Annotated in this window: 52 protein-coding genes, 1 tRNA gene and 2 pseudogenes (1 of these 55 only partly in view); 25 read left to right on the top strand and 30 right to left on the bottom strand. The window is 71.0% G+C overall.

The genetic code is table 11. From position 1 onward, the window contains the following. Both AV521_RS38365 and AV521_RS38360 read left to right on the top strand, forming a co-directional pair. Window positions 1–590, top strand: the 3' portion of a protein-coding gene (locus tag AV521_RS38365) for a GlxA family transcriptional regulator (RefSeq protein WP_076095455.1). 412 nt of this gene lie to the left of the window's left edge; 590 of the gene's 1,002 nt are visible here — the last part of the coding sequence; its start codon lies beyond the left edge, outside the window; the stop codon is at window positions 588–590. A 32-nt stretch (window positions 591–622) separates the two neighbouring features. Continuing rightward, on the top strand, window positions 623–1,117 hold the full coding sequence (locus tag AV521_RS38360) for an LURP-one-related/scramblase family protein (RefSeq protein WP_076095453.1): 495 nt from the start codon (window positions 623–625) through the stop codon (window positions 1,115–1,117). 16 nt (window positions 1,118–1,133) lie between these two features. On the opposite strand, the gene AV521_RS38355 is transcribed toward AV521_RS38360, so the two are convergent. Continuing rightward, a complete protein-coding gene (locus AV521_RS38355) occupies window positions 1,134–1,928 on the bottom strand; it encodes a carbon-nitrogen family hydrolase (protein WP_076095451.1) in 795 nt (264 codons plus the stop codon). A gap of 223 nt (window positions 1,929–2,151) precedes the next feature. On the opposite strand from AV521_RS38355, the gene AV521_RS38350 reads away from it, so the two are divergent. Continuing rightward, window positions 2,152–2,976, top strand: a complete 825-nt coding sequence (locus tag AV521_RS38350) for a maleylpyruvate isomerase family mycothiol-dependent enzyme (protein ID WP_076095449.1) — start codon at window positions 2,152–2,154, stop codon at window positions 2,974–2,976. A gap of 111 nt (window positions 2,977–3,087) precedes the next feature. Here AV521_RS38350 and AV521_RS38345 read toward each other — a convergent pair whose 3' ends face one another. Both AV521_RS38345 and AV521_RS38340 read right to left on the bottom strand, forming a co-directional pair. After that, complete coding sequence (locus tag AV521_RS38345) at window positions 3,088–4,398, bottom strand: nitrate/nitrite transporter (protein ID WP_076095447.1); 1,311 nt, start codon at window positions 4,396–4,398, stop codon at window positions 3,088–3,090. Continuing rightward, window positions 4,395–5,069, bottom strand: coding sequence for a GntR family transcriptional regulator (locus AV521_RS38340; protein ID WP_076095522.1), 675 nt, complete (start codon window positions 5,067–5,069; stop codon window positions 4,395–4,397). The genes AV521_RS38345 and AV521_RS38340 overlap by 4 nt, the downstream gene beginning before the upstream one ends. A gap of 189 nt (window positions 5,070–5,258) precedes the next feature. Here AV521_RS38340 and AV521_RS38335 point away from each other — a divergent pair, with 189 nt between their 5' ends. The 3 genes from AV521_RS38335 (at window position 5,259) to AV521_RS38325 (ending at window position 7,623) form a co-directional block, all read left to right on the top strand. Next, a complete protein-coding gene (locus AV521_RS38335) occupies window positions 5,259–6,170 on the top strand; it encodes a D-alanyl-D-alanine carboxypeptidase family protein (protein WP_076095445.1) in 912 nt (303 codons plus the stop codon). 104 nt (window positions 6,171–6,274) lie between these two features. Beyond that, window positions 6,275–6,625, top strand: coding sequence for a GntR family transcriptional regulator (locus tag AV521_RS38330; protein ID WP_076095443.1), 351 nt, complete (start codon window positions 6,275–6,277; stop codon window positions 6,623–6,625). Further along, a complete protein-coding gene (locus tag AV521_RS38325; RefSeq protein ID WP_079249614.1) occupies window positions 6,622–7,623 on the top strand; it encodes a DUF1648 domain-containing protein in 1,002 nt (333 codons plus the stop codon). Before AV521_RS38330 ends, AV521_RS38325 begins: the two co-directional genes overlap by 4 nt. On the opposite strand, the gene AV521_RS38320 is transcribed toward AV521_RS38325, so the two are convergent. From AV521_RS38320 to pdhA (AV521_RS38300), 5 genes are all read right to left on the bottom strand, one after another. Then, window positions 7,606–8,472, bottom strand: coding sequence for a hypothetical protein (locus tag AV521_RS38320; protein ID WP_179023707.1), 867 nt, complete (start codon window positions 8,470–8,472; stop codon window positions 7,606–7,608). The two genes, AV521_RS38325 and AV521_RS38320, sit on opposite strands and share 18 nt — an antisense overlap. Window positions 8,473–8,572: 100 nt before the next feature. Beyond that, window positions 8,573–8,710 carry a hypothetical protein gene (locus AV521_RS49720; protein WP_179023699.1) on the bottom strand — a complete coding sequence of 46 codons (138 nt, stop codon included), beginning with the start codon at window positions 8,708–8,710 and terminating at the stop codon, window positions 8,573–8,575. Between the two features lie 247 nt (window positions 8,711–8,957). Next, entirely contained in the window at window positions 8,958–10,349 is a 1,392-nt protein-coding gene (locus AV521_RS38310; protein WP_076095436.1) for a dihydrolipoamide acetyltransferase family protein, read from the bottom strand. Between the two features lie 11 nt (window positions 10,350–10,360). Further along, complete coding sequence (locus AV521_RS38305; protein WP_023548341.1) at window positions 10,361–11,338, bottom strand: alpha-ketoacid dehydrogenase subunit beta; 978 nt, start codon at window positions 11,336–11,338, stop codon at window positions 10,361–10,363. 1 nt (window position 11,339) lies between these two features. After that, window positions 11,340–12,626, bottom strand: coding sequence for a pyruvate dehydrogenase (acetyl-transferring) E1 component subunit alpha (gene pdhA, locus AV521_RS38300; RefSeq protein WP_076095435.1), 1,287 nt, complete (start codon window positions 12,624–12,626; stop codon window positions 11,340–11,342). A 321-nt stretch (window positions 12,627–12,947) separates the two neighbouring features. Between pdhA (AV521_RS38300) and AV521_RS38295 the strand changes: the two genes are divergently transcribed. Together AV521_RS38295 and AV521_RS38290 are read left to right on the top strand one after the other, a co-directional pair. Next, window positions 12,948–13,625 (top strand): response regulator transcription factor, encoded by a 678-nt coding sequence (locus AV521_RS38295; protein ID WP_076095432.1) that lies wholly within the window; start codon window positions 12,948–12,950, stop codon window positions 13,623–13,625. A 106-nt stretch (window positions 13,626–13,731) separates the two neighbouring features. Beyond that, window positions 13,732–14,775 (top strand): phosphotransferase, encoded by a 1,044-nt coding sequence (locus AV521_RS38290; RefSeq protein ID WP_179023705.1) that lies wholly within the window; start codon window positions 13,732–13,734, stop codon window positions 14,773–14,775. Between the two features lie 51 nt (window positions 14,776–14,826). On the opposite strand, the gene AV521_RS38285 is transcribed toward AV521_RS38290, so the two are convergent. After that, a complete protein-coding gene (locus tag AV521_RS38285) occupies window positions 14,827–16,473 on the bottom strand; it encodes a protein kinase (protein ID WP_079249613.1) in 1,647 nt (548 codons plus the stop codon). 343 nt (window positions 16,474–16,816) lie between these two features. Here AV521_RS38285 and AV521_RS38280 point away from each other — a divergent pair, with 343 nt between their 5' ends. After that, the gene (locus AV521_RS38280; protein ID WP_076095430.1) at window positions 16,817–18,445 is read left to right on the top strand and encodes a Stk1 family PASTA domain-containing Ser/Thr kinase; all 1,629 of its coding nucleotides are present in this window, start codon (window positions 16,817–16,819) and stop codon (window positions 18,443–18,445) included. An 82-nt stretch (window positions 18,446–18,527) separates the two neighbouring features. Here the strand turns inward: AV521_RS38280 and AV521_RS38275 are convergent, their stop codons facing one another. Then, window positions 18,528–19,073 carry a bacterial proteasome activator family protein gene (locus AV521_RS38275; RefSeq protein ID WP_076095427.1) on the bottom strand — a complete coding sequence of 182 codons (546 nt, stop codon included), beginning with the start codon at window positions 19,071–19,073 and terminating at the stop codon, window positions 18,528–18,530. A gap of 174 nt (window positions 19,074–19,247) precedes the next feature. Between AV521_RS38275 and AV521_RS38270 the strand changes: the two genes are divergently transcribed. Then, window positions 19,248–19,988: a hypothetical protein gene (locus tag AV521_RS38270; protein WP_076095425.1), complete on the top strand. Its 741-nt coding sequence runs from the start codon at window positions 19,248–19,250 to the stop codon at window positions 19,986–19,988. A 120-nt stretch (window positions 19,989–20,108) separates the two neighbouring features. Here AV521_RS38270 and AV521_RS38265 read toward each other — a convergent pair whose 3' ends face one another. Both AV521_RS38265 and AV521_RS38260 read right to left on the bottom strand, forming a co-directional pair. Beyond that, window positions 20,109–21,098 carry an NAD(P)H-quinone oxidoreductase gene (locus tag AV521_RS38265; RefSeq protein ID WP_076095422.1) on the bottom strand — a complete coding sequence of 330 codons (990 nt, stop codon included), beginning with the start codon at window positions 21,096–21,098 and terminating at the stop codon, window positions 20,109–20,111. 72 nt (window positions 21,099–21,170) lie between these two features. After that, window positions 21,171–21,863: pseudogene (locus tag AV521_RS38260) on the bottom strand (TrkA family potassium uptake protein); the annotation flags it as partial. A gap of 24 nt (window positions 21,864–21,887) precedes the next feature. Between AV521_RS38260 and AV521_RS51670 the strand changes: the two are divergent. Next, complete coding sequence (locus AV521_RS51670; protein WP_256725863.1) at window positions 21,888–22,196, top strand: hypothetical protein; 309 nt, start codon at window positions 21,888–21,890, stop codon at window positions 22,194–22,196. Between the two features lie 721 nt (window positions 22,197–22,917). Here the strand turns inward: AV521_RS51670 and AV521_RS38245 are convergent. The 7 genes and pseudogenes from AV521_RS38245 to pdhA (AV521_RS38210) all read right to left on the bottom strand — a co-directional run bounded on the left by AV521_RS38245 (window position 22,918) and on the right by pdhA (AV521_RS38210) (window position 30,811). Then, on the bottom strand, window positions 22,918–23,478 hold the full coding sequence (locus AV521_RS38245; RefSeq protein ID WP_143658728.1) for a hypothetical protein: 561 nt from the start codon (window positions 23,476–23,478) through the stop codon (window positions 22,918–22,920). A 965-nt stretch (window positions 23,479–24,443) separates the two neighbouring features. After that, window positions 24,444–24,851 (bottom strand): annotated as a pseudogene (locus AV521_RS38235) (potassium channel family protein); the annotation flags it as partial. Continuing rightward, complete coding sequence (locus AV521_RS38230) at window positions 24,848–26,197, bottom strand: molybdopterin molybdotransferase MoeA (RefSeq protein ID WP_076095412.1); 1,350 nt, start codon at window positions 26,195–26,197, stop codon at window positions 24,848–24,850. The pseudogene AV521_RS38235 and the gene AV521_RS38230, both read right to left, overlap by 4 nt. Further along, window positions 26,194–27,105, bottom strand: a complete 912-nt coding sequence (locus AV521_RS38225; protein ID WP_076095410.1) for an NTP transferase domain-containing protein — start codon at window positions 27,103–27,105, stop codon at window positions 26,194–26,196. The genes AV521_RS38230 and AV521_RS38225 overlap by 4 nt, the downstream gene beginning before the upstream one ends. Window positions 27,106–27,174: 69 nt before the next feature. Beyond that, window positions 27,175–28,656, bottom strand: coding sequence for a dihydrolipoamide acetyltransferase family protein (locus AV521_RS38220; protein WP_076095408.1), 1,482 nt, complete (start codon window positions 28,654–28,656; stop codon window positions 27,175–27,177). Beyond that, on the bottom strand, window positions 28,656–29,660 hold the full coding sequence (locus tag AV521_RS38215; RefSeq protein WP_076095405.1) for an alpha-ketoacid dehydrogenase subunit beta: 1,005 nt from the start codon (window positions 29,658–29,660) through the stop codon (window positions 28,656–28,658). Before AV521_RS38215 ends, AV521_RS38220 begins: the two co-directional genes overlap by 1 nt. Continuing rightward, window positions 29,657–30,811 (bottom strand): pyruvate dehydrogenase (acetyl-transferring) E1 component subunit alpha, encoded by a 1,155-nt coding sequence (gene pdhA, locus AV521_RS38210; protein ID WP_076095403.1) that lies wholly within the window; start codon window positions 30,809–30,811, stop codon window positions 29,657–29,659. The genes AV521_RS38215 and pdhA (AV521_RS38210) overlap by 4 nt, the downstream gene beginning before the upstream one ends. 190 nt (window positions 30,812–31,001) lie before the next feature. On the opposite strand from pdhA (AV521_RS38210), the gene AV521_RS38205 reads away from it, so the two are divergent. After that, entirely contained in the window at window positions 31,002–31,487 is a 486-nt protein-coding gene (locus tag AV521_RS38205) for an Lrp/AsnC family transcriptional regulator (protein WP_076095400.1), read from the top strand. Window positions 31,488–31,524: 37 nt separating this feature from the next. On the opposite strand, the gene AV521_RS38200 is transcribed toward AV521_RS38205, so the two are convergent. Both AV521_RS38200 and AV521_RS38195 read right to left on the bottom strand, forming a co-directional pair. Next, a complete protein-coding gene (locus AV521_RS38200; protein WP_076095397.1) occupies window positions 31,525–32,112 on the bottom strand; it encodes a TetR/AcrR family transcriptional regulator in 588 nt (195 codons plus the stop codon). Beyond that, window positions 32,109–33,623: a 3-hydroxyacyl-CoA dehydrogenase gene (locus AV521_RS38195; protein WP_076095395.1), complete on the bottom strand. Its 1,515-nt coding sequence runs from the start codon at window positions 33,621–33,623 to the stop codon at window positions 32,109–32,111. Before AV521_RS38195 ends, AV521_RS38200 begins: the two co-directional genes overlap by 4 nt. A 160-nt stretch (window positions 33,624–33,783) precedes the next feature. Here AV521_RS38195 and paaN point away from each other — a divergent pair, with 160 nt between their 5' ends. Further along, entirely contained in the window at window positions 33,784–35,478 is a 1,695-nt protein-coding gene (paaN, locus tag AV521_RS38190) for a phenylacetic acid degradation protein PaaN (RefSeq protein WP_076095392.1), read from the top strand. A 7-nt stretch (window positions 35,479–35,485) separates the two neighbouring features. On the opposite strand, the gene AV521_RS38185 is transcribed toward paaN, so the two are convergent. The 3 genes from AV521_RS38185 to AV521_RS38175 are packed head-to-tail and all read right to left on the bottom strand — an operon-like array spanning window position 35,486 to window position 38,374. Further along, a complete protein-coding gene (locus AV521_RS38185; protein ID WP_076095515.1) occupies window positions 35,486–36,235 on the bottom strand; it encodes an RNA methyltransferase in 750 nt (249 codons plus the stop codon). Window positions 36,236–36,245: 10 nt separating this feature from the next. After that, a complete protein-coding gene (locus AV521_RS38180; RefSeq protein ID WP_076095391.1) occupies window positions 36,246–37,445 on the bottom strand; it encodes an HTTM domain-containing protein in 1,200 nt (399 codons plus the stop codon). Then, entirely contained in the window at window positions 37,442–38,374 is a 933-nt protein-coding gene (locus AV521_RS38175) for a DUF5819 family protein (protein WP_076095388.1), read from the bottom strand. The genes AV521_RS38180 and AV521_RS38175 overlap by 4 nt, the downstream gene beginning before the upstream one ends. A 355-nt stretch (window positions 38,375–38,729) precedes the next feature. Here AV521_RS38175 and paaA point away from each other — a divergent pair, with 355 nt between their 5' ends. From paaA to AV521_RS38145, 6 genes are all read left to right on the top strand, one after another. Beyond that, window positions 38,730–39,767, top strand: a complete 1,038-nt coding sequence (gene paaA, locus AV521_RS38170; protein ID WP_076095387.1) for a 1,2-phenylacetyl-CoA epoxidase subunit PaaA — start codon at window positions 38,730–38,732, stop codon at window positions 39,765–39,767. Then, window positions 39,764–40,051 carry a 1,2-phenylacetyl-CoA epoxidase subunit PaaB gene (gene paaB, locus AV521_RS38165; protein ID WP_014673816.1) on the top strand — a complete coding sequence of 96 codons (288 nt, stop codon included), beginning with the start codon at window positions 39,764–39,766 and terminating at the stop codon, window positions 40,049–40,051. The genes paaA and paaB overlap by 4 nt, the downstream gene beginning before the upstream one ends. After that, window positions 40,048–40,779 carry a 1,2-phenylacetyl-CoA epoxidase subunit PaaC gene (gene paaC, locus AV521_RS38160; RefSeq protein WP_076095385.1) on the top strand — a complete coding sequence of 244 codons (732 nt, stop codon included), beginning with the start codon at window positions 40,048–40,050 and terminating at the stop codon, window positions 40,777–40,779. Before paaB ends, paaC begins: the two co-directional genes overlap by 4 nt. Next, window positions 40,773–41,345 (top strand): 1,2-phenylacetyl-CoA epoxidase subunit PaaD, encoded by a 573-nt coding sequence (gene paaD, locus AV521_RS38155; RefSeq protein ID WP_076095383.1) that lies wholly within the window; start codon window positions 40,773–40,775, stop codon window positions 41,343–41,345. The genes paaC and paaD overlap by 7 nt, the downstream gene beginning before the upstream one ends. Continuing rightward, complete coding sequence (locus tag AV521_RS38150; RefSeq protein ID WP_076095380.1) at window positions 41,345–42,409, top strand: 2Fe-2S iron-sulfur cluster-binding protein; 1,065 nt, start codon at window positions 41,345–41,347, stop codon at window positions 42,407–42,409. The genes paaD and AV521_RS38150 overlap by 1 nt, the downstream gene beginning before the upstream one ends. Window positions 42,410–42,579: 170 nt before the next feature. After that, window positions 42,580–43,725 carry an acyl-CoA dehydrogenase family protein gene (locus tag AV521_RS38145; protein WP_076095377.1) on the top strand — a complete coding sequence of 382 codons (1,146 nt, stop codon included), beginning with the start codon at window positions 42,580–42,582 and terminating at the stop codon, window positions 43,723–43,725. A gap of 79 nt (window positions 43,726–43,804) precedes the next feature. Here AV521_RS38145 and AV521_RS38140 read toward each other — a convergent pair whose 3' ends face one another. From AV521_RS38140 to AV521_RS38120, 5 genes are all read right to left on the bottom strand, one after another. Next, window positions 43,805–44,152: a rhodanese-like domain-containing protein gene (locus AV521_RS38140; protein ID WP_076095375.1), complete on the bottom strand. Its 348-nt coding sequence runs from the start codon at window positions 44,150–44,152 to the stop codon at window positions 43,805–43,807. Between the two features lie 51 nt (window positions 44,153–44,203). Next, window positions 44,204–45,016, bottom strand: coding sequence for a hypothetical protein (locus AV521_RS38135; protein ID WP_076095373.1), 813 nt, complete (start codon window positions 45,014–45,016; stop codon window positions 44,204–44,206). Window positions 45,017–45,209: 193 nt separating this feature from the next. Continuing rightward, entirely contained in the window at window positions 45,210–46,649 is a 1,440-nt protein-coding gene (locus tag AV521_RS38130) for a DUF2252 domain-containing protein (protein ID WP_179023703.1), read from the bottom strand. A 210-nt stretch (window positions 46,650–46,859) separates the two neighbouring features. Continuing rightward, entirely contained in the window at window positions 46,860–47,705 is an 846-nt protein-coding gene (locus AV521_RS38125; RefSeq protein WP_076095371.1) for an NAD(P)H-binding protein, read from the bottom strand. Then, window positions 47,702–48,136, bottom strand: a complete 435-nt coding sequence (locus tag AV521_RS38120; RefSeq protein ID WP_076095368.1) for a nuclear transport factor 2 family protein — start codon at window positions 48,134–48,136, stop codon at window positions 47,702–47,704. Before AV521_RS38120 ends, AV521_RS38125 begins: the two co-directional genes overlap by 4 nt. 158 nt (window positions 48,137–48,294) lie before the next feature. Here AV521_RS38120 and AV521_RS38115 point away from each other — a divergent pair, with 158 nt between their 5' ends. Next, window positions 48,295–48,903, top strand: a complete 609-nt coding sequence (locus AV521_RS38115) for a TetR/AcrR family transcriptional regulator (protein WP_076095366.1) — start codon at window positions 48,295–48,297, stop codon at window positions 48,901–48,903. A 135-nt stretch (window positions 48,904–49,038) separates the two neighbouring features. Here AV521_RS38115 and AV521_RS38110 read toward each other — a convergent pair. Beyond that, window positions 49,039–49,122, bottom strand: a tRNA-Leu gene (locus AV521_RS38110). Window positions 49,123–49,635: 513 nt separating this feature from the next. Between AV521_RS38110 and AV521_RS38105 the strand changes: the two genes are divergently transcribed. From AV521_RS38105 to AV521_RS38085, 5 genes are all read left to right on the top strand, one after another. Next, window positions 49,636–50,496, top strand: a complete 861-nt coding sequence (locus AV521_RS38105; protein ID WP_076095363.1) for a DUF3662 and FHA domain-containing protein — start codon at window positions 49,636–49,638, stop codon at window positions 50,494–50,496. 9 nt (window positions 50,497–50,505) lie between these two features. Next, window positions 50,506–51,036, top strand: coding sequence for an FHA domain-containing protein (locus AV521_RS38100; protein WP_076095360.1), 531 nt, complete (start codon window positions 50,506–50,508; stop codon window positions 51,034–51,036). 140 nt (window positions 51,037–51,176) lie between these two features. Beyond that, window positions 51,177–52,730 carry a Stp1/IreP family PP2C-type Ser/Thr phosphatase gene (locus AV521_RS38095; RefSeq protein WP_179023701.1) on the top strand — a complete coding sequence of 518 codons (1,554 nt, stop codon included), beginning with the start codon at window positions 51,177–51,179 and terminating at the stop codon, window positions 52,728–52,730. 27 nt (window positions 52,731–52,757) lie between these two features. Further along, window positions 52,758–54,206, top strand: a complete 1,449-nt coding sequence (locus tag AV521_RS38090; RefSeq protein ID WP_076095358.1) for an FtsW/RodA/SpoVE family cell cycle protein — start codon at window positions 52,758–52,760, stop codon at window positions 54,204–54,206. Further along, a complete protein-coding gene (locus AV521_RS38085; RefSeq protein WP_076095356.1) occupies window positions 54,203–55,672 on the top strand; it encodes a penicillin-binding protein 2 in 1,470 nt (489 codons plus the stop codon). The genes AV521_RS38090 and AV521_RS38085 overlap by 4 nt, the downstream gene beginning before the upstream one ends. Window positions 55,673–55,932: the final 260 nt, after the last annotated feature.

The raw sequence follows: 55,932 nt of genomic DNA, 5'->3' as shown, positions 1-55,932 counted from the left end.
TGTGGGCGGACACCTTCCGGGAGCTGCATCCCAAGGTGCTGCTGGAGCCGGATGTGCTGTTCGTGGACGAGGGCGACATCCTCACCGCCGCCGGCAGCGCGGCCGCCCTCGACCTCGGCCTGCACCTCTGGCGCCGCGACCACGGCGCGGAACTCGCGAACGCCGTCTCGCGGCGTCTCGTCTTCGCCGCCCACCGGGACGGCGGCCAGCGGCAGTTCGTGGAGCGTCCGGTGCCCGACGTGCCCGACGAGTCGATCGGCCCGCTGCTGGCCTGGGCGCAGGAACGGCTGGGCGAGCCGCTGACGGTGGCGGACCTCGCCGCCCGCGCGGCCGTCAGCCCCGCCACCCTGCACCGCCGCTTCCGCGCCCAGCTGGGGACGACGCCACTGGCCTGGCTCACCGGCGAGCGCGTGGCGCTGGCGTGCCGGCTGATCGAACGGGGCGAGGAGCGCCTGGACGTCGTCGCGGCCCGCAGCGGCCTCGGCACGGCGGCCAATCTGCGGGCCCGGCTGCGCCGGGAGACAGGGCTGAGCCCCTCGGCCTACCGCAGGCGTTTCGGCCCGCGGTCCCCCCTCCTTCCGGTTCCGTGATGATCGCGCCGCGACGGGGAACGGTTAACCGCATGAGACTCCTCGTACGCGACCGGCTCCTCGGTATCGGTGACGACTACTGGATCGAGGACGAGCACGGCCGGAAGGTGTTCCTCGTCGACGGCAAGGCCATGCGGCTGCGGGACACCTTCCAGCTCAAGGACGCCCACGGACGCGTCCTGATCGACATCCACCAGAAGATGTTCGCCCTGCGCGACACCATGGTGATCGAGCGGGACGGCGAGGGCCTTGCCACCATCAAGCGCAAACGGCTGTCCCTGCTGCGCAACCACTACCGGGTGTCCCTGGCCGACGGCACCGTGCTGGACGTCAGCGGCAAGATCCTCGACCACGAGTTCGCCATCGAGTACGACGGTGAACTCCTCGCGGTGATCTCCCGCCGCTGGCTGCACCTGAGGGACACCTACGGCGTCGACATCGTGCGCGACGACGCGGACCCGGCCCTGCTCATCGCGGTGGCGGTGTGCGTGATCCACCTGGCGCAGAAGGAGCGGGAGGACGACTAGGGCCCGGGTGGTGTGTTCAGCGGCGCGGTGGCTCCAGGCCCAGTACGCGGTCCTTCAGCGCCGGGAACTGCTCCCGGGTCGTCGCCACCTTCGCCGGGTCGAAGTCGACGGTGAGGATCTGCTCGTCCGGGCCCGCCTCGGCGAGCACCTCGCCCCATGGATCCACCACGATCGAGTGACCCGCCTGCGGAACTCCCGCATGGGTCCCGGCCGTTCCACACGCAAGCACGAACGCCTGGTTCTCCACCGCCCGCGCCTGAGCCAGCAGCGTCCAGTGCGCGCGTCGCCGCTCGGGCCAGCCCGCCGGGATCACCAGCGTCTCGGCGCCGGCGTCGACCAGTGAGCGGAAGAGTTCGGGGAAACGGAGGTCGTAGCAAGTGGCCACGCCGAGCGTGGTCCCGGGCAGCCGGACCGTCACCAGGTCACGCCCGGCGCCCATCAGCACGGCCTCGCCCTTGTCGAAGCCGAAGCGATGGATCTTGCGGTAGGCGGCAGCCAGTTCACCGGAGGGGGAGAAGACGAGAGAGGTGTTGTAGAGCGGGCCGTCAGGGTCCCGTTCGGGGATGGATCCCGCGTGCAGCCACACACCCGCGTCACTCGCGGCCTTGGCCATGACCTCGTACGTCGGTCCTTCGAGCGGCTCGGCCTCCCGGCCGAACTCCTCGTAGGCGAACGCACCGGTCGTCCACAGCTCGGGCAGGACGACGAGGTCGGCCCCGGACTGCTGCCGCACCAGCGCGGCCACCCGCTGCCGCCGGGAATCAACCGATTCAACCTCGTTCACGGCGATCTGGATCAACGAGGCGCGCACACTACCACCGTCCTGACATTCGAGTCGTCCACACAGGCCTACGATCGTCACACGAAAGCACTGCCGGGGTGCCTGCAGGCAGCGTAACTTGGGGGTCCCCCCGGTTCGAGCGCAGTCGAGAACCAGGGGGAGCCTCAGACACACGCCGCCGTGCCGTCGCCGCCGCCCGCTGACAACGCCGCCACAACCTGCCCGTGTACCGACCGCCGAGGGGTCCCGTTCCGTGAGTCTGCATCCCACCCTCCAGCCCTACGCCGACGCCTGGACGCACTCCATCGAAGCGATATCCGAGATGGTCCAGTCGCTCGCCGAGGGCGAGTGGAACCGGCGGACCCCGTGCCCAGGCTGGTCCGTGCGGGACGTCGTGTCCCATGTGATCGGCCTGGACTGCGAGATGCTCGGCGACCCGCGCCCGATCCACTCGCTCCCGCGTGACCTCTTCCACGTCACCACCGAGCACCAGCGGTACATGGAGATGCAGGTCGACGTCCGCCGCCACCACACGGCGCCGGAGATGACGGCCGAGTTGGAGTACACGGTCATCCGCCGCAACCGCCAGCTGCGCAACGAGTCCCGCGACCCCGGCACCACGGTGCGCGGCCCGCTGGGCACCGAGATCACGGTGGAACAGGCCTACCGCGCCAGCGCGTTCGCCGTGTGGGTGCACGAACAGGACCTGCGCACGGCCCTCGGCCGCCCCGGCAACCTGGACTCGCCGGGCGCGCATGTGGTCCGGGACGTCCTGCTGGAGGCACTGCCCAAGGTCGTCGCGAAGGACGCGGACGCGCCGCGCAGTTCGGCGATCGTGTTCGACGTGCACGGCCCGGTGGAGTTCCTGCGCACGATCCGCGTCGACATCCAGGGCCGCGGCAGCCTGGAAACCGCCCCGGCCCTCGGCCCCGCCGCCACCCTCACCCTCGACTGGGAGACCTACGTCCGCCTGGCCTGCGGCCGCGTCACCCCGGAGGCAGTGACAGACCGCATCAAAACAGAGGGCGACCCCACCCTGACAACGGCCATCCTGAACAACTTCACGGTGACGCCGTAGGCGAAGCTCTGACGGGAAGTCGCCGACGGCGAGGACCCGGGCAGGTTGTCCGGCCTCTCGGCCGACTGGAAACGGGTGGTGCGCGGGTGACGCGCGGAGGGGAGAACTCGGCTAAGCCGCCGGCACGTGCACCGTCTCCACCCGGCTGGCCACCAACCGCTCGCGCTCACGCCGCGCAGCCCGCCCACGAAGCCGCAGTATCTGCGACACCCCGAGCGCCTGCAGCACGAACACCGCGCTGAACGCCACGTCGTAGTCGTCCCTCGTCGCATCCAGCAACACCCCGACCGCGAACAACGTCGTCATCGAGGCGATGAATCCACCCATGTTGGTGATACCGGACGCGGTCCCCTGTCGCTCGGGCGGGTTGGCCGGCCGCGCGAAGTCGAACCCGATCATCGAGGCCGGCCCACACGCCCCCAGCACCGCGCACAGCACCACCAGCAGCCACATCGGCGCGTGCACCCCCGGGTACACCAGCGTCGAGGCCCACAGCAGCGCGGTCGCCCCCACCGTGCCCAACGCCAGCGGCAGCCGCGCCGCATGGTGCCGGGCGACGATCTGGCCGTAGACCAGCCCGATCACCATGTTGGACAGCACGACGAGCGTGAGCAGTTCACCGGCCGTGGCCCGGCTGAGCCCCTGCGCCTGCACCAGGAACGGCAGACCCCACAGCAGCAGGAACACCATCGCCGGGAACTGGGTGGTGAAGTGCACCCACAGCCCGAGCCGGGTACCCGGCTCCCGCCAGGCCGCCGCGATCTGCCGGCGGACGTAGGCCGCGCCCTGATGCGGGGACGGCTCCGGCTCGAACCCCTCGGGGTGATCCTTCAGGAACAGCAGCGTCAGCACGAGGACGACGACACCCGCGAGCGCGCTGCCGGCGAACGCCCAGGTCCAGCCGACGCCGTGCAGCAGCCGGGCGAGGACCAGGGTGGAGACCAGGTTGCCCGCCATGCCCACCAGCCCCGCGAGCTGTGCGACCAGCGGCCCGCGCCGGGCCGGGAACCAGCGGGTGCCGAGCCGCAGCACGCTGATGAAGGTCATCGCGTCACCGCAGCCCAGCAGGGCGCGGGAGGCGAGGGCTGTGCCGTACGACGGCGAGAAGGCGAAGCCCAGCTGCCCGGCGGTGAAGAGGACCGCTCCGATGCCGAGGACCTTCTTCGTGCCGAGCCGGTCGACCAGCAGGCCGACGGGTATCTGCATGCCGGCGTAGACCAGCAGCTGGAGTATGGAGAACGTCGACAGGGCGGAGGCGTTCACATGGAAGCGGTCCGCCGCGTCCAGTCCCGCCACACCCAGTGACGTACGGAAGATGACGGCGACGAAGTAGACGGCGACACCTATGGACCACACGGTGATGGCACGCCGGCCGCCCGGCGGATCACCCGGAAGGGTGACGTTCCGCGTCGGACCGCTCATCGGACCTCACCCCGGGCGAGGTGCTCGAACCAGCTCACATGCCGGTGCACGACCTCGACGGCCGCCTCCGCGTCCCCGGCGCGCAGCGCCTCAAGTATCTCCTCGTGCTCGGTGAGCGTCTTGGCGATCCGGTCGGGGTGGGAGTGCATGACGGCGACGCCCATCCGCAGCTGCCGGTCGCGCAGTTGGTCGTAGAGCCGGGACAGGATCTCGTTGCCGCCGCTGCGCACGATCTCGGCGTGGAAGGAGCGGTCGGTGACCGCGGCCGCGGCCAGATCACCCGCGGCGGCCTGCGCCTTCTGCAGCTCCAGCAGCTCGGTCAGCCGCTTCAGCAGACCGGGCGGGGCGGGGACGGCCTTGCGGGCGGCGTGCTCCTCGACCAGCTGGCGCGTCTCCACCACATCGGCGATCTCCTGTGCGGAGACGGGCAGCACCAGGGCGCCCTTCTTCGGGTAGAGCCGGATCAGGCCCTCGACCTCCAGCCGCAGCAGCGCCTCCCGCACGGGCGTACGCGAGACCCCGACGGCCTCGGCCAGCTCGCCCTCGGTGAGCAGGGTGCCGCCCTCGTAGCGGCGGTCCAGAACGCCCTGTTTGACATGGGCGTACACCCGGTCGGCGGCGGGCGGCGGCTTCGCGTGCGGGCGGGCGGTCTGCGGTACGGCCGTCTTCATGCCCACAGGATAGATACAACACGTACGCATGAGGCAGCGGCGTCCAGCATCCGGACGTGGCGGAAATCGTCCGCAGCATCAGCACAACCTTCTGTGCTACTTACGTGTCTCACACGTGCGGCCCCCTGCACTCGCCACCTCAACTCGGCCGCACCTCAGGGGCATTCAACATAATCGGGGTACATCACTTTGATTACCGGCATTAAGGGCACCCGCATCACGCGTATCCGCAGAGCCGCCGCTGTCGCCGTCACCTCCGGCGCGGTGCTCGCGACCGGTGCCCTCACCGCGGCGCCCGCTCAGGCCGTCACCGCGCCCTCGATCGTGGCCAAGGGCGGCTACGTGATGAACAACACGAGCGGCTCGACGTTGTACACCAAGGCGGCGGACACCCAGCGCTCCACCGGCTCCACCACCAAGATCATGACCGCCAAGGTCGTGCTCGCGCAGTCGAACCTCAACCTCGACAAGCAGGTGACGATCCAGAAGGCGTACAGCGACTACGTCGTCAAGAACAACGCCTCCCAGGCACACCTGATCGTCGGCGACAAGGTCACCGTCCGCCAGCTGCTGTACGGCCTGATGCTGCCGTCCGGCTGCGACGCCGCCTACGCGCTCGCCGACACCTACGGCTCCGGCTCCACCCGCGACGCGCGCGTGAAGAACTTCATCGGCAAGATGAACGCCGCCGCCACCAGCCTGGGCCTGAAGAACACCCACTTCGATTCGTTCGACGGCATCGGCAACGGCAACAACTTCTCGACGCCGCGCGACCTGACGAAGATCGCCAGCAGCGCGATGAAGAACGCCAACTTCCGCGCGATCGTCAAGACGAAGTCGTACACCGCGAAGACGATCACCAAGACGGGCAGCACCCGCACCATGCAGACGTGGACCAACACGAACACGCTGCTCTCCAGCTACGGCGGCACCATCGGCGTGAAGACCGGTTCCGGCCCCGAGGCCGGTGCCTGCCTCGTCTTCGCCGCCACCCGCAACGGCAAGACGGTCATCGGCACGGTCCTGGCCTCCACCTCGTACGCACAGCGCGCGACGGACGCCACGAAGCTCCTCGACTACGGCTTCGCCAAGCTCGGCTGACGCACCAGCGGACAAAAGAACGGGCCCGTCGCGACCAGCGGCGGGCCCGTTCTGCTGCCCACCCGCTGCACAATGAAGCTGATGGTGCTAGTTTCATTAGCACCATGCTGCTGCGTCTGGACAAGACCGACACCCGCCCCCTGCACGAGCAGGTCGCGGCGGCGATCCGGCGGGCCGTCGCCGAGGGCGAATGCCGCGCCGGCGACCGGCTGCCCTCGGCCCGCGATCTCTCCACGGCCCTGGACATCAACGTCAACACCGTCCTGCGCGGCCTGCGCGAACTGCGGGACGATGGCCTGCTGGAGTTCCGCCGGGGCCGCGGGATCACCGTCGCCGAGGGCGCGGCCCAGCGTTCCGGACTGCAGATCAGGGTGCGAGAGCTGATCGCGGAGGCTTCCCGGCTCGGCTACAGCCGCACCGACCTCATCGACATGATCCGGGGGACGACGACATGACAGACACAGACGGGGACATGCCCAGCGGGGACAACGGGGCAGGCGGCCGGAGCCGCACCGCGCTCTGGGGACGCGCGGGATGCACGGCGGCCGTCGCCGCGCTGCTCGCGGGCCTGCCCTGGGCCGCGCACGACCGGCTGCCCGACCGGCTCGCGACCCACTGGAGCGGCGGTGACACCCCCGACGGCTCCATGCCGCTATGGGCGGCCTCCCTGTTCCCGGCCGGCATCTGGCTGCTCATCACCCTCGCGGTGAGCGTCCGCTGGCGCCGCTCCTGGCCGGCCGTACTCCCCTGGCGAGCGATAGCACTGGCACCCACAGCGGCCGTACTGGTCTGCGCGCAGGCATCCATCGTCCACGCGAACCTCGACCGCGCCGACTGGCACGAGGCCCGCGAACCGGGCCTGGACATCGCGCTGATCCTGGCGTCGGCAGCGGTGGCCGGCGTGGCGGCCTGGCGCTGGAGCACCCGCCCCACCGCCACACCGGCCACCGCCACCCCCGCGCTGAACCTGCCCGAGGGCGAACGGCTGGTGTGGTTCTCCCGCGCGGCCAACCCCTGGCTGCAGCTGCAGGCCACGCTGACCGGCCTGGTCACCGTCGGCGCCCTGGTGGCCCTGGCCGTCGGTCTGGCCGACCCCACCTGGCTGTGGTTCGTGTGCGCGCTCTGCGCCATCGCCACGCTCGCCGGTGCCGCCTTCTCCTCGGTCCAGGCGAAGGTGTCGGAAGCGGGCCTTGAGGTGTCGTTCGGCCCGCTCGGCTGGCCCGCCCGCCGCTGGTCCCCGGCCGCCATCGAGTCCGCCCGCGCCGAGCACCGGCTGCCGTCCCAGGTCGGCGGCTGGGGCTACCGCCTCAGCGGCCTCGGCACCACGGTCATGCTCCGCGCCGGCGACTGTCTGGTCGTACGCCCGCGGGGCCGCCGTACGGACTTCGCGGTGAGCGTGGACGACGCCGAGCGGGGCGCGGCCCTGCTGAACGCGCTACGGCCGCGGGGCTGAGCCGGGCATGGCCGTCCGAATTCCCTCCCTACTGTCGTCGTCGCCCTTCGTCCGGAGTCGGTCGTAGGTCTTGAAGGTGTACGAAGCGTCGTACGACAGCAGGTTCCCCGTGGCAGCCGGCAGGCCGAGCCGTCTGTTGAGGGGTCCGGTGATCGGCCCGCAGTGTTCGGCGGCCGGGGCCGTGAACGTGTCGTCGTACGCCGAGAACTCGATCACCGGGGGATCCTGGGAGACCCACTTCGAGGGTCCGGAGCGCTTCAGCTGGAAGTCGACCGGTTCGTCCGCCCCGATGGCGCAGCCCTGCGGCACCAACGGGCCGACGAGCCGGAAGCGGAGGCTGAACTGCCCGGTGTAGGCGTCGAACCGGCCCCCGTACTCCGGCTGTATCGCCAGCCCCAGCACGGCCGCGCGATCGCCCGCGGGAGTGCCGGTCAGGCCTCCCGGTATGGCGGTGGGGGAGCTGTGCATCGCGCCCCACACCTGCCCATCGCTGCCGTCCGGCAACGGGCCTTCGGCGTGCGTCATGGTGATCGGGGCGAGGTTCACCGTAATGTTTCCCATGGTCAACCGCGGTGCGGCCGTGTGCACTTCGCATCTCCATCGGGCCGGGTCGACGCCGTCGGGGAGTGATGGGCAGTCGCTGAAGTCGGTGGCGGACGGAGCGGCTGCGGACTGATCGGCCGCGGCGGGAGTGGTGTTGCCGGACACGGCGTACGCCGCACCTGGCGCGGCCACCGCCGCCGTACCGGCGAGGACGGCGGCGGCGCTCGCGAGGACGGCGGCACGGCGGGCGGGCACACGACCGGCGGGGGCGGCTGAACCGGGGCGAAACGCAGCGGATTTCGTCATGTCACCAGCGTGCCGCCGTAGCCACTCCACCACCATCCGTGACATCCCCGACGCCACCCTGAGCACCCCCTGATCCGGCGTCAGGGACCGGTGGAGATGGTCAGAGACCGAGGCCCGGAATCCGTCGGAGTTCACCGACCTTCAGCACCTTGGCCAGCAGCCCTGTCCCGAGGGCGGCCGCCTGCAGGACCTGCCGGATCAGCCCGCCGGCCCGGGAGACGACGGTCCCGCCGGCCATGAGGACAGAGGCCCGCCCGACCCCACCGCGCGCCGCAGCCGGAGGCTTCGCATGCCGAGCCGCAGTCCTCTCTCCCCCGTCACCATGCCGTAAATCTACGGCAGTTGTGAGGAGACAAGGAGCAGTAGCCGTGGTGCTCGAATCGGTCGCTGCCCGTACGGGACTTTCCGTGCAAGGAAGAGGTGGCGGCCGCAAGTCGTAGTCGCGGCCGCCACCTCAACGCTTCGAGGTCACCCACCCGGGACCGTCACGCCCAGGTGATCAACCGCTTCGGCTGTTCCAGGATCGCCGCCACGTCCGCCAGCACCTTCGAACCCAGCTCGCCGTCGACCAGCCGGTGGTCGAAGCTCAACGCCAGGGTGGTGACCTGACGCGGCTTGACCTTGCCCTTGTGCACCCACGGCTGGAGCTTGATCGCGCCGACCGCGAGGATCGCCGACTCGCCGGGGTTGAGGATCGGCGTTCCCGTGTCGACGCCGAAGACGCCGACGTTGGTGATCGTCACCGTGCCACCCTGCATCGCCGCTGGCGACGTCTTGCCCTCGCGGGCCGTCGCCACCAGCTCGCCCAGCGCCTCGGCCAGCTGCGGGAGCGTCTTCGCGTGCGCGTCCTTGATGTTCGGCACGATCAGACCGCGCGGGGTGGCCGCCGCGATGCCCAGGTTGACGTAGTGCTTGAGCACGATCTCCTGGGCCGTCTCGTCCCAGGACGCGTTGATGTCCGGGTTCCGCTTGATCGCGACCAGCAGGGCCTTGGCGATCAGCAGCAGCGGGTTCACCCGCAGCCCCTGCATCTCCTTGTCCTGCTTCAGCTCCTCGACCAGCTTCATCGTCCGGGTCACGTCCACCGTCACGAACTCCGTGACATGCGGCGCCGTGAACGCCGAACCCACCATCGCCGACGCCGTCGCCTTGCGCACACCCTTGACCGGGACACGGGTCTCGCGTGTGCCGTCGTACGAGGCCACCGGAGCCGGCGTCACGGGCGCGGCGGGGGTCACGGCCGGGGCGGCCGGCTCCGCCGGCTTCGGCGTGGCCGCCGCGTGGACGTCCTCGCGGGTGATGATGCCGTCCGGGCCGGACGGGACGACCGTGGCCAGGTCGACACCCAGGTCCTTGGCCAGCTTCCGCACCGGCGGCTTCGCCAGCGGACGAGGCTTCTCGGCGACCGTGCCGCGGCCGTGGCCGTTCAGCTCGGTCTGGATCGCCTGGGCCGCCGCTGGGACGGTGACCTCGGGGCCCTTGCGGGGGCGGCGTTTGGTGGAGGACGTTGCCACGCCGTAGCCCACCAGGACCGGCTGGCGGCCCGCCGGCTTCGGCTCCTCCGCGGGGGCCTCGGCGGCCACGACAGGCTCCGCCTCCACGGGCTCCGCCGCGCCGCCCGCCACGTCCACGGCGATGATGGCGGTGCCCACGTCGACCGTGGTGCCCTCCGGGAAGTGCAGGGACCGGACCACGCCGTCGTAGGGGATGGGCAGTTCGACGGCCGCCTTGGCCGTCTCGACCTCGCACACCACCTGGCCGTCGGTGACCGTGTCACCGGGCTGGACGTACCACTTGAGGATCTCGGCCTCGGTGAGTCCCTCGCCGACGTCCGGCATCTTGAACTCGCGTACGGACGCTTCCGTCATCGTCGTCACGACCCTCTCCCTCAGTACGCCAGCGAGCGGTCGACGGCGTCGAGCACGCGGTCCAGGTCCGGCAGGTACTCCTCCTCCAGCCGGGCCGGCGGATACGGGGCGTGATAGCCGCCGACCCGCAGGACGGGCGCCTCCAGGTGGTAGAAGCAGCGCTCCGTGATCCTGGCGGCGATCTCCGCGCCGGAGCCGAAGAACACCGGTGCCTCGTGGACGACGACCAGGCGGCGGGTCTTCTCCACCGACGCCTGAACGGTGTCGAAGTCCAGGGGGGACACCGAACGCAGGTCCACGATCTCAAGGGACTTGCCCTCCTCGGCCGCCGCGTCCGCCACCTCCCGGCACAGCTTCACCATCGGGCCGTAGGCGGCCAGCGTCAGGTCCGTGCCCTCGCGGACCACCTGCGCCTTGTGGAGCGGGGCCGGGATCGCTTCGGCATCGACCTCGGCCTTGTCCCAGTAACGGCGCTTCGGCTCGAAATAGATCACCGGGTCGTCGCTCTGGATCGCCTGCTGCATCATCCAGTACGCATCCGACGCATTCGACGGAGACACGACCTTCAGGCCCGCCACATGCGCGAACAGCGCCTCCGGGGACTCCGAGTGGTGCTCCACCGCTCCGATCCCGCCGCCGTACGGGATGCGGATCACGACCGGCATCTTCACCTTGCCCAGCGACCGCGCGTGCATCTTCGCAAGCTGGGTGACGATCTGGTCGTACGCCGGGAAGACGAAGCCGTCGAACTGGATCTCCACCACCGGGCGGTAGCCGCGCAGCGCGAGGCCGATCGCGGTGCCGACGATGCCTGACTCGGCCAGCGGGGTGTCGATCACCCGGCTCTCGCCGAAGTCCTTCTGCAGGCCGTCCGTCACACGGAAGACGCCACCGAGCTTGCCGACGTCCTCACCCATGACCAGGACCTTGGGGTCGGTCTCCAGGGCACGGCGCAGCGACTCGTTGATGGCCTTGGCCATCGCCATCTTCTCGGCCATGTCAGTGACCCCCTTCACCCGCGGCGAAGCCGCTGTCGGACCCGGTCGCGAACGTCGCCTGGTAGGCGGCGAACTGGGCGCGCTCCTCGTCGACGAGCGCGTGCCCGTCCGCATACGCGTTCTCGAAGATCGCGAAATGATCCGGGTCGGGCATCGCACGGACCACTTCGCGCACTCGTTTGCCCAACGCCTCGGACTCGGCTTCGAGTTCCGCGAAGAATCCCTCGTCCGCGTGGTTTGAGGCCTCCAGGTACCGGCGAAGGCGCAGGATCGGGTCCTTGGCCTCCCAGGCGGCGCGCTCGTCGTCGCCCCGGTAGCGGGTGGGGTCGTCGGAGGTGGTGTGGGCGCCCATGCGGTACGTGTACGCCTCGACCAGGGTCGGGCCCTCGCCGGTGCGGGCGCGCTCCAGTGCCCAGCGGGTGACCGCCAGGCAGGCCAGCACGTCGTTGCCGTCCACGCGGACGCCCGGGAAGCCGAAGCCCTGGGCACGCTGGTACAGCGGTACCCGGCTCTGCTTCTCGGTCGGCTCGGAGATCGCCCACTGGTTGTTCTGGCAGAAGAACACCACGGGGGCGTTGTAGACCGCGGAGAAGGTGAACGACTCGGCGACGTCGCCCTGGCTGCTCGCGCCGTCGCCGAAGTAGGCGATCACCGCGCTGTCGGCGCCGTCCTTGGCGATGCCCATCGCGTAGCCGGTGGCGTGCAGCGTCTGGGAGCCGATGACGATCGTGTACAGGTGGAAGTTGTTGCTGTTCGGGTCCCAGCCGCCGTTGTTCACGCCGCGGAACATGCCGAGCAGATTGGTCGGGTCGACCCCGCGGCACCAGGCGACGCCGTGCTCGCGGTAGGTCGGGAAGACGTAGTCATCGTCGCGCAGGGCCCGGCCGGAGCCGATCTGGGCGGCCTCCTGGCCGAGCAGGGAGGCCCACAGGCCCAGCTCGCCCTGGCGCTGCAGGGCGGTGGCCTCGGCGTCGAAGCGGCGGGTGAGCACCATGTCGCGGTACAGCCCGCGCAGGTCTTCGGGGGTGACGCCGTCGACGTAGGCGTCGTACTCGGCGTTCTTGACCCGCTTGCCCTCGGGCGTCAGCAGCTGGACGAGCTCCGGTTCGGTGCTCTTCTTCGCGGCGGCGCGGGTGGTGCGGGTGGTGCGCTTGGTGCCGGTGGCTCCGGATGTGTTTCCGGACGTGCCGGTCTTCGCTCCGGTGGTGCCGGTCTTGCTGCCGGTGGTGCCGGCCTTGCCTGCGGCGCTGCGTCGCGGCTTACGCGCGGCACTGCTGTCCACGGTCACGTGTGCTCCTCCGTCGTTCCGGCCCCCGGGGTTGCCGGTAGGCCAGTGCGGCTCACCTGTTTGACCACCGGGCACGGGGTGGGTGCCACTCGGCCGGGAACAGGCGTGACAGGTGCCCCGGCGAGCGCCCTGCAACCATCACGTTACCCAGTGCTCCACATTTCTGTGAAACCTCATCTGACCTGCGATTTTGCTTGGATTTCCAAGTAAATCGAGAAGGCCTCGAAGCGTGCTGGTCACAGCCTTGCGAAAGGCCGGAGCAACCGCACGTTATCCCGCTGACCCAGCTCACGGGAAGAGTTTGTGTGTGAGACTGATTCCGTGCACGAACCGGTAAAAATCAGGGTATTCCTCCTCGACGATCATGAGGTGGTCCGCCGAGGCGTCCACGAGATGCTCTCCGTCGAGCCGGATATCGAGGTGGTCGGCGAGGCCGGCACGGCGGCCGACGCACTGGTGCGCATTCCGGCCACCCGCCCCGATGTGGCGGTGCTGGACGTGCGGCTGCCGGACGGCAGCGGGGTCGAGGTGTGCCGGGAGGTCCGCTCCAAGGACGAGACGGTGCGGTGCCTGATGCTGACCTCGTTCGCGGACGACGAGGCGCTGTTCGACGCGATCATGGCGGGTGCCTCGGGGTACGTCCTGAAGGCGATCCGCGGCGATGAACTGCTGCGGGCGGTGCGGGACGTGGCCGTCGGCAAGCCCCTGCTGGACCCGGTCGCCACCGCGCGCGTGCTGGAGCGGCTGCGCGACGGCGGCGGCGCACGGACGGACGGCAAGCTCGCGCAGCTCACCGAGCAGGAGCGGAAAATCCTCGGACTGATCGGCGAAGGGCTCACCAACCGGCAGATCGGCGAGCGTTTGCACCTCGCCGAGAAGACGATCAAGAATTACGTTTCGAGTCTGCTTTCCAAACTCGGTATGCAGCGCCGCTCGCAGGCCGCCGCTTATGTGGCCCGTGTGCAGGCGGAAAAGAGCGGCGGAAACGGAAATCTTTGATAAAGCCTGCCGTGTGCGGCCTGTCCTGTGACCGAAAGCGATCAACCGCGACTGCCTGTGACTAGCCCCAGCTCACAGCTACTTTTCGTGCCCTAACATCTGCGGCGTGCCGCGCTCATGTGTACCACTGCTCGTATCCCATGCGCCCCCTCTGGGCGCTCTGCTCCGCCTGTACGCCGCCGGCACCGCCCTCACCTGTGAGCCGGTCGAACAGGGTCTGCTGAACCGCGGTTACCGGCTGTGCACCACCCGCGGCCGCTATTTCCTCAAGCATCACTTCGACCCCGACACCGCCGACCCCGCCGCCATCGAACGCCGGCACCGCGCCACCCAGCGCCTGGCCGACCTCGGCGTCCCGGTCTCCGTGCCGCTCGCGCACCGCGAGGGCCGTACGGTCGCCGTCGTCGGTGGCCATGCCTACGCCCTGCACCCCTGGATCGACGGCAGGCACCGCCACGGCGGCCAGCTCACCCGCGGGGAGAGCGCACGCCTGGGGGCGCTCCTGGGCGCCGTGCACGCCTGTCTGGAGCGCGTGATGCCACCCAAGGGGCGCACACGTCCGGCCACAAGCCCCCACCCGGTGGAGAGCGCCGACCCCACCGACACCTTCACCCTCATCGACGACCTGCTCGCCCATGTCCGCCGGCACCGCCCGGCCGACGCCTTCGACGAGCTGGCCCGGCACCGGTTGCTGGAACGCCGCGCGCTCGTGGAGCAGCACGCGGACCGGCGCCCGCCGCCCGGCGGCTCGGTGGGCTGGGTGCACGGCGACTTCCACCCGTTCAACGTGCTCTACAAGGACGACACACCCGCGGCCATCGTGGACTGGGACCGGCTGGGGGTGCAGCCCCGCGCCGAGGAGGCCGTACGCGCCGCCGCCATCTTCTTCGTACGGCCCGCGGGCACCCTGGACCTGCCGAAAGTGCGCGCCTACGCGCGCGCGTACCGGCGCGCGGCCGGTGCCACGCCCTCCGAGCTGGCGGCGGCCGTGCACCGGGTGTGGTGGGAGCGCCTGAACGACTTCTGGATGCTGCGCTGGCACTACGAACGCGGCGACACGCGCGCGGACTGCCAGTTCCCGGCCGCATCGGCGCTCGTGGTGTGGTGGACACGGGAGTACGAGGCGGTGTGCGACGCGTTCGCGCAGTGAGCGCCGGCGGAGCAGCTCAAGGAGAGGCCGTCACCGGCGCGTGGGTGTCCTTCAACCGGTCGGGGCGCCCGTGGCGCCGACCGCCGTGCCCGCGTTGGTACCGGCGTTCGTGGAGCCCGTGTTCGTGCCGCCGGTCGTCGTGCCGGCGTCCGTGCCGCCGTCCGTGGTACCCGCGTCCGTGCCGCCGTCCGTGGTGCCCGCGTCCGTACCCCCGCTCGTGGGGTCCGTGGACTGCGACGGCGAGGTCTGCGGAGTCGACGGCTGGCTGGTCGGCCCCGTGGACTGCGACTGTGAGGTCTGCGGGTCCGACGGCGTGTACCCGGACCCGCCCGAATTCGAGCCCGAGCCGTTGTCGGTCGCGGTGTCCGAAGGCTGGTCGGTGGTGCCGTCCGACGGGCTCGGGGAGTTCGAGTCGTCCTTCGTGGACTGCGAGTGGGTCGTCGGCGGCTTGGTGTCGGAGCCGGTGCCGCTGCCGCCGCCCGTGCCCTTGAGGGCCAGCGCGACACCCGCCGCGATCGCGATGACCGCGAGAACGGCGAGGATCCACAGCTTGCCGCGGCCGCTGCCCCTGTTGCCGTGCCCCTCGAAACCGCCGTCGTCGCCGTTGCCGTAACCGGACGGCAGGATCGACTGCGGGATCTGCGCGGTCCCGGCGCCGTACTCGCCCGGGTGCTGCATCGCGGTCGTCCCCGTGAAACCGCCCGCCGGGGTGTGCCGGCCGTCGTGCGTGTCCACCGGGCCGGTGTTCCAGGTGCCGGTGTGGCCGCCCTGCTCGTACAGCATCTGCAGGCCGTACTGGACCATGCCGCGCATCTCCTCGGCCGTCTGGAACCGGTCGTCCGGCTCCTTGGCGAGCGAGCGCATGACCAGGCCGTTCAGCTCCGGCGGACAGCCGTCGGAGAACTCGGAGGGCGGGGTCGGGATGTCCTGGACGTGCTGGTAGACCACCGACAGCGGGGTCTCACCGGTGAACGGGGGCCGCAGCGCGAGGAGTTCGTACAGCAGGCATCCGGTCGCGTACAGGTCGGAGCGGTGGTCCACGGCCTTGCCGAGCGCCTGCTCCGGGGAGAGGTACTGCGGCGTGCCCATGACCATGCCGGTCTGCGTCATCGTCGTGGACGCGCCGTGCAGGGCACGCGCGATACCGAAGTCCATCACCTTGACGGCACCGCTGTTGGTGATGATCACGTTGGCGGGCTTGATGTCGCGGTGCACGATGCCGTGCTGGTGCGAGTAGGCCAGCGCCTCCAGCACCCCGGAGACGATGATCAGGGCCTGCTCGGGGCCGGGCGCCTCGGCGTTGAGCAGCAGATCGCGGATGGTGCGGCCCTCGACCAGCTCCATCACGATGTACGGCACGGACTGGCCGCCGACGAAGTCCTCGCCGGAGTCGTACACAGCTACGATCGCGTGGTGGTTGAGGCCGGCGACCGACTGTGCCTCACGCGTGAAGCGGGCCTTGGAGACCGGGTCCTCGGCGAGGTCCGCACGGAGCAGCTTGACCGCGACGGTACGGCCCAGCCGGACGTCCTCGGCCGCGAAGACCTCGGCCATGCCGCCCCGGCCGAGCCGGTGGGTCAGCCGGTACCGGCCGTCGCCGACGAGCCCTCCGTTGCCCCACATCTCCGGCGCGTCCGACATGCCGCCGCCAGTCGCCTCGGGGTCGGACGGGCCCTGGGCGCGCTGCGTCTGTGCCATCAGTCCTCGCCGTCGTTTCTGCCCGCGGTGCGCGCGGTGTTGTTACGGTCTCCGTCGGCCACGCTACAGCCTCCGCGCGAGCCACCGGTCCGGAACCGGAACCGGGACCGGCCGAAGCCAGACCGGCCATGAAACCTCTAGCACGCGCTGTCGTGCAAATTCTGTGGACCGCTGGTACGCCCCCTGTAACGCTTGCGCGACGCTTCTTGCGCGTACGGTCACGGAACGGGCACCGAGCTTGACGTGTCAGTGCCCTGGGGCAGACTTGGCCGGGAATGACACATTCGATCAAGGCCCGTGCGATGAATGAAGGCGCCGGACGGCCAGTGGGGGACACGGAGAGATGAGCCAGGACGGCGCACACGGCCGGTATACGGGGCAGTCGCTGGCCGGCGGTCGCTACCAGCTGCGGGACCTGCTCGGCGAGGGCGGCATGGCCTCGGTGCACCTGGCGTACGACGCCGTGCTCGACCGCCAGGTCGCGATCAAGACACTCCACACGGAACTCGGCCGGGAACAGGCCTTCCGCGAGCGCTTTCGCCGCGAGGCCCAGGCCGTGGCCAAGCTCACGCACACCAACATCGTCTCCGTCTTCGACACCGGCGAGGACGATCTGGGCGGTCTGACGACGCCGTACATCGTCATGGAATACGTCGAGGGCCGCCCGCTGGGCTCGGTCCTCGACGAGGACATCCGCCAGTACGGCGCGATGCCCGCCGACAAGGCGCTGAAGGTCACCGCGGACGTGCTGGCGGCGCTGGAGATCAGCCACGAGATGGGGCTGGTCCACCGCGACATCAAGCCGGGCAACGTGATGGTGACCAAGCGCTCCGTGGTCAAGGTCATGGACTTCGGCATCGCCCGCGCCATGCAGTCCGGCGTGACGTCGATGACCCAGACCGGCATGGTCGTCGGCACCCCGCAGTACCTCTCGCCGGAGCAGGCCCTCGGCCGTGGCGTGGACGCCCGCTCCGATCTGTACTCGGTCGGCATCATGCTGTTCCAGCTGGTCACCGGGCGGCTGCCGTTCGACGCGGACTCGCCGCTCGCGATCGCGTACGCGCATGTACAGGAGGAGCCGGTGGCTCCTTCGTCGATCAACCGGTCCCTGCCGCCCGCGGTGGACGCGCTGGTCGCCCGCGCACTGAAGAAGAACCCGAACGAGCGTTTTCCGACCGCGGAGGCCATGCGCGACGAGTGCCTGCGCGTCGCCGCCTCCTTCCAGGCGGCCGCGCCGAGCATCGTGCCGGGCGCCGCGCCGACGCAGAGCGGCTCGGGCGTCGGCTCCGCGGTGTTCCCGCCGGTCGACCGGACCGCCCAGGCCGCCCCGGGTCCGGTCCAGACGCCGTACCAGCCGGGCCCGTACGGCGCGCCGCAGACGCCCGCCCCGGCGGCCTACGGTTACCCGCAGCAGGGCGGCTACCAGACGCCTCCGGCGGGCTACGGCCCGCAGGGCGTGCAGACCCCGCCGCCGTACGCGGCCGCGCCACAGCCGGCCACGCCGCCGCCCGGGCCGGGTACCGGCGGCAAGAGCAACAAGCCGGTGATCATCGGCTCGGTCGTGGTGTCGCTCGTCGCGGTCGTCGCCCTGGTCGTCGCGTTGACGATGAGCGACGGCGGCAGCGACACCAAGGGCGGCGGCGGTGGCGCGAGCGCCTCGGCGTCCTCCGACCCCGCGGGCTTCCGCGGGCCGGACCGGACCCGGGTGATCGACAAGACCAAGTGCTCGGAGCCCGAGAAGTCCTGGGACGACGAGTCCAAGATCAACCTGCCCGACTTCCGGTACAAGGACCTCAACTCCGTGAAGGCGTGCTTCCAGGCCGCGGGCTGGCAGTACAAGATCACGAAGCAGAACGACAACACCTGGGGCAAGGACACCGTCCTGGACCAGTTCCCGTCCGAGGGCACGGCCGTCGACAAGAAGAACCCGGGAACGATCGAGCTCACGGTCTCGACGGGCGACCCCGCCTGACAGCGGCCGTCTCAGGCAGCATCCGCAGGCAACAGGGAGCCCGGCACGATTGCGTGCCGGGCTCCGTTGGTTGTTCCGCCGGTTACAGGTACGGCCCGCCCGAGCGGCCGGCGGCACGGTGGTCGTCGCCGCCCTCGTGACCGGTCATGCCCGGCGGGAGCGCGCGGCGCATCTGCTCCAGCTGGGCCCGCGCGGCCATCTGCTGGGCGAACAGCGTGGTCTGGATCCCGTGGAAGAGGCCTTCCAGCCACCCCACCAACTGCGCCTGCGCGATCCGCAGTTCCGCGTCGCTCGGGGTGGCGTCGTCGGTGAAGGGCAGGGAGAGCCGCTCCAGTTCCTCGACCAGCTCCGGGGCGAGGCCGTCCTCCAGCTCCTTCACCGAGCTGGCGTGGATCTCCTTCAGCCGCACCCGGCTCGCCTCGTCCAGAGGAGCCACGCGCACCTCCTCCAGGAGCTGCTTGATCATGCTGCCGATCCGCATGACCTTGGCCGGCTGTTCCACCTGCTCCGTCACCGGGATCTCGCGGGAGTCCTCGTCCCCGTTGCCTCCGCCGAGGGCCATTCCGTCCTGGCCCACGACGAGGATCTGGGGATTCTCCGGCGACCGTTCGTTCCTCGGCATCTCCATGCCGCCATTCTCTCGCACGCGTACACCTCACCACCGTGGTGCCCCCTCATGGGGGTGATCCACCGTTTAGACCCTACGGCTCAATCTGAAATGCCCTGTTCACCATGGAATGTGAGGCTTATTTCCGTCGGCCATCCATCGATCACGACATCCGGGCTCCGGGAGGTCACCGACGTGACTCCATGGCTGCGCATCACACTCCGCTGTGTACGGCTGCTCCTCGTCCTCACGACGACCCTGCCCGCGTACGACACCGCCACCGCGTACGCCACCACCCCCGGCCCGTTGACCCCCGCGGCGCCGCCCCACCGGCACAGCCCCGCCTCCGGCAGCCGAGCCGAGCCGGAACACCTGCACCGCCCGGATCCTCCGGACCACACGAAGGCCACGCCTCACGACCCCCCGGACGGCCTCGCCCCCGATCCCGCAGACCTCGCCGATCACAGCCACGTCCAAGCCCCCCACCACAACCACCACCGCGGTTCCCGGGACTCCCCCGCCACCGACCCCTCGCTGACCCCCATGCCCACCGATTCGGCCTCCGCCTCGTACCGCCCGGCGTCGACCGTCGAGCCGACCCGTGCGGGCAGCCGGGCAGGCGAAGGACGGATGCGGCCGGGCCGGCCGGACGGGCCCGCGGCCGAGGTGGAGGGCGACCACGACCCCGTACCCACCCAGGCTCGGGGCACCGGCCGGCCGGAGGAGCCGGAGACGGCGAACCTCCCGTCCGCCACCCCGACCCCCTCGGGCGCCCCCGACCAGGCCGGTCTCCAGCCCCCCACCCGGAACACCGGCCGGCAGGACGAGACCGCCACCGAGCCGGTCCTCCAGATCCTCCCGCTGGGCAGCGGCCTGGTCCTCATCGGCCTCGGTCTGGCCCTGGCCTTCCTGGGTCTGAAACTCCGCAAGGGCTGACAGCAACAAGCGCCAACGGACCGACACTCACCCGGCAACGGCGGCCGGCAAGCGCCCCGCCCAGCCACAGCCCAGGGCCCTCACGGAGCGCCGGCACGTGACACCGCCGTACCCACGAGCTCAGGCCGCCGACGGCGTCACCAGCAGCACCTTGCCCACATGCCCGCTCGCCTCCACCACCCGGTGCCCCTCGGCCGCCTCGGCCATCGGCAGCTCCCGGTCCACAACCGGCCGCACATGCCCCCCGGCCAGCAACGGCCACACGTGCTCCCGCACCGCCGCCACGATCGCCGCCTTCTCACTGAGCGGCCGCGCCCGCAGCGAGGTCGCACTGATGGCGGCCCGCTTGCCGAGCAGCGTGCCGATGTTCAGCTCGCCCTTGACCCCGCCCTGCATCCCGATGATCGCGAGACGCCCGCTGACGGCGAGCGCCTGGACGTTGCGGTCCAGGTACTTCGCCCCCATGTTGTCGAGAATCACATCGGCCCCCGCACCCGCGGTGCCCTGCTTGATCTCGGCGACGAAGTCCTGCTCGCGGTAGTTGATGAGGATGTCCGCGCCCAGCTCGGCGCAGCGCTCCAGCTTCTCCTTCGTGCCGGCCGTCACCGCGACCTTGGCCCCGACGGCCTTGGCGAGCTGGATCGCCATGGTGCCGATGCCGCTGGACCCCCCGTGCACGAGCAGCGTCTCGCCGGGCCGCAGGTGGGCGATCATGAACACGTTGGACCAGACCGTGCAGACCACCTCGGGCAGCGCGGCCGCCCGCGTCAGGTCGACGCCCTCGGGCACGGGGAGCAGCTGCCCGGCCGGTACGACGACCTTCTCGGCGTACCCGCCGCCCGCGAGCAGCGCGCACACCTCGTCGCCGACGGCCCAGCCGGTGACCCCGGATCCGAGCGCGGCGATCCTGCCGGAACATTCCAGGCCGGGATAGGGGGAGGCACCGGGCGGCGGGGTGTAGAAGCCCTGCCGCTGCAGGATGTCGGCACGGTTGACGGCGCTGGCCACCACCTCGACCAGCACCTCGCCCTCACCGGGCACGGGATCGGGGACCTCCGCCCACACCAGCGCCTCGGGACCACCAGGTTCGGGAATCGTGATCGCATGCATGCCCGTGACGCTACTCCCCGCAGATGGCGGGTCCGGAGCAGACCCGCTCGCCCCCGGGGTCCGCAGGCCGCGTCAGTCGCGCTGCAACGGCCGGTTGTCCGAGGTGATCTGGGCACCGGGGGACGCGCGGACGATCGTGATGAGCCGGTCGGTCAGCTGAAGGGTACCGACGGCCGGGTCGTCGTAACCGAGCACCCGATGCCCGCGTACGACGCTCACCACGAGGTCGTCGGTCTCGCGCGTCCGCTTGCCCACCTCGGCGCGGGCCACCGGGCGTTCGACGAGGTCCAGCCCGCTGCCCTGCTGGATCAGGTCTTCCATGACCATGCCGGCGGCGGGACTGAGCACGGACAGGCCGAGCAGCCGGCCGGCCGCGCTGGCGCTGGTGATGACGGCGTCGGCCCCGGACTGCTTGAGCAGCGGCGCGTTCTCCTCCTCGCGCACGGCGGCCACGATCTTCGCGCTCCGGTTGAGCTGCCGGGCCGTCAGCGTGACGAGGACGGCGGTGTCGTCGCGCTGGGGAGCGACGATGATCTGGCGGGCCCTGTGCAGTTCGGCCTGTTTGAGCACGTCACTGCGGGTGGCGTCGCCCATGACTCCCGCGTAGCCCTCGGCGGTGGCCGCGTCGACGGCCTTGGCGCTCGGGTCGACCACGACCACCTGCTCCTGCTTCAGCCCCGTCGAACAGACGGTCTGGATCGCCGACCGCCCCTTGGTGCCGAAGCCGATGACGACGGTGTTGTCGCGCAAGGTGGTCCTCCAGCGCTTTCACGAAAGTACCCTACGGCTATGGACAACGACCTTGTGCAGCGCGCACGTTGGGGAGACTTAGCAGGGCAGAACTGGGCCGGTCTGGTCCGGCTGTCCTTCGAAGTGGACGAGGGCCCCGGTACCGGTGACACCCACGCCCGATCGATGATCCGCATCAGCACGGGCCTTGACGGCACCGAGATCTCACCCATGCGCGCCGCAGAAGCCCGCCTCACTCTGGGAGTTGCCGCCGCCCGCATGGGCGAGATCGAAGAAGCCATCGGCATGGGCACCAGGGCCCTGGAAGCCGACCGCAAGTCCCTCCCATCCCTGCTTTTAGTTCGCTGACGAGCTGGACAAGGAACTCTGGTCCCGGTACCCGCGAGAAGCGGCTTCGCGTGACTTCCACGAAGGAACAGGTCATAACCATCAGACGAGGCGCCGCCAGGCTCGAACTTCCGTTCTGAACCCAACTTTCCTCAACCAGCACCGATCTCAGAGAGCGGCATAGTATCGCGCTCTGGCCCTTGACCACTGGTACACCAGTAGCCGCCACAGCAGCGCGACGGTTCCGAGAAGCGGCGCCCGCGACCCGGAACCGTCATCGTGCCGACTAGTCGTTCAGGCCTCTGCGGGACGGTCTCGCCACCAGCCCCACACGGTGATCCGGTTCAAGCCGACGCGCCTCCGCGCGCAGCTCCCGCACTCCGGGATTCGAGCCCTGCGGGTGATTGCTGAAATCACGTCACCCAAGCCGATTACCCCTCGGGCGTGATGCTGACCGTGACGGCCTGGAATCTGACCTTCGAGGACTTCCCACGTCAGCGGAAGTCCCGGAAAAGGGGCGATTCTGCGCAGATCGTCAGCATTCAGCAGACGCACATCCGGGTGACCGATAAGTTCTGCGACCACGTCTTCGTCGGCACTACCCACATACGCCGAATCGATTCCGCAGACGACTACAGAGTTTCCGACCCCGTATTTCACCGTAGGGGATTCGTTTTTTCCCGAAGGTGGTTGAACGGGGACTTCTAGCCACCGCACTGCGTTCACACGCGGTTCCTCTCCGTCAGTTATCACAGCAGCCGGCGGCCCACTTGCACCACCAGGTGCAGTTGCAGGTGGCGCAGGCGGCGCATTTGACCACGCACACGCCGCACCGGCCAGCGAGACAGACGAGGAAGGAAGCCCAGTCCACTTTCGGGCAGGCGAGTGCGGCGCTGAGGCATACGCCGCCGCAGTCGCGACCGAGGCATCCGGTCAGCGCGTCCCACCAGCCATCTCGCTCCTGGAGCTGGTAGCCACTGGCGTGCACCAGTTCCTTCGCGTCGAGGAGGTCGCCCTGATGCGCTTCTAGGACGAACGCGTCCACCATCTTCAGGCTGGTTCCGGGTGCCTCGAGGACGGTCGCGCAGGCCGCCAGTTGTTCGCCACTCGCACCTGAAAAGGTCCTGGCGAAGAAGCTGCTCTTCACACTCGTGACCTGTTCCCGTGCGGCTACATCAGCAGGCGCGGGAAGCGGGGCGGACAGGTTGGTTGTGGAATCGAAGCCGACGGTCGGCCCCTCAGGCATCGCCGCATCCTGAGGCAGTCGAAGCCGGCTCGGTATGGCGTCGATCAGGGCATTCATGCTGGGCTCGGTTCTCGCGTGGCGGTGCCACTCCGCTGCGGCCGCCTGAGAATTGTGCACCTCAAACGTTGATGACTTAACCGTCGGGGTTGACGTCATTTCTTCGTCCCTTCGCGTTGGCGTCCCGGGAAAGCCGAGTCGGATTTCCCGATGAAATCCAGGTTGCGCAGGGATGGTCGTGTCCGCAACTCAAGAACTCGTCCGTCAATCCGCTTGCTTGGCACCAAAAAGCTTGCAAGTTATGTAGTGCATGATGAATGCCGTGAAAGAAGAAGGGACCGTTCCTGTAACGGCTCGACTCACTTACGGGACGCTGGTTAATCTGCGCGATCTGTTGAATCAGGAACGGAAGCGGCGGATCGCCTTAGCGGCTGAGTCCAGGTGGAGCACAGAACGGCTCAGCCGCCGTCTCGCCACCGAGGTGCGATGGGCTTGGCGCCAGAGACTCACGGCCATACGGCGAGAAGGCGAACTGCTGGACACGCTTGATGCTTTGGTCACCTTCGGTGTCCGGCAGGAGCTGAGGGAACGAGGCTGGGACCACCCGTGGCCGGCTTACCCGTCCCGAGCCCGGAATGCAGGACGCTGGCCGGGATCGAAAGAAGGCGGCTATCCAGAGAAGCTCACCTTCCGAATTCCGGCAGGCCTGGAAAGCCAGGTACGGGCAGCATGTTGGCACACGTCAGCGAGGGCGATCTACGAACTACAGGACTGGCAGGACCGGTATCGGCTCATGCTGTCGAAGCGGCAGTGGGCCCCTGCAAGCCTGGAGCCCGCGCTCGATGTGTACGACCGCCTCGCCGCCAAGGTCACAACTACTGGGGCAATTTGGCGGGGTGGAGTCCGCAGAGGGATAGAGGCCGCAGCCCGGCTGTGTGCCACTGCCCCGAGACCCGCGTAGCTTGCCCCTCAGTGCTGGACGTACAGCCGAGCCGGGCTGTGGCGCATCCAGCAAACCGTTGACTCCAGCGGTTCAGGCGCCATTCCTCCCGGGTGCGTTCGGTGAGGACTTCCAGCGTGGTGCCGACCAGGATGATCAGGAACAGCACGCGCAGGGGCGTGATGACGAAGATGTTGGTGAGCCGGGCGCCGTCGCCGACCGGGGTGATGTCGCCGTATCCGGTGGTGGAGAGCGTCACGGTGGCGTAGTAGAAGGCGTCGAGCAGGTCCACCGAGTCGTCGGCGTTGTCGTGGTAGCCGTCGTGGCCGGCGTAGACGACCAGCGCGGTGGCGACCAGCACGAGCAGGGCCATGAGCAGCCGCTTGACGACCTGGCGGATCGGGCGCTCCACCACTTTCTTCGGGAGTTTCACCCGATGGGTCACCAGATCGCCCGCCTGGCGGGCGATGGCGTCATGGCCCGGAAGTTTCACGTGAAACACACCTCGATCCCCGCGGCTGCCCACGGCAGGTCCAGCAGCTCGGTCTCCTCACCCTGTCCGGCACCGCCGGGCGGTACGACGGCGAGCGCGTCGGCGGCTGCGATCCCGCGGAGCATGGCCGGACCGTTGTAGTGCAGCGGCACGGCCCGGTCACCGCGCAGCACCACGGGGACGAGCCGGGTGTCGTGAGGGTGTCCCTGGATCGCCTCCTTGAGCGGCAGTGTGTACCGCTCGGGGGCCGGGTGGGCGGCCAGGGTCCGCAGCAGCGGCTCGGCGAGCGTGAGCAGGCCGGAGACGGCGGCGAGGGGGTTGCCGGGCAGGCCGACGAGGTGCTGGGTGTCCTTGGTACGGGCCAGCAGCATGGGGTGGCCGGGGCGCACCTTGACGCCGTCCACGAGGAGTTCGGCGCCGATGCGTTCCAGGACGGGATGGACGTGGTCGACGGGTCCGCCCGCGGTGCCGCCGGTGGTGACGACGAGGTCGGCTTCGGAGCCGGTGACGGCCTGGTGCAGGGCTTCGGCGTCGTCGCCGATCCGGCGCACGGCGACGACCTCGGCGCCGAGCGCGCGCAGCCAGGGCGGCAGCATGGGGCCGAGCGCGTCCCGGATCAGCCCGTCGTGCGGCAGGCCCTCGGTCAGCAATTCGTCGCCGAGGACGAGGACTTCGGCACGCGGACGCGGTACGGCGGTGACGGTGTCGTATCCGGCCGCCGCGGCGAGGCCCAGGACGGCGGGCGTGACCACGGTGCCGATGGGCAGCAACTGGTCGCCGCCGCGGCACTCCTGGGCGCGCGGGCGGATGTCCTGGCCGTGCGCCAGCTCCCGGGTGGCGTGGAGCCGGCCCTGTGCGTCGGTGCGGCCGTGCTCGCTGCGCAGCACGGCGGTGGTGTCGGCGGGGATGCGGGCGCCGGTGGCGATGCGGACCGCCTCGCCGTCGGTGAGCGGCTCCGGCTGTGCGTGCCCGGCGAGCACGCCCTCGTCCCGTACGTCCCAGGGGCCGGGCCCAGCGACCGCCCAGCCGTCCATCGCGGAGGTGTCGAAGGAGGGCAGATCGGTCAGCGCGTCGAGTGAGGCGGCCAGGACGAGACCGAGGGCGTTGCCGAGCGGCACGGTGACGGGGGCACGGCGAGCGCGGGCACGGGCGGCGCGGGCGGCGATCTCACGGGCCTGGCGCCATGGGATGGCCCGGTGCTCCTCACCGTGTGCTTCGGGCTGCGGTACGGGCACCTGTCCCGGTTGGTCGTCCTTGGCTTCCCTCACGAGGGCCAGGGCCTCCTCGACATCGAGGTCGTCGCTGTCCTCGGCGGGCGCTGCGGCCCGGGTTCCGGGGGCGGTCATCCGGCGTCCGGGGCGCTCGGGCCCCCGCTGTTCTCTTTCCCGCCCCCGTTGTTCTCTTCCTCCCAGCGCAGCGCGAGCGCGGCCGCCTTGCGGGCGGCCTCGGCGACCGCCTCGGGGCCTCCGCTGCCCTGCGCCGCGGCATAGCCGACGAGGAAGGTGGTCAGCGGGGCGGCGGGCCGGGCCACGCCGTGCGCGGCGTCACGGGCCAGGTCGAGCAGGGCGCCGGTGTCGACGTCCAGTTCGATGCCCAGCTCGTTCTTGACTGCGGAGATCCATTCATCCAACACGTGCCCATGCTCCCTGATGCGTGCCCTGGCGTTGACGAGGTCGTCCCAGGTGTCGCAGTCGAAGGACGCGAGCGGGTCCGGGACGCGGGTGAGGCTGAGGGCGCCGGTCAGCCGGCGCAGGGGCAGTCCGGTCAGGCCGTCGGGCCCGGCGGCGAGGGCGGCCAGTTCGCGGCGGAGCGCGGCGGTGCGGTAGGCGGCCACGAGCGGCTGGTCACGGCCGTCGGCGTCGGTGAGCAGCGCGCCGTCGGCTCCGGTCTCACGCAGGACCGTCAACAGGCGCCGCAGTGTGGCCGGTTGGAGAAAGGGCAGGTCGGCGGAGAGGACGACGGTGTGCTCGGCGGTGGTGAGCCGCAGGCCGGCGGCCAGCGCGGCAACCGGTCCGGCACCGGGCGGCTCCTCGCGCGTCCAGCGCACCGGTCGTGCGGTGGACCGCCGATCGGCCACCACGACGGTGGTGCCGGCGCCCGCGCAGGCCGCGAGCACCCGGTCGATGAGCGCCCGGCCCCCGACCCGCAGACCGGGCTTGTCGGCCCCGCCGAGCCGCCGGGCGGCGCCGCCGGCCAGCACGACGGCGTCGTACGGCACAGGCGTCCCGGTGGCCACGGGGGCGTTGTCGCTCATTCCCCGAGTATGTCCCCAGGGGCCGCGCCTGCGGCGTCCGCGGGGCCCTCCTTCCGGGCCCCGCGGGGGTCACAGCGTGCGCAGGAGCACCGTCGGCTGCTCCACGCAGTCCGCCACGTACCGCAGGAAGCCGCCGGCCGTGCCGCCGTCGCACACCCGGTGGTCGAAGGTGAGCGAGAGCTGGACGACCTGACGCACCGCCAGCTCCCCTTCGTGCACCCAGGGCTTCGGGACGATCCGGCCGACGCCGAGCATGGCCGCCTCGGGGTGGTTGATGATCGGTGTGGAGCCGTCGACACCGAAGACCCCGTAGTTGTTCAACGTGAAGGTACCGCCGGTGAGTTCCCCGGGCGTGAGCGTCCCGGTTCGGGCGGCCTCGGTGAGCCGGGCGAACTCGGCGGTCAGCGACTCGGCGTCCCGCGCGTGGGCGTCCCGGACGACCGGCACGACGAGCCCGCGCTCGGTCTGCGCGGCGAACCCGAGGTGGACGTGGTCGAGCTGGACGACCTCGCGTGCCTCGGCGTCGACGTACGAGTTCAGCTCGGGGAACCGGGCGAGCGCGGCCGTGCAGATGCGGGCGAGCAGCGCGAGGAGCGAGATCTTCGCTCCTCCGGCGGCGTTCATCGCGGCACGCGCGCGCATGAGTTCGGTCGCGTCGGCGTCGACCCAGCAGGTGGCGTCCGGGATCTCCCGGCGGCTGCGGGAGAGCTTGTCGGCGACGGCACCGCGCACGCCCTTGAGGGGGACGCGGATGCCCGCGGCGCGCGCGGCCGAAGAGGTGGGGGCGGGCGAGGGCGTGACGGCGGAGGCCGCCGCACCGGGTGCCTCGGCCGTACGGCTGCTCTGGGCGGCCTTGTCCCGCAGGACGTGCTCGACGTCCGCGCGCAGGATCAGCCCGTCCGGGCCCGAGCCCGCCAGCTGCCGCAGGTCCACGCCGCCCTCACGGGCGAGCCTGCGCACCAGCGGGGAGATCACGGGCACGGGGCCTTCGGCATGGAGTGCGGCCACGGGCGCGTGGGCCGCACCAGAGGCGGCCAGGGTCCCGTTCTGCCGCGCCGTTCCGGCGGATGCCACGGCCGCGCTCCCCTGCCCGGCCGGGCTCGCCCCGGACGACCCGCTCGCGGCGGGGGTGCCGTCACCGCCGGTCCCGTTCGCGTGGGGCGTGCAGTCGCCCCCGGTCCCGGCGTTCGCGCCGCGAGCCGCCACCGGGGCCGGCCGTACCCGTCGGCGGCGCGAGGGCGCTTCCGAGGTGCCGTATCCGACCAGGACGTTGCCCGATCCCCCGGCCTCGCCGGGGGGAGCCGCCGGTCCCACCGCGACGGTCAGCAGCGGTGCGCCGACCGGCAGTTCGTTGCCCTCCTCGCCGAAGCGGGCGGTGACCACCCCGCCGTAGGGGCAGGGCACCTCGACCATCGCCTTGGCCGTCTCGACCTCGACGACCGGCTGGTCGACGGCGACGACGTCACCGACCTGGACCAGCCAGCGGACGATCTCCGCCTCGGTGAGTCCCTCGCCGAGGTCGGGGAGCCTGAACTCCAGCACCTGTGCCATCAGCCCTCGGCCTCCCACTGCAGGCGGGCCACGGCGTCCAGGATGCGGTCGACGCCGGGCAGATGGTGCCGCTCCAGCATGGGCGGCGGGTAGGGGATGTCGAAGCCGGCCACGCGCAACACCGGCGCCTCCAGGTGGTGGAAGCAGCGCTCGGTGATCCGGGCCGCGATCTCGCCGCCCGGCCCGCCGAACCCGGTGGACTCGTGGACGACGACCGCGCGTCCGGTGCGCCGCACGGCGGCACAGACCGTCTCGTCGTCGAACGGCACCAGTGAGCGCAGGTCGACCACTTCCAGGTCCCAGCCCTCGGCCTGCGCGGCCTCGGCGGCCTCCAGGCAGACCGGCAGGGAGGGGCCGTAGGTGATGAGCGTGGCACTGCGGCCCGGGCGCCGGACGACCGCCCGTCCGATGGGCTCGACATCCGTCGGATGCTCGGGGTTCCAGGTGTCCTTCGACCAGTACAGCCGCTTGGGCTCCAGGAAGACGACCGGGTCGTCGGAGGCGATGGCCTGGCGCAGCAGGCCGTAGGCGTCGGCGACGGTGGCGGGCGTGACGACGTGCAGTCCCGGCGTGGCCAGGTAGTAGGCCTCGGAGGAGTCGCTGTGGTGCTCGACGCCGCCGATGCCGCCGCCGTAGGGGACGCGGACGGTGATCGGCAGGGGCATCCTGCCGCGGGTGCGGTTGCGCATCCGGGAGACATGGCTGATCAGCTGCTCGAACGCCGGGTAGGCGAAAGCGTCGAACTGCATCTCCACCACCGGGCGCAGGCCGTACATGGCCATGCCGACGGCGGTGCCGAGGATGCCGGCCTCGGCGAGCGGGGTGTCGGTGCAGCGGTCCTCGCCGAACTCCTTGGTGAGGCCGTCGGTGACCCGGAAGACACCGCCGAGGGTGCCGACGTCCTCGCCCATGACGTGCACGGCGGGGTCGGCGGCCATCGCGTCACGGAGCGCGCGTGTCAGGGCCTGCGCCATGGTGGCGGGCTTGACGGCGACGGTGGTCATCGGGCGCCGCCTTCCGGCTCGCCGTGCTGCTCCTGCTCGGCTTCCAGCTCGGCCCTGAGCAGGGCGCGCTGTTCGCGCAGTTGGGCGGTGGTCTCGGCGTAGACGTGGTCGAAGAGGGCCATGGGGTCCAGTTCGGGGTCGCGGTTCATGCGGTCGCGCAGATCGGCGGCCATCTCCTCGGCGTCCTGCCGGGCGGCCTCGATGGCGGCCTGGTCGAGCAGCCCTCGCGCGGTCAGGTCCGCTTCCAGCAGCTCGATCGGGTCGTGGGCGCGCCAGGCCTCGACCTCGGCGTCTCCGCGGTAGCGGGTGGCGTCGTCGGCGTTGGTGTGGGCGTCCATCCGGTACGTCACCGCCTCCACCAGGGTCGGGCCGCCGCCAGCACGCGCGTGCCGAACCGCGTCGGCGAGGACCTCGTGCACAGCCGCCGCGTCGTTGCCGTCGACCAGCCGGCCCGGCATGCCGTACCCGACGGCCTTGTGGGCCAGGGAGGGCGCGGCGGTCTGCTTGGCGAGCGGGACGGAGATCGCGAAGCCGTTGTTCTGGACGAGGAAGACGACGGGCGCCTGCCAGACGGCCGCGAAGTTCAGCGCCTCGTGAAAGTCGCCCTCGCTGGTGCCGCCGTCGCCGACCAGGGCGAGCGCGACCACGTCGTCGCCCTTGAGGCGGGCGGCGTGCGCGAGACCGACGGCATGCGGCAGCTGGGTGGCCAGCGGGGTGGAGAGGGGGGCCACACGGTGGGTGCCGGGGTCGTAGCCGTTGTGCCAGTCGCCGCGCAGCAGGGTGAGGGCCTCGACGGGGTCGACGCCCCGGGCGACGACGGCGAGGGTGTCGCGGTAGCTGGGGAAGAGCCAGTCGTGTTCCTCCAGGGCCAGGGCGGCGGCGACCTCGCAGGCCTCCTGGCCGGTGCTGGAGGGGTAGACGGCGAGGCGGCCCTGTTTGGTGAGCGCGGTGGCTTGCGTGTTGTAGCGGCGGCCGCGCACCAGCTGGGCGTAGAGCCGGCGCAGCAGGTCCGGGTCGGCCTTGGCGGCCGCCTCGGTGCCGAGGACGCGATAGGGCTCGGCGTCGGGCAGCAGCGGCGCGGGGTCCATACGGGGCTGCCAGGCGGGCGGCGGGGATGGCCGGTACGCGCCCCGCTGCTCCATGACCGTCATGACGGCACCTCCTCGTGGGAGCGGCTACGGGAGGCGCGACGGCTGTGAGGCGCCTCACCAACCGATTGTTCGGTCGTCGGCACATTTTGGCTACAGGCCCCTCCGGGCTGTGGACAAACGGTTCTCCACAGCCTGGAATGAATGCAGGACGTCCACGGCGAGGGAGCGGGGGGCAATGGCAGCTGAACAAATGGCCGACGGACCGCAGGACGGTGTCCCGCTGCCGCCGCCGCGTCCGCTGGACGCCATCGATCAGGACATCCTGAAGATCCTCCAGTCGGACGGCCGCGCCTCGATACGGTCCGTCGCCGAACGCGTCCATGTCTCGCGCGCCAACGCCTACGCGCGCATCAACCGGCTCGTCGAGGACGGTGTCATCCGCGGCTTTCGCGCGCGCGTGGACCACGAGCGGGCGGGGCACGGCACATCGGCGTACGTCACGCTGAAGATCGTCCAGAACACCTGGCGCACGGTCCGCGAGCAGCTCAGGCAGCTGCCCGGCGCCTCTCACATCGCTCTCGTGGGCGGCGACTTCGATGTGCTGCTGCTGGTGCACACGCCCGACAACAGGGCGCTGCGCGAGCTGGTGCTCACCCGGCTCCAGGCGATCCCCGAGGTGCTCAGCACCCGCACACTGCTGGTGTTCGAGGAGGAGGACCTGGAGCCGGAGGCGTGACGAAAGGCGTGACGAAAGGCGTGCCGGCGGCCTGATCTCAGCCTTGCTTGAGGCCTGCGAAGACCAGCTGGACCACCGCGTCGGCCACCTCGCGTTCGCCGACGCCCCGCGGGTCCGGCCGGTACCACTCCACGATCGAGTTGATCATGCCGAAGACCAGCCGGGTGGCCAGGCGGACCTCGACGTCGCCGCGGACGTCCCCGTCGGCCGCCGCGGCCTTCAGCAGTTCCGCGACCCGGTGGTCGAAGTCGCGCCGCCGCTCCAGCGCCCACCGCTCGGTCGCGGTGTTGCCGCGCACCCGCAGCAGCAGCGTCACGTACGGCAGCTCGCGTATGAGCACCTCGACCATGCGCCGCACCACGTGCTCCAGCCGGTCCACGGCACGCCCCACGCACGCGTGCTCCTCGTCCAGGATGGCGAACAGGCCGTCCAGGGCGCGGCTGACGGCCCGGCGCAGGAGCTCCTCCTTGCCGCTGACGTGGTGGTAGATCGACGACTTGGAGATCCCGGCGGCCTTGGACAGGTGTTCCATGGAGGTGCCGTCGTAGCCGCGCTCGTTGAAGACCTGGACGGCCACGGAGAGCAGTGTCTCGGGTGTGTACGTGTCGCGCTTGACCGTGGTCATGAGGTGCTCTCCCGCTTGTCGATGGCGTACGCGTGGCGGTAGAGCGCGAGGGAGGGCGCGTAGCGTCCGGAGGGGTCGCGCTCGTGCATCTCGTCCAGGACGTCGAAGGCGAACGCGCGGCCGAGCCTGCGGTCCCACTCGAACGGGCCGAGCGGGTAGTTCACCCCGAGGCGCATGGCCGTGTCGATGTCCTCCTCGGTGGCGACGCCCTTGGCGACGGCGTCATGGGCGAGGTCGATGATCCGGGCGACCGTACGCGCGACGATCATGCCGGGGGCGTCGCCGATCACGCTGACGTCCTTGCCGAGGGCCTGGAACAGGCCGGTGGCCTCGGCGAGGGTCTTCGGCGAGGTGTCGTGGCAGGCGGACAGGGCGATGCGGGTGGCCGCGCGGTAGTCCAGGGCGAGGTCGAAGTAGACGACGTCCCTGAACTCCACGCAGGTCTGCCCGTCGGCGAGGACCAGCTGGCCGCCGCTCGGCAGGACCAGGCGGGTGCCGTTGTCCTCGTCCTCCTCGCGGACCGGGATGCCCGCCTCGCGGACCAGCGTGAGCAGCTCGGCCGCGGGGCCGAGGCCGCCCTCGGCCACGACGTAGGCGGGCGGCTGCTCCTTGTCGGCGGTGTGTGGTTCGGGTCCCTCGGCGCCTTCGGTGTGGTCGTACCAGCCGTGCCCGGCCTTACGGCCGAGGCGGCCGGACTCCACGAGCCGGCGCTGGGCCAGGGACGGGGTGAAGCGCACGTCCTGGAAGAAGGACTGCCACACGGAGTGGGTCACCGACTCGTTGACGTCCTGCCCGATCAGGTCGGTCAGCTCGAAGGCGCCCATCCGGAAGCCGCCGCACTCGCGCAGGATCGCGTCGATGGTGGCCGGGTCGGCGGCCTGGGCCTCGTAGACCGCGAAGGCCTCGGCGTAGAACGGCCGGGCGATCCGGTTGACGATGAAACCCGGGGTGTCCGCGCAGGCCACCGGGGTCTTGCCCCAGGCGCGGGCGGTCTCGTACGCGCGCGTGGCCGACGTGACGTCGGTGGCGAACCCGGAGACGACCTCGACCAGCGGCAGCAGCGGGGCCGGATTGAAGAAGTGCAGGCCCACGAAGCGGCCGGGATGGCGCAGGGCACCGCCGATGGCCGTCACCGACAGCGAGGAGGTGTTGGTGGCGAGCAGGCAGTCCTCGGCGACGATGTCCTCCAGCTCGCCGAAGAGCTGCTGTTTGACGTCCAGCCGCTCCAGGACGGCCTCGACGACCAGTCCGCAGTCCGCGAGGTCGGCAAGGCTCTCCACGGGCGCGAGGCGAGAGCGGGCCGCGTCCCGGTCGGCGCCGGTGATCCTGCCCTTCTCCGCAAGCCGGTCGAGGCGGGCGCCGATCGCCGCGGCCGCGTCCCGGGCCCGCCCGGCGACGGCGTCGTACAGCCGCACGGGATGGCCCGCGACCAACGCGACCTGGGCGATGCCCTGGCCCATGGTGCCGGTGCCGACGACGGCCACGGGGCTGCTGAGGTCGAGTGCTGTCATGTGCGCGATCCTCCCGCACGACGTTTTCCACAGATGCGGCGGACCCCCTTGTCCCGACCGATCGTTCGGTTACTCTAGCTCTGACTGCCCGAAACCGCGCCACTTTCTTCCCAGGTTGTGAACTCGACGGCGAGTTCTCCAGACGAGGAGTTGGTCCCGCATGGCCGCCGAACTGACCGCCCACGCTCTGATCGCGAAGCACCGGCCCACCCTGGACCAGGCACTGGAAGCGATCCGCACGCGCGCGTACTGGTCACCGCATCCCGAGCATCCGAAGGCCTACGGCGAGAACGGCAGCCTGGACGCGGCGACGGGCAAGGCCGCCTTCGACGCCCTGCTGGGCAACCGCCTCGACCTCGCCGACCAGCCCGGCATCGACGACTGGGTGGGCGACGAGGTCTCCCCGTACGGCATCGAGCTGGGCGTGACCTACCCGCACGCGGACATCGACGTGCTGCTGCCCGCGATGAAGGCCGGCCAGCGCGCCTGGCGGGAGGCCGGCGCGGAGCTGCGGGCCATGGTCTGCCTGGAGATCCTGAAGCGGATCAGCGACCGCACCCACCAGCTCGCGCACGCGGTCATGCACACCAGTGGACAGGCGTTCATGATGGCGTTCCAGGCGGGCGGCCCGCACGCCCAGGACCGCGGCCTGGAGGCGGTGGCGTACGCGTACGCGGAGCAGGTCCGCACGCCCGAGACGGCCGAGTGGTCCAAGCCGCAGGGCAAGCGCGACCCGCTGGCCCTCACCAAGCGGTTCACGCCGGTCCCGCGCGGTCTCGCCCTGGTCATCGGCTGCAACACCTTCCCGACGTGGAACGGCTATCCGGGCCTGTTCGCCTCGCTGGCGACCGGCAATGCGGTCCTGGTCAAGCCCCATCCGCGCGCGGTGCTGCCGCTTGCCCTCACCGTGCAGATCGCGCGCCAGGTGCTCGCCGAGACGGGCTTCGACCCGAACCTCGTGGCGCTGGCCGCCGAGCGCCCCGGCGAGGGCATCGCGAAGGCCCTCGCGACCCGCCCCGAGATCCGGATCATCGACTACACCGGGTCGACGGCCTTCGGCGACTGGCTGGAGGCCAACGCCCGCCAGGCGCAGGTCTACACCGAGAAGGCCGGCGTCAACACGGTGATCGTGCACTCCACGGACAACTACAAGGGCATGCTGTCGAACCTGGCGTTCTCGCTGTCCCTGTACAGCGGCCAGATGTGCACCACCCCGCAGAACCTTCTCATCCCGCGCGACGGCATCCGTACCGACGAAGGCCCCAAGACCTTCGACGAGGTCGCCGCCGACCTCGCCCGCGCGGTCGACGGGCTCCTCGGCGACGACGCGCGCGCGAACGCCCTGCTGGGCGCGATCGTCAATCCGGACGTCAAGGCCCGTCTGGAGGCCGCCGCCGGTCTCGGTGAAGTCGCCCTCGCCTCACGGGAGATCAGCAACCCCGAGTTCCCGGGCGCGGTCGTGCGCACCCCGGTCGTCGTGAAGCTGGACGGCGCCAAGCCGGACGACCAGGCCGCCTACATGAGCGAGTGCTTCGGCCCCGTGTCCTTCGCCGTCGCGGTCGACTCGGCCGCCGACGCGGTGGAGCTGCTGCGCCGCACGGTCCGTGAGAAGGGCGCGATGACGGTCGGCGCCTACACCACCGACCCCGAGGTCGAGCAGGCGATCGAGGAGGTGTGTCTGGAGGAGGCGGCCCAGCTGTCGCTCAACCTGACCGGCGGGGTGTACGTGAACCAGACCGCCGCCTTCTCCGACTTCCACGGCTCGGGCGGCAACCCGGCGGCGAACGCGGCCCTCACCGACGGCGCGTTCGTGGCCAACCGCTTCAGGGTGGTGGAGGTCCGCCGGCAGGCGTAGCGGCAGCTCAGGAGGGTGCGCCCCCCGTGGCACTCCAGTGGTACAGCGTCATCGCCACGCTGGTGGCGAGGTTGTAGCTGGAGACCTGGGGGCGCATCGGCAGCGCCAGCAGGTGGTCGGCACGCGCGCGCAGCTCGGCCGACAGGCCGCTGCGCTCCGAGCCGAACGCCAGGACGGCGTCGTCGGGGAGCTCGGTGCCGCGGATGTCATCGCCGTCCGGGTCGAGGGCGAACAGGGGCCCGGCGGGCAGCTCGTCGACGCCGAGGCGTTCCACGGCGGTCGCGAAGTGCAGGCCGGCGCCGCCGCGCACCACCGTGGGATGCCAGGGGTCGAGCGTGCCCGTGGTGACCACGCCGGTCGCCCCGAAACCGGCTGCCAGCCGGATCACGGCACCGGCGTTGCCCAGGTTGCGGGGGTTGTCCAGGACCACGACGGGCGCGCTGCGCGGGGTGCGGGCGAGCGTGCGCAGGTTGGCCTCGCGCGAGGGCCGTACGGCGAGCGCGGCCACGCCGGTCGGGTGCGGCCGCGGCACGAGCGAGGCGTACGTCTCCGCGGACACCTGCGTGAGCAGCGCGTCCAGCGCCTCCCGTACGTCACCGGCGAGTTCCTCGGCGAGGGCGAGCGCGGCGGCCCGGTCGGTGGTGACCGCCACCGGGACCTCGGCCCCGAAGCGCAGCGCGTGCTTGAGGGCGTGGAAGCCGTCGAGCAGTACGGCGTCATCGGCGTGCGCGCGCCAGCGGGGCAGCGGGTCGGTCATGCCGTGCACCCTACGCGGCCCCCTGCGGGCTCTCCTCCGGCGAGCGCGGCGCGGGCACCGCAGGGTCGCCGCGCCGGACCGTCCGCTCACACGCGCGTGCCACCAGCGCGCCCAGCCGGCGCAGGAACGACGTCGGCAGGAAGACCGCGTCCGCGGTGATCATCGCCAGCGAGAAGAACGGCAGCCCGAGCACGACCGCGATCACCGAGTGCTCGATCATCAGCAGCACCAGCAGGACGTTCTTGACGCGCCGGTTGAACAGGGTGAACGGGAAGGCGACCTGCACCGCGACCGTTCCGTAAGCCACGATCATCATGATCGTGCCGCTGGAGGACATCAGATCCGCGAGTCCGGGCCAGGGCGAGAAGTAGTCCAGGTGGAGCGGGTAGTAGACGGCGGTCCCGTCCTGCCAGCGCGAACCCTGGATCTTGTACCAGCCGGCCGTCGCATAGATCAGGCAGGCCTCCGCCATGATCACCAGCAGGGCGCCGTTGTGCAGGACGTTGGTGATGACGTCCAGCAGGATCCGCGGCTCCGGCGACTTCGCCCAGCGGCCGACGGCCCACCACAGGCCGAGCGCCACCAAGGTGGTCCACAGCAGCGCGGGGATCAGCCAGCCGTTGTCGAACCGGCCGGTGAAGGTGGCTATGGCCAGTGCCAGTCCGAACACCGCCCACAGGGCCGGTCCCAGCCGGTCGGCGGAAACCCACTCCCCACGCGCGTGTGCCGCCTCGGCGCGCGCTGCCCGCCGCGCGTCCAGGGACCACACCTGTCCGCACCGCGTGAACACGAGGTAGAAGGACATCAGGTGCAGCACGTTGTCGCCGCCGTCGCCCACGAAGACGCTGCGGTTCTGCAGCGACAGCACCCCCAGCATGAACAGCACGGACGCGGTCCGGGTGCGCCAGCCGAGCAGCAGCGCCGCGCTGGCGGCGATCGCCAGCAGGTAGAAGCACTCGAACCACGCCTGCCCGTCGGACCACAGCAGAGCCGTGAACGCATGGTTGTCGGCGGTCAGCTCCTTGGCGAGGTTCCAGCCCCACGGTCCGGCCGGGCCGTACAGCTCCTGGCGGTGGGGGAACTCGCGCAACAGGAACAGCAGCCAGGTCCCGGCGAACCCGATGCGGATCACAGCGCTCTGATACGGCCCGAGAGCCGCGCCGGTGGCCCGGGCGATACCGCGCGAGAGGATCAGGGAGAGCCTGTTCACCGAACACCTCCCGCTGCCTCGCCGGCCGTCACGGTCCACCAGGGCAACACGCGGTAGACGGGCTTGTCGGGCACGCGCTCACGGCTCCACTCGGGCGGCTGCACATTGGTGGTGCTGGAACGGATCTGCACGCGCTGGATGACGCCCTCCCGGTCGGCCGGATAGGTCCGGTACAGCCGCATCACCACGATCCGGCGCAGATACTGCTCGGACAGGGAGCCGCGCATGCCCAGGGAGCGGTTGTCAGTGCTGTGCGTGGCGGTGAAGAAGTCCCAGGCGCGGCGCAGCTCGTTCTGCTGGACGTGACTCGGCAGCAGGTTGCCGTCGATCGCGGCCCCGTCCTGGGCGGAGAGGTCGGTCCACCCGGTGGTGCGCAGTCCACCGTCCTTCGCCCGCACCACGGCACGCACCTGGACGGCGATGTTCTGCTGCAGCGGGTTCGGCGCGAACAGCTTCCAGTTCTGCTCGAACTCCGGGTACACCCACTCCTCGACGGCCTTGCCGTGCTGCTTGGTCACCGTGTTCGCGGGGGCGAGGCTGAGGAACACCATCAGCACATGCACACAGGCGGCGACACCGACCACCGCGAGCGCCAGCGCCGCGACGACCTGGTAGCGGGGCGAGAGAGCGGCCACGCCGGTACGGGGCATGCCGGGCGGCAGCGGGGCGCCTGGCTCGGGCGACGGCACCGGGGTGGCCTGGGTGGCGGGCCCGGCCGTCGTGTTCGACCGGGGTGCGCGGTCCGCGCAGCCGGAGTCCCCGCCGCCGTCATCCGTGCTGCCGGAACCCGCGCTGCCCGCATCCGCACCGCCCGCCGCCTCCACACCCGTCGGGGAGTCCACGCGGGCCGGGGGAGTCTCCGGGAGACGCGTCCCGGCCGACCCGTCGGGGCCGGGTCGGGCCCCCGAGTCCTCGTCGTACGCGTCCATTCCGCCCCGTCCCCCGTTTCGGCTCGGTCGTTCGGCTGGATGTCCAGCTCGGTGCTGCGGCGCCACCACGAGCGCCCCATGATTCACGCACGCCACTTCTCGGCGTTCCACGGAACGGTACTCAGCCCCGGCCACCGGGCGCAGCCCCGGGTGCGGGCGAGGGCCGTGGTCCTCCCCACGCGGTACGGCACCGGCACCGGCCGCGCCCGCCCTCCCGCACGTTGTCCACAGGCTGCGCGCCGGAGTTTTCCACAGTGGTTGACACCCCACGGCGCCCCGGCACACCATTGATGCGCACGGACCGAACGATCGGTCGGGACAGATTCACCCAAGAGCCCGAGGTCAGGGGGACCGCATGGCCACAGCAGCCGCGCAGCGCACGGCCCGCACACCGGCGGACGGCGCACCGGACACCGTCGACATGGCGGCCTACCAGCACGCCTTCGACGCGGCCGTGGCCGCCGACGAACGCATCGAGCCCCGCGACTGGATGCCCGACGCCTACCGCGCGACCCTGGTCCGGCAGATCGCCCAGCACGCACACTCCGAGATCATCGGCATGCAGCCCGAGGCCAACTGGATCACCCGCGCGCCCTCCCTGCGCCGCAAGGCGATCCTGATGGCCAAGGTCCAGGACGAGGCCGGCCACGGCCTGTATCTGTACAGCGCCGCCGAGACCCTCGGCACCGGCCGCGACGAACTGCTCGACAAGCTGCACAGCGGCCGCCAGAAGTACTCCTCGATCTTCAACTACCCGACCCTGACCTGGGCCGACGTCGGCGCGATCGGCTGGCTGGTGGACGGCGCCGCGATCACCAACCAGGTCCCGCTGTGCCGCTGCTCCTACGGCCCCTACGCCCGCGCGATGGTCCGGATCTGCAAGGAGGAGTCCTTCCACCAGCGCCAGGGCTACGAACTGCTGCTGGCCCTCAGCAAGGGCACCCCGGAGCAGCACGCGATGGCACAGGACGCGGTCGACCGCTGGTGGTGGCCCTCGCTGATGATGTTCGGCCCGCCCGACGACGCCTCCCAGCACTCGGCACAGTCGATGGAATGGAAGATCAAGCGCCACTCCAACGACGAGCTGCGCCAGCGCTTCGTCGACATCTGCGTCCCCCAGGCCGAGTCCCTGGGCCTCACCTTCCCCGACCCGGACCTGCGGTGGAACGAGGAGCGCGGACACCACGACTTCGGCCCCATCGACTGGACGGAGTTCTGGGAGGTCCTCAAGGGCAACGGCCCGTGCAACGAACAACGGATCACCCAGCGCCGGCGCGCCCACGACGAGGGCGCCTGGGTACGGGAAGCGGCCGCCGCCTACGCGGCCAAGCACACCGGCAGCACCGGTGAGACAGCACACGAGACAGGCGAGACAGGAGCGGAGCGAGCATGAGCACCACCGACTGGCCCCTGTGGGAGGTCTTTGTGCGCTCCCGGCGCGGCCTCTCCCACACCCACGCCGGCAGCCTGCACGCCCCCGACGCGGAGCTGGCCCTGCGCAACGCCCGCGACCTGTACACCCGCCGCGGCGAAGGCGTGTCGATCTGGGTCGTCCCCGCCGCCGCGATCACCGCGTCCTCGCCGGACGAGAAGGACCCGTTCTTCGAACCGGCCGCCGACAAGCCCTACCGGCACCCGACCTTCTACGAGATCCCGGAAGGGGTGAAGCACCTGTGACCGCCACCGGCCCCGCCACCGTCCCGGTGACCGCCGCGCTCGCCCTCGGCGACGACGCCCTGGTGCTCTCCCACCGGCTGGGGGAGTGGGCCGGGCACGCACCCGTCCTGGAGGAGGAGGTCGCCCTCGCCAACATCGCCCTCGACCTGCTCGGCCAGGCCCGGGTCCTGCTGTCGATGGCCGGCGACGAGGACGAACTGGCCTACCTGCGCGAGGAGCGGGCCTTCCGCAACCTCCAGCTGGTCGAGCAGCCGAACGGCGACTTCGCGCACACGATCGCCCGCCAGCTGTACTTCTCCACCTACCAGCAGCTGCTCTACGCCGAACTGGCAGCCGGCGGCGGCCCGTTCGCGCCCCTCGCCGCGAAGGCGGTCAAGGAGGTCACCTACCACCGCGACCACGCCGAGCAGTGGACCCTCCGCCTCGGCGACGGCACGGAGACCAGCCACGAGCGGATGCGCGACGCCTGTGCGGCCTTGTGGAAGTTCACCGGTGAGATGTTCCAGCCGGTCGAGGGCCTGGACGCCGACTGGACCGGCCTGGACCAGCGCTGGCAGGAGTCCGTCGAAGACGTCCTCGGCCGTGCCACGCTGCCCCTCCCCGAGGGCCCGCGCACCGGCGCCTGGTCGGCCGGCACCGGCCGACAGGGCCTGCACACCGAGTCGTTCGGGCGGATGCTCGCCGAGATGCAGCATCTGCACCGCAGCCACCCGGGGGCGTCATGGTGACCGCCACCGCCCTGGAGGCGGAGCTGCTGGAGCTGGCCGGCTCCGTGCCCGACCCCGAACTGCCGGTGCTCACACTCCAGGAGCTGGGCGTGGTGCGCGCGGTGCACGTCCACGGCGGCGACGCGGTCGAGGTCGACCTGACCCCCACCTACACCGGCTGCCCCGCCATCGAGGCGATGAGCGTGGACATCGAACGGGTGCTGCGCGCCCACGGCATGCGTGAGGTCACGGTCCGCACGGTGCTCGCCCCCGCCTGGACGACCGACGACATCAGCACCGAAGGACGGCGCAAACTCCAGGAGTTCGGCATCGCTCCCCCACGCATGCGCGACGCCTCCGGCCCGGTCGCGCTGACGCTCGGCCCGACCCGAACCGCACACGAACCCACCGCACACGCCAAAGCCACCGCACCGATCGCATCCACCGCGCCCGCCGATCCCGTCAGATGCCCGCACTGCGGCTCCGCCGACACCGAGTTGCTGAGCAGGTTCTCCTCCACCGCGTGCAAGGCGCTGCGCCGCTGCCTCGCCTGCCGTGAACCGTTCGACCACTTCAAGGAGTTGTGATGGCGCGCTTCCACCCGCTCCCGGTGGCCGCGGTCGACCGGATCACCGACGACTCCGTCGCCCTCACCCTCACCGTCCCGCCCGAGCTGCGCGAGGAGTACCGGCACGCACCCGGTCAGCACCTGGCGCTGCGCCGACAGGTCGACGGCACCGAGATACGGCGCACCTACTCGATCTGCTCCCCCGCGCCCGACCCGGCCGGCGCGGGTCCGGACACCCTGCGGGTGGGTGTGCGGCTGGTGGAGGGCGGAGCCTTCTCCGCCTACGCGCTGAAGGAGATCAATGTCGGTGACGTGCTGGAGGTGATGACTCCGGCCGGCCGCTTCACCCTGGAACCTGCGCCTGGGCTGTACGCGGCGGTCGTCGGCGGCAGCGGCATCACCCCGGTGCTGTCCATCGCCTCCACGCTGCTGGCGCGCGAGCCGGCGGCCCGGTTCTGTCTGATACGCAGTGACCGCACGGCGGCCTCGACGATGTTCCTGGAGGAGGTCGCCGATCTGAAGGACCGCTACCCCGAGCGGTTTCAGCTGGTGACCGTGCTCTCCCGCGAGGAGCAGCAGGCGGGCCTGCCGTCCGGCCGCCTCGACCGCGAGCGGCTCAGCGGGCTGCTGCCCGCACTGCTGCCGGTCGACCAGGTCGCGGGCTGGTTCCTGTGCGGGCCGTACGGGCTGGTGCTGGGCGCGGAGCAGGCGCTGCGCGAGCTGTCGGTGGACCGCTCCCGCATCCACCAGGAGATCTTCCATGTGGACGCGGGCTCGCCACCGGCCACCACCGCCCGGACCCCCGCGCACAGCACGGTCACCGCCCGGCTCGACGGACGCGGTGGCACCTGGCCGGTACAGGAGGGCGAGTCCCTGCTGGAGACGGTCCTGCGCAACCGTTCCGACGCGCCCTACGCCTGCAAGGGCGGAGTCTGCGGGACCTGCCGCGCCTTCCTGGTCTCCGGCGAGGTCCGCATGGACCGCAACTTCGCCCTGGAGACGGAGGAAACGGAAGCCGGTTATGTACTGGCCTGCCAGTCGCACCCGTTGACGGAACGGGTGGAGCTGGACTTCGACCGCTGAGGGCTGCAGGGCGGTAACGCGGCGCGGGGAAGGGTGGTGGGGAGGGGGAGGGGAGGGAGGGGGAGGGCCCAAGGAACGCCGGAGGCTTCGTGTCGGGCCATTCCCTTCTCCTAGAACCTGTTCTATCTTGACGGACCGTCAGATCACCGGACTCGCCGGAGGGACAGGCCGTGGACTTCACCTTCACCGAGGAGCAGCGGGCGGCGGCCGAGGCGGCGCGCGGGGTGTTCGCCGGCGTGGTGCCGGACGCCGTGCCCAGCCCGGCGCTCACCACCGGTGCCGTGGCCGAGGGATTCGACCGGGAGCTGTGGTCCCGGCTGGCCGAGGCGGATCTGCTGAGCCTGCTGCTCGACGAGGCGTACGGCGGTTCCGGTCTGGACGCGATCGCGTTGTGCCTGGTGCTGCGCGAGTCGGCCGGGGTCCTCGCCCGGGTGCCGCTGCTGGAGCACAGCGCGGCGGCAGCGGCCGTACAGGCCTACGGCGGGCCGGAGTTGGCGAGGCGGCTGCTGGCGCGGGCCGGCCGGGGCGAGCTGGTGCTGACGGTCGCGGCGAACGGCCGCAGCGGCCACGACCCGGCCGAACTGGCCGTCGGCGCACGGCGGGACGGTACGGAGTGGGTGCTGGACGGGGTGCAGACGGCGGTGCCGTGGGCGTACGACGCGGACCTCGTCGTCGTACCGGCGCAGCATCTGGCGGGGACGGCTGCGGAGCGGACCGTGCTCGCGCTGGTGCCGCGTGAGCGGGACGGGGTGGTCCTCGCCGAGCAGGTGTCCACCAGCGGGGAGCGGCTGGCCGAACTGCGGCTCGCGTCCGTGCGGATCGACGCGGGTGACGTCATCGAGGCCGACGGTGCCTGGGAGTGGCTGCATACGCTGCTCGCCACCGGTACGTGCGCGCTGGCGCTCGGGCTGGGCGAGCGGGTGCTGAACATGACCGCCGAGTACACCGGGAAGCGGGAGCAGTTCGGGTATCCGATCGCGACGTTCCAGGCGGTGGCTGTACAGGCCGCGGACCGGTACATCGATCTGCGCGCCATGGAGGCCACCCTCTGGCAGGCCGCCTGGCGGATCGCCTCGGGGGCGTCGGGGGCGCTGCCCGCCGCCGGGGATGTCGCGGTGGCGAAGATCTGGGCGGCGGAGGGGGTGCGCCGGGTGGTGCAGACGGCACAGCATCTGCACGGCGGGTTCGGCGCCGACACCGACTACCCGCTGCACCGGTATCACGCCTGGGCCAAGCACCTGGAGCTGGCGCTCGGCCCGGCGTCGGCGCACGAGGAGCGGCTCGGGGATCTGCTGGCCGCCCATCCACTGGGCTGACCGGCGCTCGGTCCGTGGCGAGGGGCAAAACGTGCCCCCGAGGGCCCCGCGCGGCGATCCCGCGAGGCAGTGAGGACGGCTACAGAACGGACCCGGGCTCGCCCTCGTCCGTGATCACCGGGCGGCCCGCTGCCTGCCAGACCTGCATACCGCCGTCGACGTTCACCGCGTCGATGCCCTGCTGGACCAGGTACATGGTGACCTGGGCCGAGCGGCCGCCGGAGCGGCAGATGACGTGGACACGGCCGTCCTGCGGGGCGGCCTCGGTCAGCTCGCCGTAGCGGGCCACGAACTCGCTGATGGGGATGTGCAGCGCTCCCTCGGCGTGGCCCGCCTGCCATTCGTCGTCCTCGCGGACGTCCAGCAGGAAGTCGCCGTCCTTGAGGTCCGTGATCTCGACCGTGGGTACCCGAGCTGCGAAATTCATGTCCCCGACGCTACCCGAAGGTGCTGGGCGCCGGCGGATGCGAGCCGCGGTTCAGTCCTGTGCCAGCAGGGCCGCCAGTTCGGCCTCCCGCTGGGCGATGTCGGAGCGCAGTCGGCCGGCGATCTCCTCCAGGAGCCCGTCGGGGTCGTCCGGGGCGAGCCGGAGCATGCCGGCGATCGCACCCTCCTCCAGTTCGCGGGCGACGAGGGTGAGCAGTTCCTTGCGCTGGGCGAGCCATTCGAGGCGGGCGTACAGCTCCTCGGCGGGGCTCGGGAGCCGCTCGGGCGGTACCGGGCCGGCCGCCCACTCCTCGGCCAGCTCCTTCAGCAGCGTCTCGTCGCCACGGGCATAGGCGGCGTTGACGCGGGTGATGAACTCCTCACGCCGCTGCCGTTCCGCTTCCTCCTGCGCGAGGTCGGGGTGGGCCTTGCGGGCCAGCTCGCGGTAGAGCTTGCGGGCCTCCTCGCTGGGCCGTACCCGCTCCGGGGGCCGTACGGCCTGGTCGGTGAGCATGGCGGCGGCCTCCGGGAACAGGCCGTGGCCGTCCATCCAGCCGTGCAGCAGTTCCTCCACGCCGGGGATGGGCAGGACGCGGGCGCGGGCTTCCTCGGCGCGGCGGATGTCCTCCGGGTCGCCGGTGCGGGCGGCCTTCGCCTCGGCGATCTCGGCGTCGAGCTCCTCGATCCGGGCGTAGAGCGGGCCGAGCCGCTGCTCGTGCAGCCGGGAGAAGTTCTCGACCTCGACCCGGAACGTCTCCACGGCGATCTCGTACTCGATCAGCGCCTGCTCGGCGGCCCGTACGGCCCGCTCCAGCCGTTCCTCGGGGCGCGGCGCCTGGGACTGGTCGGCTTCCGGGGTCGTCACGTCGAACAGCGTAGCCGCTGCGCCTGGCTCGGGCCGGGGGCGTCTCGCCGTGGTGCTGACTGTCGTCTGCCGGTGCGGGTCCCTCGTGGCCGGTCGCGCGGTTCCCCGCGCCCTGGGTTGCTGCGGCCGGCGTCGGCTCCCTCGCGTCCCCACCGCGGCCACACGCCCACCCCGGCCACACGCCCAGCTCGTCTCATACCCCCAGCTCGGCCGCGATGCGTCCCGCCCGCACCGCCGCCACCAGCTCCGCGTGGTCCGCCTCCGTGCGGTCGGCGTAGGTGACGGCGAAGGCGGCGATCGCCTCGTCCAGTTCCTCGTTCTTGCCGCAGTACCCGGCGATCAGCCGCGGGTCGGCGCTGTGGGAGTGGGCGCGGGCCAGCAGGGCGCCGGTCATCCGGCCGTAGTCGTCGACCTGGTCGGCGGCGAGGGCGGCGGGGTCGACGCTGCCCTTGCGGTTGCGGAACTGGCGGACCTGGAAGGGGCGCCCGTCGACGGTCGTCCAGCCGAGCAGGATGTCGCTGACGACCTGCATCCGCTTCTGGCCCAGCACCACCCGGCGGCCCTCGTGGTCCACCGGCGGTGTCTGGAAGCCGACCGCGGCCAGGTGCGGGACCAGCACCGAGGGCCGGGCCTCCTTCACCTGGAGCACCAGCGGCTGCTCACGGTGGTCGAGGAGCAGCACGACGTAGGACCGGGTGCCGACGCTGCCCGTGCCGACCACCCGGAAGGCCACGTCGTGCACGGCGTGCCGGGCGAGCAGGGGGTGCCGGTCCTCGCTGAGCGTGTGGATGTACGACTCCAGGGACGCGGCGACCGCGTGGGCCTCCTCGTCGGGGATCCGGCGCAGCACGGGTGCGGCGTCCATGAACCGGCGTCCGCCGTCCTCGACCGCCTCGGTCGACTTCGCCGCGAACCGGCCGCTGGTGTTGGCGCGGGCCTTCTCCGAGACCCGCTGCAGGGTGCCGAGCAGATCGTGGGCGTCGGTGTGGGAGACCAGTTCCTCGTCGGCGATGGCGTTCCACGCGTCGAGGACCGGCAGCTTGGCCAGCAGCCGCATGGTGCGGCGGTAGGCGCCGGCCGCGTCCCGGGCGGCCGCGCGGCAGGTGTCCTCGTCGGCGCCGGCCTCCCGCCCGGCGAGCACCAGTGAGGCGGCGAGCCGCTTCAGGTCCCACTCCCAGGGGCCGTGCACGGTCTCGTCGAAGTCGTTGAGGTCGATGACGAGGCCGCCGCGGGGGTCGCCGTACAGGCCGAAGTTGGCCGCGTGCGCGTCTCCGCATATCTGGGTGCCGATCCTGGTCATGGGGGTGCCGGCCAGGTCGTACGCCATGAGTCCGGCCGAGCCGCGCAGGAAGGCGAACGGGGTGGCCGCCATCCGGCCGACGCGGATGGGCGTCAGCTCGGGGATACGGCCGGCGTTGGACTCGGTGACGGCGCGCACCGCGTCGGGGCGGGCGGTGTCCAGGCCGAGGGTGCGGTGTGCGCCGCGCGGCACGCTCGTGCGCAGTGCCTTGCCCTCTTCCTTGGGCGAGCCCTGCCGCGGCCACTGGGCGAAGCCGCCGACCCGGGGCAGCCTGGGCGTGCCCCGCGCCACCGCGCCCACCGCGTCCGCCACTTCCCGACCGGCACCGGTCACCGCGACCGCCTCCCCCGTACAACGCGTACGACATCTACGACATCTACGACGTCCAAGACGCGGACGACACGTACAACCGTCCGCGCGAACATCAACTCGCCCAGACCGTACAGCCGACGGCCGCTGTGCGTCAGACCCGGTGGGGCACGGCAGGCATCGAGTCCGCTCGGCAACGACGGCCGCAGCCGGCCGACGGTTCCTCAACTCCCGCTAGCGGCGCTTCAATTCCCGTTCGGCGACTGCCCGGAAGCTGTGCGGCGGGCGGCCGGTGAGGCGGTGGACGGCGTCGGTGGTACGGTCCTCGGCGCCCTGGGCGATGGCGCGGTCCATCCCGGCCAGCAGGGCGGCGAACTCCGGTGGCAGGTATGCGGCCAGCCGGTCTCGCAGCTGCTCGTACGTCAGCCGGCGGTGGACCACGGGCCGGCCGGTGACCTCCGTGACGAGGGCGGCGATGTCGTCGTGGGCGAGCGTCTCCGGTCCGGTCAGGACCGGATCGGTGTTGGGTGCCCGGTCGTCGGCCAGGGCACGGACGGCTACGGCGGCGATGTCGTCGGCGTCGACGAATCCGACCCGGCCCGCCCCGGCCGCGGTCAGGATGACGCCGTTTTCGCGGATGCTCCGGGCGTGGGCGTGCGCGCCGGTGAAGTTCTGCATGAACCACGAGGGCCGCAGGACCGCCCACTGGCCGAACAGGCCGGGCAGGGCCTGGTGCACCGCCCCTGCCCCCGGGCCCCCTTCGGGGATGGCCGAGGAGCTGAGCAGTACGGCGCGCCGCACGCCCGCCGCGCGGGCCCGCTGGAGGAAGGGCAGCATCACGGCGGCCGGGTCCGGGTCACCGACCGGCGGGACGAGGTAGACGCGTGCGGCTCCGGCGAGGGCGGCGCCGTGGGTGGCGGGGTCGTACCAGTCGAAGCGGACCGCTTCCGCGCCGGGGAGCCGGGTGGCCCCGCGGCTCGCGGCCCGGACGCGGTGGCCGGCGGCGACCAGCCGTGTCACGGTGCGGCTGCCGGTGGTGCCGGTGGCTCCGGTGACCAGGGTGGTGCCGGTGCCGGTCATCGGGCACCGTTCCCGGCGAAGTCCAGGCCGGGCTGCTGGACGGCGAGGGGGTTCCAGTAGTCGCGGTAGGAGGTGAAGCGTCCGTCCCGGGCCGACGCGACGGCGATGTACGTCATGTCGAACGGCGCCCCGGTCTGGGCCAGACGCCCCACACCGCGCATCTCGACCACGATGGTCTCGGGTTCGGTGGTGCGGTGGATGCGCAGGTCGGGGAAGTCGTGCAGGTCGATGTGGTCGGGATGGCCGCGCATGTAGGCGGCGATCGCCTCCCGGCCCTCCAGCCGCCCGGGCCGTCCCGGCGGCGCGAAGGGGAACTCCATGACACCGTCCTCGGCCCACAGGCCGACCCAGCCGGCGATGTCCTTGTCGAGGAGCAGCCGCAGGCTGTGGCGGTAGAGGTCTTCCGGTGCGGTGTACGTGGGTGTGGGCATGGATTCCTCCGTACCGTACGATACGGACCCGCGGTCCGTTTAAATTCACGATACGGACCCCGGGTCCGCTTTGCAACAAGCCGGCCGGCCGAGCCGGCGGAGCCAGGTCGGCCAGGCCAAGGCGGCACGCAAGGCGAGGAACGCAAGGGAGGAAACACGTGACCGAGCGCAGACCCCGCAAGGACGCCCTGCGGAACCGGGCAGCCGTCTTCGCGGCCGCCGACGCGCTCTTCGCCGAGCGCCAGAGCCCCGACAGCGTCACCATGGCCGACATCGCGGCCGCGGCCGGTGTCGGCAAGGCGACCCTCTTCCGCGCCTTCGGCGATCGCACCGGGCTGATCCGCGCGCTGTACGAGGCGCGCCTCGAACCGATCCGGAGCGCGGTCGAGCAGGGCCCGCCCCCACTGGGGCCCGCCACCCCGCCCCAGGTGCGCGTGCCGGCCCTGCTCGACGCCGTCCTGTGCTTCAAGCTCGACAACCGCCACCTCGCGCTCGCCCTGGAGCAGACCGGCGGCACCAGCCCGTACAGCGCGGAGCACTACGCGCGATGGCACACCCTGCTGCGCGAGCTGCTGGAGCGGATTCCGGGTCTGCCCGACGGCGACTTCACCGCCCACGCCCTGCTGGCCGCGACCCGGGCCGACCTCGTCGAACATCTCGCCGGCGAAGAGGCCCTGCCCCGCGACGAGATGCGCGCGCAGCTGGCGGCGTTCACGGCCAGAGTCCTCGGCCCCGAGGCGCCCTCGGCCCCGAACGCCCCTGCGTGAGAGACAACTCACACCCGGCGCGACAAGTAGGGAGAAGTCACGAGAAGTGAAGAACGCCACGTTTCACGACGGCGCACAACGGAGGCACAAAGCGAAACGGTCGGCATCGTGATCACGATGCCGACCGTTCGTCGGTGCGCGAGGGGGGAGTTGAACCCCCACGCCCTTGCGGGCACTGGAACCTGAATCCAGCGCGTCTGCCTATTCCGCCACCCGCGCATTGGGTGTGTCTTCCGGCTCCGTCCCTTTCGGGCTGGCCCCTTCCGACATCCAGAACATTAGCACGCCGTACGGGGTGGATTCACATCCCTTCCCGCCCGGCAGCCGCACCCACCGCATGCGCCCGTCACCGGCGCGGACCCTGCCCGCCACCTGCGCCCCGGCGCCCGCCGCCTGCACGTTCGCCCGCTTCCCGGCGCGGGTGGCGCCGCCTTCCCGGCGCACGTATCAAGGAGACCCGGTTCACGTATCAACCTCGTACCGGTCCCGGGCATCTCCCCAGGAGGCGGACCGGGTCCACAGCCGGGTGCGGGACACTGGTCTTCGCCCGCCTCTACGATCCATGGCAGCGTGAGTACGTACCGGGAGTTCGAAGGGGAGCCGCTGGGGGAACCGGGTGATTGCCCGACGCGTAGATACGATCAGTAAGCAGCACCAGCGGAACAGGCAGTACAGGCAAGGCAGCGGCCACACAGCAGGGCAACGCAACGACAGGGACGGAGGAGGTGCCCCATGGGAGTCCTGAAGAAGTTCGAGCAGCGTCTCGAAGGTCTGGTGAACGGCACCTTCGCCAAGGTCTTCAAGTCCGAGGTCCAGCCCGTGGAGATCGCCGGCGCACTCCAGCGTGAGTGCGACAACAACGCGACGATCTGGAACCGCGACCGGACCGTCGTACCCAACGACTTCATCGTGGAGCTGAGCACGCCGGACTACGAGCGGCTCAGCCCCTACTCCGGGCAGCTCGGCGACGAGCTGGCCGGCATGGTGCGCGACTACGCCAAGCAGCAGCGCTACACGTTCATGGGACCGATCAAGGTCAATCTGGAGAAGGCCGACGACCTGGACACCGGTCTGTACCGGGTGCGCTCGCGCACCCTGGCCTCCTCCAGCAGCCAGCAGGCCCCCGAGGCCCCGGCCACCGGCCGCCCCGCGCAGGGCGCCCAGGGCGGCGGCTACGGCTACCCGCCCGCCGCGGCGCCCGCCGGAGCGCCCCCGATGCCCTCCGCACCACCGTCCGGCGCCCGCGCCGGCGGCTACGGCTACCCTCAGCCCGCCGGCCAGCGGCCCCCGGCCGCGCCCACGAGCGGCGGGCAGACCCGCTACTGGATCGAGATCAACGGCGCCCGCCACCAGATCTCCCGCCCGACGCTGGTGCTGGGCCGCAGCACCGACGCCGACGTGCGGATCGACGACCCCGGCGTCTCCCGCCGGCACTGCGAGATCCGGACCGGAACGCCCTCGACGATCCAGGATCTCGGCTCCACCAACGGCATCGTGGTGGACGGGCAGCACACCACCCGCGCTACGCTCCGCGACGGCTCGCGGATCGTCGTGGGCAGCACCACCGTTATCTATAGGCAAGCCGAAGGGTGAAGCGGGGGCATGTCAGAGCTGACCCTCACGGTCATGCGGCTGGGTTTCCTGGCCGTACTGTGGCTGTTCGTGATCGTGGCCGTGCAGGTCATCCGGAGCGACCTGTTCGGTACGCGCGTCACCCAGCGCGCCTCCCGTAGGGAGGCCGGTCGCCAGCAGCAGGCGCCCCGGCAGCAGGCCGCCGCGCCCCCGCAGTCGCGCAGCCAGCAGCGGGGCCAGCAGAGCGGCGGCCGGCGCGGGCGCAACGCCCCCACGAAGCTGGTCGTGACCGAAGGCACACTGACCGGCACCACGGTCGCGCTGCAGGGCCAGACGATCACTCTCGGCCGGGCACACGACTCGACGATCGTGCTGGACGACGACTACGCCTCCAGCCGTCATGCCAGGATCTACCCGGACCGCGACGGTCAGTGGATCGTCGAGGACCTCGGCTCCACCAACGGCACCTACCTGGACCGGTCCCGGCTGACGACCCCCACACCGATCCCGCTGGGCGCGCCGATCCGCATCGGCAAGACCGTCATCGAGCTGCGGAAGTAGTGCTACATCATGAGTGAGCGCGAGCGGAGCGAGCACGCAGCGGCAGGCCGCCGACCGGCCGCCGGCGCGCTCCCGACCGGAGGGTGGGCAGTGTGGCTCGACACGACCGGCTGTACCCGGAGCCGACTGGCGAGGTGGGCATGAGTCTGTCACTGCGCTTCGCCGCCGGATCGCACAAAGGCATGATCCGGGAGGGCAACGAGGACTCCGGTTACGCCGGTCCCCGGCTGCTCGCGATCGCCGACGGCATGGGCGGCCAGGCGGCCGGCGAGGTCGCCTCCTCCGAGGTGATCTCCACCCTGGTCACGCTCGACGACGACGTGCCCGGCTCCGACATCCTCACCTCCCTCGGCCAGGCCGTGCAGCGGGCCAACGACCAGCTGCGGGCCATGGTCGAGGAGGACCCGCAGCTGGAGGGCATGGGGACGACCCTCACCGCCCTGCTGTGGACCGGGCAGCGCCTCGGCCTCGTACACGTCGGCGACTCCCGCGCCTATCTGCTGCGTGACGGAGTTCTCACCCAGATCACCCAGGACCACACCTGGGTGCAGCGGCTCGTCGACGAGGGCCGGATCACCGAAGAGGAAGCGACCACGCATCCGCAGCGGTCGCTGCTCATGCGCGCCCTCGGCAGCGGGGACCACGTCGAGCCCGACCTGTCCATCCGCGAGGTGCGGGCCGGTGACCGGTATCTCATCTGCTCCGACGGACTGTCCGCGGTCGTCTCCCACCAGACCATCGAGGAGACCCTCGCCAGCTACCAGGGCCCGCAGGAGACCGTGCAGGAGCTGATCCAGCTCGCGCTGCGCGGCGGCGGCCCCGACAACATCACCGTCATCGTCGCGGACGTACTCGACCTGGACACCGGCGACACCATGGCCGGCCGGCTCTCCGACCAGCCGGTGGTGGTCGGCGCCGTCGCCGAGAACCAGCACCACCTGCACGACAACGGCATCATGCAGACCCCGGCCGGCCGCGCCTCCCACCTGGGCCGCCAGGCCCACGGGCACGGCGGCGGCGAGTTCGGCCCGCCCGGCTCCGGCGACACCACCGGCTACGTCCCGGCGGGCAGCTTCGGCGACTACGCCGACGGCGACTTCACCAAGCCGCGCGGCCGCGGCAAGTGGCTGAAGAGATCTCTCTACACAGTCCTCGCGCTCGCCGTCATCGGCGGCGGCCTCTACGGCGGCTACCAGTGGACGCAGACGCAGTACTACGTCGGCGCCAAGGACGAGCACGTGGCGCTGTACCGCGGGATCAGCCAGGACCTGGCCTGGGTGTCGCTGTCGAAGGTGGAGAAGGACCACCCCGAGATCGAACTCAAGTACCTGCCGCCGTACCAGCAGAAGCAGGTGAAGGCCACGATCGCCGCGGGCGGTCTGCAGCAGGCCCAGTCGAAGATCGACGCGCTGTCCGTGCAGGCCTCCGCGTGCCGGAAGCAGGCGGAGCGCCAGTCCGCCGAGTCCGAGCGGAACGCGAAGACGGGGCAGGGCGAGGCCGGAGGCACCACGGGAACCAGCCGTACCGCCTTCACGTCCAAGGCATCACCGACGCCGAACCCGTCAACGGGTACGTCGTCGAAGAAGCCCCCGACAACGTCCTCGAAGCCCCCGACCCCGACCGCCACTCCGAACCCCGGCCCGAGCCTCTCCGAGGATGAGCAGAAGGTCGTCGATCAGTGCGGCAAGCAGTAGCGAAGCCGCGAGAGGCCCTGTCACACGATGAGCAGTACGACTAACTCGCCGACGCACCACACCTCCACGATCGGCGCGATCGGCGCACCGAGCCGCCGCAACACCGAGCTGGCCCTGCTGGTCTTCGCCGTGGTCATCCCGGTGTTCGCCTACGCCAACGTGGGCCTGGCCATCAACGACACGGTGCCCGCCGGGCTGCTGGGCTACGGCCTGGGCCTCGGCCTGCTGGCCGGCATCGCGCATCTCGTCGTACGGAAGTTCGCCCCGTACGCGGACCCGCTGCTGCTGCCGCTCGCCACCCTGCTGAACGGGCTCGGGCTCGTCGTCATCTGGCGGCTGGACCAGTCCAAGCTGCTGCGGTCCATCCACCAGGCCGGCAGCGCCGCGCCCCGCCAGCTGCTCTACACGGCGGTGGCCATCGGGCTGTTCAGCGTGGTGCTGGTCTTCCTCAAGGACCACCGTGTTCTGCAGCGCTACACCTACATCTCCATGGTCGGCGCGCTGGTCCTGCTGATCCTCCCGCTGGTCCCCGGCCTGGGCGCCAACGTCTACGGTGCCAAGGTCTGGATCAGGGTCGCCGGATTCTCCATCGAGCCCGCCGAGTTCGCGAAGCTCGTCCTCGCCGTCTTCTTCGCCGGCTACCTGATGGTGAAGAGGGACGCCCTTGCGCTCGCCAGCCGCCGCTTCATGGGCCTGTACCTGCCGCGCGGCCGCGACCTCGGCCCGATCCTCGTCGTCTGGGCCGTGTCGATCCTCATCATGATCTTCGAGACCGACCTCGGCACGTCGATGCTGTTCTTCGGAATGTTCGTCATCATGCTGTACGTCGCCACCGAGCGGACCAGCTGGATCGTCTTCGGTCTGCTGATGGCCGCGGTCGGCGCGGTCGGCGTGGCGAGCTTCGAGTCGCACATCCAGAGCCGTGTCCAGGCCTGGCTCGACCCGATGCGCGAGTACCAGCTGAGCCGGCAGATCACCCACGACGGCATCCTCCACTCCGACCAGCTGCAGCAGTCCCTGTGGGCCTTCGGCTCCGGTGGCACCCTGGGCACCGGCTGGGGCCAGGGCCACTCGGACCTGATCAAGTTCGCCGCCAACTCCGACTTCGTCTTCGCCACCTTCGGCGAGGAGCTGGGCCTCGCGGGCATCATGGCGATGCTGCTGATCTACGGCCTGATCGCGGAGCGCGGCCTGCGCACCGCGCTGGCCGCCCGCGACCCGTTCGGCAAGCTGCTCGCCGCCGGCCTCGCCAGCGGCATGGCCCTGCAGGTATTCGTCGTCGCCGGCGGCGTCATGGGCCTGATCCCGCTGACCGGTATGACGATGCCGTTCCTCGCGTCCGGCGGTACCTCCGTCATCGCCAACTGGGCGCTCATCGGCCTCCTGATCCGCATCAGCGACACCGCCCGCCGCCCGGCGCCCGCCCCCGCCACGAACCCCGACGCCGAGATGACCCAGGTGGTCCGCCCGTCATGAACAAGCCCCTGCGCCGGATCGCGATCTTCTGCGGCCTGCTCGTGCTGGCCCTGCTGATCCGCGACAACTACCTCCAGTACGTCCAGGCCGGCCAGCTCGCCAGCGACAAGGACAACCGCCGGGTCGCCATCGAGCGCTACGCCCACCCGCGCGGCGACATCATCGTCGACGGCAACCCCATAACCGGTTCCGCCGTGGCCAAGAGCGGCGACTTCAAGTACAAGCGCACCTACAAGAACGGCCCCATGTGGGCCCCGGTGACCGGCTACTCCTCGCAGGCCTTCGACTCCAGCCAGCTGGAGAAGCTCGACGACGGCATCCTGACCGGCAACGACGACCGGCTCTTCTTCCGCAACACCCTCGACATGGTCACGGGCAAGCCGAAGCAGGGCGGCAATGTCGTCACCACGCTGAACGCGGCCGCGCAGAAGGCGGCGTACGACGGGCTGGCCAAGCAGGGCGGCAAGGGCGCGGTCGTCGCCCTGGAGCCCTCCACCGGCAAGATCCTGGCGATGGCCTCCTACCCGTCGTACGACCCCTCGTCCTTCTCGGGCTACTCCGACAGCGACGCCAAGGCCTGGAACAGCCTGAGGGACGCCAAGGCCGACCCGATGCAGAACCGGGCGCTGCGCGAGATCTACCCGCCGGGCTCCACCTTCAAGGTGGTCACCGCGGCGGCCGCCCTGGAGAACGGGCTGTACAAGTCGGCCGACGAGAAGACGAACTCGCCGCTGCCCTGGACCATGCCGGGCACCACGACGCAGCTGAAGAACGAGGGCAACATCCCCTGCGAGAACGCCACCCTGCGGACCGCGCTGCAGTACTCGTGCAACTCGGTCTTCGGCAAGATCGGTTCCGACCTGGGCAACGACAAGATGCTGGCCGAGGCGAAGAAGTTCGGCTTCGACTCCGAGCAGTTGACCCCGGTCCGCTCCAACGCGTCGGTGTTCTCGGACAACATGAACCAGTCGCAGACCGCGCTGTCCTCCATCGGCCAGTACAACACCGCCGCGACCCCGCTGCAGATGGCCATGGTCGCCTCGGCGGTCGCCAACGACGGCAAGCTGATGAAGCCGTACATGGTGGACAAGCTCCAGTCGTCCAACCTGGACACCGTCGAGCAGACCCAGCCGCAGGAGATGAGCCGGCCGCTGTCGTCGCAGAACGCGCAGATCCTGCAGTCGATGATGCAGACGGTGGTCGAGCAGGGCACCGGTACGAACGCCAAGATCGACGGCGTCACCGTCGGCGGCAAGACGGGTACCGCGCAGCACGGTGTGGCGAACAGCGCCAACCCGTACGCATGGTTCCTCTCCTACGCCAAGCTGTCCGACGGCAGCTCGCCGGTCGCCGTGGCCGTGGTCATCGAGGACGGGAGCGCCAACCGCGACGACATCTCCGGCGGCGGCCTGGCGGCACCGATCGCCAAGGACGTCATGCAGGCGGTCATCAATTCGAAGAAGTGACACCCGTCACGTCTACTTCACATCGTTGCACGTTGCGATACCGGTCCTGTATCGGGTTGCGGGCTTGGCCAGGTCATACAAAGCGAGCCGGGTACGGTAGGCCCGGATGGCAGCCTCCGGCAGCGCACGACGGTGCGCAGCCGGGACCGACGGAGAGGGCTGGTAGGTAGCTATGGAAGAGCCGCGTCGCCTCGGCGGCCGGTACGAACTGGGCCAGGTGCTCGGTCGTGGTGGCATGGCGGAGGTCTACCTCGCGCATG

The sequence above is a fragment of the Streptomyces sp. IMTB 2501 genome, from assembly GCF_001953885.1.
Classification (GTDB): Bacteria; Actinomycetota; Actinomycetes; order Streptomycetales; family Streptomycetaceae; genus Streptomyces.
This window is presented reverse-complemented; position numbering and strand designations above follow the sequence as displayed.

What these genes read in the sequence shown, in the direction of transcription:
- AV521_RS38360 (WP_076095453.1), top strand. Translation starts at nt 623, where the DNA reads ATGAGACTCCTCGTACGCGACCGGCTCCTCGGTATCGGTGACGACTAC.
- AV521_RS38345 (WP_076095447.1), bottom strand. Translation starts at nt 4,398, where the DNA reads ATGAGCGGTCCGACGCGGAACGTCACCCTTCCGGGTGATCCGCCGGGC.
- AV521_RS38340 (WP_076095522.1), bottom strand. Translation starts at nt 5,069, where the DNA reads ATGAAGACGGCCGTACCGCAGACCGCCCGCCCGCACGCGAAGCCGCCG.
- AV521_RS38330 (WP_076095443.1), top strand. Translation starts at nt 6,275, where the DNA reads ATGCTGCTGCGTCTGGACAAGACCGACACCCGCCCCCTGCACGAGCAG.
- AV521_RS38325 (WP_079249614.1), top strand. Translation starts at nt 6,622, where the DNA reads ATGACAGACACAGACGGGGACATGCCCAGCGGGGACAACGGGGCAGGC.
- AV521_RS38320 (WP_179023707.1), bottom strand. Translation starts at nt 8,472, where the DNA reads ATGACGAAATCCGCTGCGTTTCGCCCCGGTTCAGCCGCCCCCGCCGGT.
- AV521_RS49720 (WP_179023699.1), bottom strand. Translation starts at nt 8,710, where the DNA reads ATGGCCGGCGGGACCGTCGTCTCCCGGGCCGGCGGGCTGATCCGGCAG.
- AV521_RS38305 (WP_023548341.1), bottom strand. Translation starts at nt 11,338, where the DNA reads ATGGCCGAGAAGATGGCGATGGCCAAGGCCATCAACGAGTCGCTGCGC.
- AV521_RS38285 (WP_079249613.1), bottom strand. Translation starts at nt 16,473, where the DNA reads ATGGCACAGACGCAGCGCGCCCAGGGCCCGTCCGACCCCGAGGCGACT.
- AV521_RS38280 (WP_076095430.1), top strand. Translation starts at nt 16,817, where the DNA reads ATGAGCCAGGACGGCGCACACGGCCGGTATACGGGGCAGTCGCTGGCC.
- AV521_RS38275 (WP_076095427.1), bottom strand. Translation starts at nt 19,073, where the DNA reads ATGGAGATGCCGAGGAACGAACGGTCGCCGGAGAATCCCCAGATCCTC.
- AV521_RS38265 (WP_076095422.1), bottom strand. Translation starts at nt 21,098, where the DNA reads ATGCATGCGATCACGATTCCCGAACCTGGTGGTCCCGAGGCGCTGGTG.
- AV521_RS51670 (WP_256725863.1), top strand. Translation starts at nt 21,888, where the DNA reads ATGGACAACGACCTTGTGCAGCGCGCACGTTGGGGAGACTTAGCAGGG.
- AV521_RS38245 (WP_143658728.1), bottom strand. Translation starts at nt 23,478, where the DNA reads ATGAATGCCCTGATCGACGCCATACCGAGCCGGCTTCGACTGCCTCAG.
- AV521_RS38230 (WP_076095412.1), bottom strand. Translation starts at nt 26,197, where the DNA reads ATGACCGCCCCCGGAACCCGGGCCGCAGCGCCCGCCGAGGACAGCGAC.
- AV521_RS38225 (WP_076095410.1), bottom strand. Translation starts at nt 27,105, where the DNA reads ATGAGCGACAACGCCCCCGTGGCCACCGGGACGCCTGTGCCGTACGAC.
- AV521_RS38220 (WP_076095408.1), bottom strand. Translation starts at nt 28,656, where the DNA reads ATGGCACAGGTGCTGGAGTTCAGGCTCCCCGACCTCGGCGAGGGACTC.
- AV521_RS38215 (WP_076095405.1), bottom strand. Translation starts at nt 29,660, where the DNA reads ATGACCACCGTCGCCGTCAAGCCCGCCACCATGGCGCAGGCCCTGACA.
- pdhA (WP_076095403.1), bottom strand. Translation starts at nt 30,811, where the DNA reads ATGACGGTCATGGAGCAGCGGGGCGCGTACCGGCCATCCCCGCCGCCC.
- AV521_RS38205 (WP_076095400.1), top strand. Translation starts at nt 31,002, where the DNA reads ATGGCCGACGGACCGCAGGACGGTGTCCCGCTGCCGCCGCCGCGTCCG.
- AV521_RS38200 (WP_076095397.1), bottom strand. Translation starts at nt 32,112, where the DNA reads ATGACCACGGTCAAGCGCGACACGTACACACCCGAGACACTGCTCTCC.
- AV521_RS38195 (WP_076095395.1), bottom strand. Translation starts at nt 33,623, where the DNA reads ATGACAGCACTCGACCTCAGCAGCCCCGTGGCCGTCGTCGGCACCGGC.
- paaN (WP_076095392.1), top strand. Translation starts at nt 33,784, where the DNA reads ATGGCCGCCGAACTGACCGCCCACGCTCTGATCGCGAAGCACCGGCCC.
- AV521_RS38185 (WP_076095515.1), bottom strand. Translation starts at nt 36,235, where the DNA reads ATGACCGACCCGCTGCCCCGCTGGCGCGCGCACGCCGATGACGCCGTA.
- AV521_RS38175 (WP_076095388.1), bottom strand. Translation starts at nt 38,374, where the DNA reads ATGGACGCGTACGACGAGGACTCGGGGGCCCGACCCGGCCCCGACGGG.
- paaA (WP_076095387.1), top strand. Translation starts at nt 38,730, where the DNA reads ATGGCCACAGCAGCCGCGCAGCGCACGGCCCGCACACCGGCGGACGGC.
- paaB (WP_014673816.1), top strand. Translation starts at nt 39,764, where the DNA reads ATGAGCACCACCGACTGGCCCCTGTGGGAGGTCTTTGTGCGCTCCCGG.
- paaD (WP_076095383.1), top strand. Translation starts at nt 40,773, where the DNA reads ATGGTGACCGCCACCGCCCTGGAGGCGGAGCTGCTGGAGCTGGCCGGC.
- AV521_RS38150 (WP_076095380.1), top strand. Translation starts at nt 41,345, where the DNA reads ATGGCGCGCTTCCACCCGCTCCCGGTGGCCGCGGTCGACCGGATCACC.
- AV521_RS38140 (WP_076095375.1), bottom strand. Translation starts at nt 44,152, where the DNA reads ATGAATTTCGCAGCTCGGGTACCCACGGTCGAGATCACGGACCTCAAG.
- AV521_RS38125 (WP_076095371.1), bottom strand. Translation starts at nt 47,705, where the DNA reads ATGACCGGCACCGGCACCACCCTGGTCACCGGAGCCACCGGCACCACC.
- AV521_RS38120 (WP_076095368.1), bottom strand. Translation starts at nt 48,136, where the DNA reads ATGCCCACACCCACGTACACCGCACCGGAAGACCTCTACCGCCACAGC.
- AV521_RS38105 (WP_076095363.1), top strand. Translation starts at nt 49,636, where the DNA reads ATGGGAGTCCTGAAGAAGTTCGAGCAGCGTCTCGAAGGTCTGGTGAAC.
- AV521_RS38100 (WP_076095360.1), top strand. Translation starts at nt 50,506, where the DNA reads ATGTCAGAGCTGACCCTCACGGTCATGCGGCTGGGTTTCCTGGCCGTA.
- AV521_RS38095 (WP_179023701.1), top strand. Translation starts at nt 51,177, where the DNA reads ATGAGTCTGTCACTGCGCTTCGCCGCCGGATCGCACAAAGGCATGATC.
- AV521_RS38090 (WP_076095358.1), top strand. Translation starts at nt 52,758, where the DNA reads ATGAGCAGTACGACTAACTCGCCGACGCACCACACCTCCACGATCGGC.
- AV521_RS38085 (WP_076095356.1), top strand. Translation starts at nt 54,203, where the DNA reads ATGAACAAGCCCCTGCGCCGGATCGCGATCTTCTGCGGCCTGCTCGTG.